Genomic DNA, 57,671 nt, shown 5'->3' on the forward strand with positions numbered 1-57,671 from the left:
TGTTGCTATCAGACTGTGCCACTGGTGCATCATTGGCTGGGGTGACACTTAAAGTCAAGGTGCTGGTGCTGGTGGTCGTGCCATCACTCACCGTATAGGTGGCGACTGGCACGTTGCCGTTGTAATTGGCCGCTGGGCTAAACACATAGCTACCATCCGCATTGAGTTGTAGCGTACCTACACCTGCAATCGTCGCGGTTTGTCCTGCACTATAGACTGTGGCATCACCTGCAACTGTGAATTGGGTCACGCTCAATGGATCACCATCAACATCACTGTCGTTCGCCAACACACCATTGGCGGCATTCACCGTTAAGGTGCTGTCTTCTGCGGTGCTGTTGCTATCAGACTGTGCCACTGGTGCATCATTGGCTGGGGTGACACTTAAAGTCAAGGTGCTGGTGCTGGTGGTCGTGCCATCACTCACCGTATAGGTGGCGACTGGCACGTTGCCGTTGTAATTGGCCGCTGGGCTAAACACATAGCTACCATCCGCATTGAGTTGTAGCGTACCTACACCTGCAATCGTCGCGGTTTGTCCTGCACTATAGACTGTGGCATCACCTGCAACTGTGAATTGGGTCACGCTCAATGGATCACCATCAACATCACTGTCGTTCGCCAACACACCATTGGCGGCATTCACCGTTAAGGTGCTGTCTTCTGCGGTGCTGTTGCTATCAGACTGTGCCACTGGTGCATCATTGGCTGGGGTGACACTTAAAGTCAAGGTGCTGGTGCTGGTGGTCGTGCCATCACTCACCGTATAGGTGGCGACTGGCACGTTGCCGTTGTAATTGGCCGCTGGGCTAAACACATAGCTACCATCCGCATTGAGTTGTAGCGTACCTACACCTGCAATCGTCGCGGTTTGTCCTGCACTATAGACTGTGGCATCACCTGCAACTGTGAATTGGGTCACGCTCAATGGATCACCATCAACATCACTGTCGTTCGCCAACACACCATTGGCGGCATTCACCGTTAAGGTGCTGTCTTCTGCGGTGCTGTTGCTATCAGACTGTGCCACTGGTGCATCATTGGCTGGGGTGACACTTAAAGTCAAGGTGCTGGTGCTGGTGGTCGTGCCATCACTCACCGTATAGGTGGCGACTGGCACGTTGCCGTTGTAATTGGCCGCTGGGCTAAACACATAGCTACCATCCGCATTGAGTTGTAGCGTACCTACACCTGCAATCGTCGCGGTTTGTCCTGCACTATAGACTGTGGCATCACCTGCAACTGTGAATTGGGTCACGCTCAATGGATCACCATCAACATCACTGTCGTTCGCCAACACACCATTGGCGGCATTCACCGTTAAGGTGCTGTCTTCTGCGGTGCTGTTGCTATCAGACTGTGCCACTGGTGCATCATTGGCTGGGGTGACACTTAAAGTCAAGGTGCTGGTGCTGGTGGTCGTGCCATCACTCACCGTATAGGTGGCGACTGGCACGTTGCCGTTGTAATTGGCCGCTGGGCTAAACACATAGCTACCATCCGCATTGAGTTGTAGCGTACCTACACCTGCAATCGTCGCGGTTTGTCCTGCACTATAGACTGTGGCATCACCTGCAACTGTGAATTGGGTCACGCTCAATGGATCACCATCAACATCACTGTCGTTCGCCAACACACCATTGGCGGCATTCACCGTTAAGGTGCTGTCTTCTGCGGTGCTGTTGCTATCAGACTGTGCCACTGGTGCATCATTGGCTGGGGTGACACTTAAAGTCAAGGTGCTGGTGCTGGTGGTCGTGCCATCACTCACCGTATAGGTGGCGACTGGCACGTTGCCGTTGTAATTGGCCGCTGGGCTAAACACATAGCTACCATCCGCATTGAGTTGTAGCGTACCTACACCTGCAATCGTCGCGGTTTGTCCTGCACTATAGACTGTGGCATCACCTGCAACTGTGAATTGGGTCACGCTCAATGGATCACCATCAACATCACTGTCGTTCGCCAACACACCATTGGCGGCATTCACCGTTAAGGTGCTGTCTTCTGCGGTGCTGTTGCTATCAGACTGTGCCACTGGTGCATCATTGGCTGGGGTGACACTTAAAGTCAAGGTGCTGGTGCTGGTGGTCGTGCCATCACTCACCGTATAGGTGGCGACTGGCACGTTGCCGTTGTAATTGGCCGCTGGGCTAAACACATAGCTACCATCCGCATTGAGTTGTAGCGTACCTACACCTGCAATCGTCGCGGTTTGTCCTGCACTATAGACTGTGGCATCACCTGCAACTGTGAATTGGGTCACGCTCAATGGATCACCATCAACATCACTGTCGTTCGCCAACACACCATTGGCGGCATTCACCGTTAAGGTGCTGTCTTCTGCGGTGCTGTTGCTATCAGACTGTGCCACTGGTGCATCATTGGCTGGGGTGACACTTAAAGTCAAGGTGCTGGTGCTGGTGGTCGTGCCATCACTCACCGTATAGGTGGCGACTGGCACGTTGCCGTTGTAATTGGCCGCTGGGCTAAACACATAGCTACCATCCGCATTGAGTTGTAGCGTACCTACACCTGCAATCGTCGCGGTTTGTCCTGCACTATAGACTGTGGCATCACCTGCAACTGTGAATTGGGTCACGCTCAATGGATCACCATCAACATCACTGTCGTTCGCCAACACACCATTGGCGGCATTCACCGTTAAGGTGCTGTCTTCTGCGGTGCTGTTGCTATCAGACTGTGCCACTGGTGCATCATTGGCTGGGGTGACACTTAAAGTCAAGGTGCTGGTGCTGGTGGTCGTGCCATCACTCACCGTATAGGTGGCGACTGGCACGTTGCCGTTGTAATTGGCCGCTGGGCTAAACACATAGCTACCATCCGCATTGAGTTGTAGCGTACCTACACCTGCAATCGTCGCGGTTTGTCCTGCACTATAGACTGTGGCATCACCTGCAACTGTGAATTGGGTCACGCTCAATGGATCACCATCAACATCACTGTCGTTCGCCAACACACCATTGGCGGCATTCACCGTTAAGGTGCTGTCTTCTGCGGTGCTGTTGCTATCAGACTGTGCCACTGGTGCATCATTGGCTGGGGTGACACTTAAAGTCAAGGTGCTGGTGCTGGTGGTCGTGCCATCACTCACCGTATAGGTGGCGACTGGCACGTTGCCGTTGTAATTGGCCGCTGGGCTAAACACATAGCTACCATCCGCATTGAGTTGTAGCGTACCTACACCTGCAATCGTCGCGGTTTGTCCTGCACTATAGACTGTGGCATCACCTGCAACTGTGAATTGGGTCACGCTCAATGGATCACCATCAACATCACTGTCGTTCGCCAACACACCATTGGCGGCATTCACCGTTAAGGTGCTGTCTTCTGCGGTGCTGTTGCTATCAGACTGTGCCACTGGTGCATCATTGGCTGGGGTGACACTTAAAGTCAAGGTGCTGGTGCTGGTGGTCGTGCCATCACTCACCGTATAGGTGGCGACTGGCACGTTGCCGTTGTAATTGGCCGCTGGGCTAAACACATAGCTACCATCCGCATTGAGTTGTAGCGTACCTACACCTGCAATCGTCGCGGTTTGTCCTGCACTATAGACTGTGGCATCACCTGCAACTGTGAATTGGGTCACGCTCAATGGATCACCATCAACATCACTGTCGTTCGCCAACACACCATTGGCGGCATTCACCGTTAAGGTGCTGTCTTCTGCGGTGCTGTTGCTATCAGACTGTGCCACTGGTGCATCATTGGCTGGGGTGACACTTAAAGTCAAGGTGCTGGTGCTGGTGGTCGTGCCATCACTCACCGTATAGGTGGCGACTGGCACGTTGCCGTTGTAATTGGCCGCTGGGCTAAACACATAGCTACCATCCGCATTGAGTTGTAGCGTACCTACACCTGCAATCGTCGCGGTTTGTCCTGCACTATAGACTGTGGCATCACCTGCAACTGTGAATTGGGTCACGCTCAATGGATCACCATCAACATCACTGTCGTTCGCCAACACACCATTGGCGGCATTCACCGTTAAGGTGCTGTCTTCTGCGGTGCTGTTGCTATCAGACTGTGCCACTGGTGCATCATTGGCTGGGGTGACACTTAAAGTCAAGGTGCTGGTGCTGGTGGTCGTGCCATCACTCACCGTATAGGTGGCGACTGGCACGTTGCCGTTGTAATTGGCCGCTGGGCTAAACACATAGCTACCATCCGCATTGAGTTGTAGCGTACCTACACCTGCAATCGTCGCGGTTTGTCCTGCACTATAGACTGTGGCATCACCTGCAACTGTGAATTGGGTCACGCTCAATGGATCACCATCAACATCACTGTCGTTCGCCAACACACCATTGGCGGCATTCACCGTTAAGGTGCTGTCTTCTGCGGTGCTGTTGCTATCAGACTGTGCCACTGGTGCATCATTGGCTGGGGTGACACTTAAAGTCAAGGTGCTGGTGCTGGTGGTCGTGCCATCACTCACCGTATAGGTGGCGACTGGCACGTTGCCGTTGTAATTGGCCGCTGGGCTAAACACATAGCTACCATCCGCATTGAGTTGTAGCGTACCTACACCTGCAATCGTCGCGGTTTGTCCTGCACTATAGACTGTGGCATCACCTGCAACTGTGAATTGGGTCACGCTCAATGGATCACCATCAACATCACTGTCGTTCGCCAACACACCATTGGCGGCATTCACCGTTAAGGTGCTGTCTTCTGCGGTGCTGTTGCTATCAGACTGTGCCACTGGTGCATCATTGGCTGGGGTGACACTTAAAGTCAAGGTGCTGGTGCTGGTGGTCGTGCCATCACTCACCGTATAGGTGGCGACTGGCACGTTGCCGTTGTAATTGGCCGCTGGGCTAAACACATAGCTACCATCCGCATTGAGTTGTAGCGTACCTACACCTGCAATCGTCGCGGTTTGTCCTGCACTATAGACTGTGGCATCACCTGCAACTGTGAATTGGGTCACGCTCAATGGATCACCATCAACATCACTGTCGTTCGCCAACACACCATTGGCGGCATTCACCGTTAAGGTGCTGTCTTCTGCGGTGCTGTTGCTATCAGACTGTGCCACTGGTGCATCATTGGCTGGGGTGACACTTAAAGTCAAGGTGCTGGTGCTGGTGGTCGTGCCATCACTCACCGTATAGGTGGCGACTGGCACGTTGCCGTTGTAATTGGCCGCTGGGCTAAACACATAGCTACCATCCGCATTGAGTTGTAGCGTACCTACACCTGCAATCGTCGCGGTTTGTCCTGCACTATAGACTGTGGCATCACCTGCAACTGTGAATTGGGTCACGCTCAATGGATCACCATCAACATCACTGTCGTTCGCCAACACACCATTGGCGGCATTCACCGTTAAGGTGCTGTCTTCTGCGGTGCTGTTGCTATCAGACTGTGCCACTGGTGCATCATTGGCTGGGGTGACACTTAAAGTCAAGGTGCTGGTGCTGGTGGTCGTGCCATCACTCACCGTATAGGTGGCGACTGGCACGTTGCCGTTGTAATTGGCCGCTGGGCTAAACACATAGCTACCATCCGCATTGAGTTGTAGCGTACCTACACCTGCAATCGTCGCGGTTTGTCCTGCACTATAGACTGTGGCATCACCTGCAACTGTGAATTGGGTCACGCTCAATGGATCACCATCAACATCACTGTCGTTCGCCAACACACCATTGGCGGCATTCACCGTTAAGGTGCTGTCTTCTGCGGTGCTGTTGCTATCAGACTGTGCCACTGGTGCATCATTGGCTGGGGTGACACTTAAAGTCAAGGTGCTGGTGCTGGTGGTCGTGCCATCACTCACCGTATAGGTGGCGACTGGCACGTTGCCGTTGTAATTGGCCGCTGGGCTAAACACATAGCTACCATCCGCATTGAGTTGTAGCGTACCTACACCTGCAATCGTCGCGGTTTGTCCTGCACTATAGACTGTGGCATCACCTGCAACTGTGAATTGGGTCACGCTCAATGGATCACCATCAACATCACTGTCGTTCGCCAACACACCATTGGCGGCATTCACCGTTAAGGTGCTGTCTTCTGCGGTGCTGTTGCTATCAGACTGTGCCACTGGTGCATCATTGGCTGGGGTGACACTTAAAGTCAAGGTGCTGGTGCTGGTGGTCGTGCCATCACTCACCGTATAGGTGGCGACTGGCACGTTGCCGTTGTAATTGGCCGCTGGGCTAAACACATAGCTACCATCCGCATTGAGTTGTAGCGTACCTACACCTGCAATCGTCGCGGTTTGTCCTGCACTATAGACTGTGGCATCACCTGCAACTGTGAATTGGGTCACGCTCAATGGATCACCATCAACATCACTGTCGTTCGCCAACACACCATTGGCGGCATTCACCGTTAAGGTGCTGTCTTCTGCGGTGCTGTTGCTATCAGACTGTGCCACTGGTGCATCATTGGCTGGGGTGACACTTAAAGTCAAGGTGCTGGTGCTGGTGGTCGTGCCATCACTCACCGTATAGGTGGCGACTGGCACGTTGCCGTTGTAATTGGCCGCTGGGCTAAACACATAGCTACCATCCGCATTGAGTTGTAGCGTACCTACACCTGCAATCGTCGCGGTTTGTCCTGCACTATAGACTGTGGCATCACCTGCAACTGTGAATTGGGTCACGCTCAATGGATCACCATCAACATCACTGTCGTTCGCCAACACACCATTGGCGGCATTCACCGTTAAGGTGCTGTCTTCTGCGGTGCTGTTGCTATCAGACTGTGCCACTGGTGCATCATTGGCTGGGGTGACACTTAAAGTCAAGGTGCTGGTGCTGGTGGTCGTGCCATCACTCACCGTATAGGTGGCGACTGGCACGTTGCCGTTGTAATTGGCCGCTGGGCTAAACACATAGCTACCATCCGCATTGAGTTGTAGCGTACCTACACCTGCAATCGTCGCGGTTTGTCCTGCACTATAGACTGTGGCATCACCTGCAACTGTGAATTGGGTCACGCTCAATGGATCACCATCAACATCACTGTCGTTCGCCAACACACCATTGGCGGCATTCACCGTTAAGGTGCTGTCTTCTGCGGTGCTGTTGCTATCAGACTGTGCCACTGGTGCATCATTGGCTGGGGTGACACTTAAAGTCAAGGTGCTGGTGCTGGTGGTCGTGCCATCACTCACCGTATAGGTGGCGACTGGCACGTTGCCGTTGTAATTGGCCGCTGGGCTAAACACATAGCTACCATCCGCATTGAGTTGTAGCGTACCTACACCTGCAATCGTCGCGGTTTGTCCTGCACTATAGACTGTGGCATCACCTGCAACTGTGAATTGGGTCACGCTCAATGGATCACCATCAACATCACTGTCGTTCGCCAACACACCATTGGCGGCATTCACCGTTAAGGTGCTGTCTTCTGCGGTGCTGTTGCTATCAGACTGTGCCACTGGTGCATCATTGGCTGGGGTGACACTTAAAGTCAAGGTGCTGGTGCTGGTGGTCGTGCCATCACTCACCGTATAGGTGGCGACTGGCACGTTGCCGTTGTAATTGGCCGCTGGGCTAAACACATAGCTACCATCCGCATTGAGTTGTAGCGTACCTACACCTGCAATCGTCGCGGTTTGTCCTGCACTATAGACTGTGGCATCACCTGCAACTGTGAATTGGGTCACGCTCAATGGATCACCATCAACATCACTGTCGTTCGCCAACACACCATTGGCGGCATTCACCGTTAAGGTGCTGTCTTCTGCGGTGCTGTTGCTATCAGACTGTGCCACTGGTGCATCATTGGCTGGGGTGACACTTAAAGTCAAGGTGCTGGTGCTGGTGGTCGTGCCATCACTCACCGTATAGGTGGCGACTGGCACGTTGCCGTTGTAATTGGCCGCTGGGCTAAACACATAGCTACCATCCGCATTGAGTTGTAGCGTACCTACACCTGCAATCGTCGCGGTTTGTCCTGCACTATAGACTGTGGCATCACCTGCAACTGTGAATTGGGTCACGCTCAATGGATCACCATCAACATCACTGTCGTTCGCCAACACACCATTGGCGGCATTCACCGTTAAGGTGCTGTCTTCTGCGGTGCTGTTGCTATCAGACTGTGCCACTGGTGCATCATTGGCTGGGGTGACACTTAAAGTCAAGGTGCTGGTGCTGGTGGTCGTGCCATCACTCACCGTATAGGTGGCGACTGGCACGTTGCCGTTGTAATTGGCCGCTGGGCTAAACACATAGCTACCATCCGCATTGAGTTGTAGCGTACCTACACCTGCAATCGTCGCGGTTTGTCCTGCACTATAGACTGTGGCATCACCTGCAACTGTGAATTGGGTCACGCTCAATGGATCACCATCAACATCACTGTCGTTCGCCAACACACCATTGGCGGCATTCACCGTTAAGGTGCTGTCTTCTGCGGTGCTGTTGCTATCAGACTGTGCCACTGGTGCATCATTGGCTGGGGTGACACTTAAAGTCAAGGTGCTGGTGCTGGTGGTCGTGCCATCACTCACCGTATAGGTGGCGACTGGCACGTTGCCGTTGTAATTGGCCGCTGGGCTAAACACATAGCTACCATCCGCATTGAGTTGTAGCGTACCTACACCTGCAATCGTCGCGGTTTGTCCTGCACTATAGACTGTGGCATCACCTGCAACTGTGAATTGGGTCACGCTCAATGGATCACCATCAACATCACTGTCGTTCGCCAACACACCATTGGCGGCATTCACCGTTAAGGTGCTGTCTTCTGCGGTGCTGTTGCTATCAGACTGTGCCACTGGTGCATCATTGGCTGGGGTGACACTTAAAGTCAAGGTGCTGGTGCTGGTGGTCGTGCCATCACTCACCGTATAGGTGGCGACTGGCACGTTGCCGTTGTAATTGGCCGCTGGGCTAAACACATAGCTACCATCCGCATTGAGTTGTAGCGTACCTACACCTGCAATCGTCGCGGTTTGTCCTGCACTATAGACTGTGGCATCACCTGCAACTGTGAATTGGGTCACGCTCAATGGATCACCATCAACATCACTGTCGTTCGCCAACACACCATTGGCGGCATTCACCGTTAAGGTGCTGTCTTCTGCGGTGCTGTTGCTATCAGACTGTGCCACTGGTGCATCATTGGCTGGGGTGACACTTAAAGTCAAGGTGCTGGTGCTGGTGGTCGTGCCATCACTCACCGTATAGGTGGCGACTGGCACGTTGCCGTTGTAATTGGCCGCTGGGCTAAACACATAGCTACCATCCGCATTGAGTTGTAGCGTACCTACACCTGCAATCGTCGCGGTTTGTCCTGCACTATAGACTGTGGCATCACCTGCAACTGTGAATTGGGTCACGCTCAATGGATCACCATCAACATCACTGTCGTTCGCCAACACACCATTGGCGGCATTCACCGTTAAGGTGCTGTCTTCTGCGGTGCTGTTGCTATCAGACTGTGCCACTGGTGCATCATTGGCTGGGGTGACACTTAAAGTCAAGGTGCTGGTGCTGGTGGTCGTGCCATCACTCACCGTATAGGTGGCGACTGGCACGTTGCCGTTGTAATTGGCCGCTGGGCTAAACACATAGCTACCATCCGCATTGAGTTGTAGCGTACCTACACCTGCAATCGTCGCGGTTTGTCCTGCACTATAGACTGTGGCATCACCTGCAACTGTGAATTGGGTCACGCTCAATGGATCACCATCAACATCACTGTCGTTCGCCAACACACCATTGGCGGCATTCACCGTTAAGGTGCTGTCTTCTGCGGTGCTGTTGCTATCAGACTGTGCCACTGGTGCATCATTGGCTGGGGTGACACTTAAAGTCAAGGTGCTGGTGCTGGTGGTCGTGCCATCACTCACCGTATAGGTGGCGACTGGCACGTTGCCGTTGTAATTGGCCGCTGGGCTAAACACATAGCTACCATCCGCATTGAGTTGTAGCGTACCTACACCTGCAATCGTCGCGGTTTGTCCTGCACTATAGACTGTGGCATCACCTGCAACTGTGAATTGGGTCACGCTCAATGGATCACCATCAACATCACTGTCGTTCGCCAACACACCATTGGCGGCATTCACCGTTAAGGTGCTGTCTTCTGCGGTGCTGTTGCTATCAGACTGTGCCACTGGTGCATCATTGGCTGGGGTGACACTTAAAGTCAAGGTGCTGGTGCTGGTGGTCGTGCCATCACTCACCGTATAGGTGGCGACTGGCACGTTGCCGTTGTAATTGGCCGCTGGGCTAAACACATAGCTACCATCCGCATTGAGTTGTAGCGTACCTACACCTGCAATCGTCGCGGTTTGTCCTGCACTATAGACTGTGGCATCACCTGCAACTGTGAATTGGGTCACGCTCAATGGATCACCATCAACATCACTGTCGTTCGCCAACACACCATTGGCGGCATTCACCGTTAAGGTGCTGTCTTCTGCGGTGCTGTTGCTATCAGACTGTGCCACTGGTGCATCATTGGCTGGGGTGACACTTAAAGTCAAGGTGCTGGTGCTGGTGGTCGTGCCATCACTCACCGTATAGGTGGCGACTGGCACGTTGCCGTTGTAATTGGCCGCTGGGCTAAACACATAGCTACCATCCGCATTGAGTTGTAGCGTACCTACACCTGCAATCGTCGCGGTTTGTCCTGCACTATAGACTGTGGCATCACCTGCAACTGTGAATTGGGTCACGCTCAATGGATCACCATCAACATCACTGTCGTTCGCCAACACACCATTGGCGGCATTCACCGTTAAGGTGCTGTCTTCTGCGGTGCTGTTGCTATCAGACTGTGCCACTGGTGCATCATTGGCTGGGGTGACACTTAAAGTCAAGGTGCTGGTGCTGGTGGTCGTGCCATCACTCACCGTATAGGTGGCGACTGGCACGTTGCCGTTGTAATTGGCCGCTGGGCTAAACACATAGCTACCATCCGCATTGAGTTGTAGCGTACCTACACCTGCAATCGTCGCGGTTTGTCCTGCACTATAGACTGTGGCATCACCTGCAACTGTGAATTGGGTCACGCTCAATGGATCACCATCAACATCACTGTCGTTCGCCAACACACCATTGGCGGCATTCACCGTTAAGGTGCTGTCTTCTGCGGTGCTGTTGCTATCAGACTGTGCCACTGGTGCATCATTGGCTGGGGTGACACTTAAAGTCAAGGTGCTGGTGCTGGTGGTCGTGCCATCACTCACCGTATAGGTGGCGACTGGCACGTTGCCGTTGTAATTGGCCGCTGGGCTAAACACATAGCTACCATCCGCATTGAGTTGTAGCGTACCTACACCTGCAATCGTCGCGGTTTGTCCTGCACTATAGACTGTGGCATCACCTGCAACTGTGAATTGGGTCACGCTCAATGGATCACCATCAACATCACTGTCGTTCGCCAACACACCATTGGCGGCATTCACCGTTAAGGTGCTGTCTTCTGCGGTGCTGTTGCTATCAGACTGTGCCACTGGTGCATCATTGGCTGGGGTGACACTTAAAGTCAAGGTGCTGGTGCTGGTGGTCGTGCCATCACTCACCGTATAGGTGGCGACTGGCACGTTGCCGTTGTAATTGGCCGCTGGGCTAAACACATAGCTACCATCCGCATTGAGTTGTAGCGTACCTACACCTGCAATCGTCGCGGTTTGTCCTGCACTATAGACTGTGGCATCACCTGCAACTGTGAATTGGGTCACGCTCAATGGATCACCATCAACATCACTGTCGTTCGCCAACACACCATTGGCGGCATTCACCGTTAAGGTGCTGTCTTCTGCGGTGCTGTTGCTATCAGACTGTGCCACTGGTGCATCATTGGCTGGGGTGACACTTAAAGTCAAGGTGCTGGTGCTGGTGGTCGTGCCATCACTCACCGTATAGGTGGCGACTGGCACGTTGCCGTTGTAATTGGCCGCTGGGCTAAACACATAGCTACCATCCGCATTGAGTTGTAGCGTACCTACACCTGCAATCGTCGCGGTTTGTCCTGCACTATAGACTGTGGCATCACCTGCAACTGTGAATTGGGTCACGCTCAATGGATCACCATCAACATCACTGTCGTTCGCCAACACACCATTGGCGGCATTCACCGTTAAGGTGCTGTCTTCTGCGGTGCTGTTGCTATCAGACTGTGCCACTGGTGCATCATTGGCTGGGGTGACACTTAAAGTCAAGGTGCTGGTGCTGGTGGTCGTGCCATCACTCACCGTATAGGTGGCGACTGGCACGTTGCCGTTGTAATTGGCCGCTGGGCTAAACACATAGCTACCATCCGCATTGAGTTGTAGCGTACCTACACCTGCAATCGTCGCGGTTTGTCCTGCACTATAGACTGTGGCATCACCTGCAACTGTGAATTGGGTCACGCTCAATGGATCACCATCAACATCACTGTCGTTCGCCAACACACCATTGGCGGCATTCACCGTTAAGGTGCTGTCTTCTGCGGTGCTGTTGCTATCAGACTGTGCCACTGGTGCATCATTGGCTGGGGTGACACTTAAAGTCAAGGTGCTGGTGCTGGTGGTCGTGCCATCACTCACCGTATAGGTGGCGACTGGCACGTTGCCGTTGTAATTGGCCGCTGGGCTAAACACATAGCTACCATCCGCATTGAGTTGTAGCGTACCTACACCTGCAATCGTCGCGGTTTGTCCTGCACTATAGACTGTGGCATCACCTGCAACTGTGAATTGGGTCACGCTCAATGGATCACCATCAACATCACTGTCGTTCGCCAACACACCATTGGCGGCATTCACCGTTAAGGTGCTGTCTTCTGCGGTGCTGTTGCTATCAGACTGTGCCACTGGTGCATCATTGGCTGGGGTGACACTTAAAGTCAAGGTGCTGGTGCTGGTGGTCGTGCCATCACTCACCGTATAGGTGGCGACTGGCACGTTGCCGTTGTAATTGGCCGCTGGGCTAAACACATAGCTACCATCCGCATTGAGTTGTAGCGTACCTACACCTGCAATCGTCGCGGTTTGTCCTGCACTATAGACTGTGGCATCACCTGCAACTGTGAATTGGGTCACGCTCAATGGATCACCATCAACATCACTGTCGTTCGCCAACACACCATTGGCGGCATTCACCGTTAAGGTGCTGTCTTCTGCGGTGCTGTTGCTATCAGACTGTGCCACTGGTGCATCATTGGCTGGGGTGACACTTAAAGTCAAGGTGCTGGTGCTGGTGGTCGTGCCATCACTCACCGTATAGGTGGCGACTGGCACGTTGCCGTTGTAATTGGCCGCTGGGCTAAACACATAGCTACCATCCGCATTGAGTTGTAGCGTACCTACACCTGCAATCGTCGCGGTTTGTCCTGCACTATAGACTGTGGCATCACCTGCAACTGTGAATTGGGTCACGCTCAATGGATCACCATCAACATCACTGTCGTTCGCCAACACACCATTGGCGGCATTCACCGTTAAGGTGCTGTCTTCTGCGGTGCTGTTGCTATCAGACTGTGCCACTGGTGCATCATTGGCTGGGGTGACACTTAAAGTCAAGGTGCTGGTGCTGGTGGTCGTGCCATCACTCACCGTATAGGTGGCGACTGGCACGTTGCCGTTGTAATTGGCCGCTGGGCTAAACACATAGCTACCATCCGCATTGAGTTGTAGCGTACCTACACCTGCAATCGTCGCGGTTTGTCCTGCACTATAGACTGTGGCATCACCTGCAACTGTGAATTGGGTCACGCTCAATGGATCACCATCAACATCACTGTCGTTCGCCAACACACCATTGGCGGCATTCACCGTTAAGGTGCTGTCTTCTGCGGTGCTGTTGCTATCAGACTGTGCCACTGGTGCATCATTGGCTGGGGTGACACTTAAAGTCAAGGTGCTGGTGCTGGTGGTCGTGCCATCACTCACCGTATAGGTGGCGACTGGCACGTTGCCGTTGTAATTGGCCGCTGGGCTAAACACATAGCTACCATCCGCATTGAGTTGTAGCGTACCTACACCTGCAATCGTCGCGGTTTGTCCTGCACTATAGACTGTGGCATCACCTGCAACTGTGAATTGGGTCACGCTCAATGGATCACCATCAACATCACTGTCGTTCGCCAACACACCATTGGCGGCATTCACCGTTAAGGTGCTGTCTTCTGCGGTGCTGTTGCTATCAGACTGTGCCACTGGTGCATCATTGGCTGGGGTGACACTTAAAGTCAAGGTGCTGGTGCTGGTGGTCGTGCCATCACTCACCGTATAGGTGGCGACTGGCACGTTGCCGTTGTAATTGGCCGCTGGGCTAAACACATAGCTACCATCCGCATTGAGTTGTAGCGTACCTACACCTGCAATCGTCGCGGTTTGTCCTGCACTATAGACTGTGGCATCACCTGCAACTGTGAATTGGGTCACGCTCAATGGATCACCATCAACATCACTGTCGTTCGCCAACACACCATTGGCGGCATTCACCGTTAAGGTGCTGTCTTCTGCGGTGCTGTTGCTATCAGACTGTGCCACTGGTGCATCATTGGCTGGGGTGACACTTAAAGTCAAGGTGCTGGTGCTGGTGGTCGTGCCATCACTCACCGTATAGGTGGCGACTGGCACGTTGCCGTTGTAATTGGCCGCTGGGCTAAACACATAGCTACCATCCGCATTGAGTTGTAGCGTACCTACACCTGCAATCGTCGCGGTTTGTCCTGCACTATAGACTGTGGCATCACCTGCAACTGTGAATTGGGTCACGCTCAATGGATCACCATCAACATCACTGTCGTTCGCCAACACACCATTGGCGGCATTCACCGTTAAGGTGCTGTCTTCTGCGGTGCTGTTGCTATCAGACTGTGCCACTGGTGCATCATTGGCTGGGGTGACACTTAAAGTCAAGGTGCTGGTGCTGGTGGTCGTGCCATCACTCACCGTATAGGTGGCGACTGGCACGTTGCCGTTGTAATTGGCCGCTGGGCTAAACACATAGCTACCATCCGCATTGAGTTGTAGCGTACCTACACCTGCAATCGTCGCGGTTTGTCCTGCACTATAGACTGTGGCATCACCTGCAACTGTGAATTGGGTCACGCTCAATGGATCACCATCAACATCACTGTCGTTCGCCAACACACCATTGGCGGCATTCACCGTTAAGGTGCTGTCTTCTGCGGTGCTGTTGCTATCAGACTGTGCCACTGGTGCATCATTGGCTGGGGTGACACTTAAAGTCAAGGTGCTGGTGCTGGTGGTCGTGCCATCACTCACCGTATAGGTGGCGACTGGCACGTTGCCGTTGTAATTGGCCGCTGGGCTAAACACATAGCTACCATCCGCATTGAGTTGTAGCGTACCTACACCTGCAATCGTCGCGGTTTGTCCTGCACTATAGACTGTGGCATCACCTGCAACTGTGAATTGGGTCACGCTCAATGGATCACCATCAACATCACTGTCGTTCGCCAACACACCATTGGCGGCATTCACCGTTAAGGTGCTGTCTTCTGCGGTGCTGTTGCTATCAGACTGTGCCACTGGTGCATCATTGGCTGGGGTGACACTTAAAGTCAAGGTGCTGGTGCTGGTGGTCGTGCCATCACTCACCGTATAGGTGGCGACTGGCACGTTGCCGTTGTAATTGGCCGCTGGGCTAAACACATAGCTACCATCCGCATTGAGTTGTAGCGTACCTACACCTGCAATCGTCGCGGTTTGTCCTGCACTATAGACTGTGGCATCACCTGCAACTGTGAATTGGGTCACGCTCAATGGATCACCATCAACATCACTGTCGTTCGCCAACACACCATTGGCGGCATTCACCGTTAAGGTGCTGTCTTCTGCGGTGCTGTTGCTATCAGACTGTGCCACTGGTGCATCATTGGCTGGGGTGACACTTAAAGTCAAGGTGCTGGTGCTGGTGGTCGTGCCATCACTCACCGTATAGGTGGCGACTGGCACGTTGCCGTTGTAATTGGCCGCTGGGCTAAACACATAGCTACCATCCGCATTGAGTTGTAGCGTACCTACACCTGCAATCGTCGCGGTTTGTCCTGCACTATAGACTGTGGCATCACCTGCAACTGTGAATTGGGTCACGCTCAATGGATCACCATCAACATCACTGTCGTTCGCCAACACACCATTGGCGGCATTCACCGTTAAGGTGCTGTCTTCTGCGGTGCTGTTGCTATCAGACTGTGCCACTGGTGCATCATTGGCTGGGGTGACACTTAAAGTCAAGGTGCTGGTGCTGGTGGTCGTGCCATCACTCACCGTATAGGTGGCGACTGGCACGTTGCCGTTGTAATTGGCCGCTGGGCTAAACACATAGCTACCATCCGCATTGAGTTGTAGCGTACCTACACCTGCAATCGTCGCGGTTTGTCCTGCACTATAGACTGTGGCATCACCTGCAACTGTGAATTGGGTCACGCTCAATGGATCACCATCAACATCACTGTCGTTCGCCAACACACCATTGGCGGCATTCACCGTTAAGGTGCTGTCTTCTGCGGTGCTGTTGCTATCAGACTGTGCCACTGGTGCATCATTGGCTGGATTGACGGTGATATTCACGGTCGCTGTATTGGACACGACACCATTGCTGTCGGTCACGGTATAGGTGAAGCTGTCCGAGGTGGTTTCTGAACCATCATGTACATAGCTCACGGTGCCATTGGCATTCACCGTCACGGTACCGTTGGCTGGTGCGCCCACGATGGTCACCACACCTGCTGGCGTACCGTCTTCGGCATCGGTGTCGTTGCCCTTGACCGCTATCACCACGGTGTCACCTTCGTCCACCGTCGCTGTGTCGTCATTCGCCACTGGCGCATCGTTCACTGGATTCACTGTGATGTTGACTGTCGCTGTATTGGACACGACACCATTGCTGTCTGTCACGGTATAGGTGAAGCTGTCGCTGCTGGTTTCTGAACCATTATGCACATAGCTCACTGTGCCATTGGCATTCACCGTCACTGTACCATTGGCTGGTCCACCCACGATGGTCACTACACCTGATGGGGTTCCGTCTTCGGCATCCGTATCGTTGCCTTTGACCGCAATCACCACCGTATCACCTTCGTCCACCGTCGCTGTGTCATTCAAGGCAACTGGCGCATCGTTCACTGGATTCACTGTGATGTTGACTGTCGCTGTATTGGACACCTGTCCATTGCTGTCGGTCACGGTATAGGTGAAGCTGTCTCTGCTGGTTTCTGAACCATTATGCACATAGCTCACGGTGCCATTGGCATTCACCGTCACTGTACCATTGGCTGGTCCACCCACGATGGTCACTACACCTGATGGGGTTCCGTCTTCGGCATCCGTATCGTTGCCTTTGACCGCAATCACCACCGTATCACCTTCGTCCACCGTCGCTGTGTCATTCAAGGCAACTGGCGCATCGTTCACTGGATTCACTGTGATGTTGACTGTCGCTGTATTGGACACCTGTCCATTGCTGTCGGTCACGGTATAGGTGAAGCTGTCTCTGCTGGTTTCTGAACCATTATGCACATAGCTCACGGTGCCATTGGCATTCACCGTCACTGTACCATTGGCTGGTCCACCCACGATGGTCACTACACCTGATGGGGTTCCGTCTTCGGCATCCGTATCGTTGCCTTTGACCGCAATCACCACCGTATCACCTTCGTCCACCGTCGCTGTGTCATTCAAGGCAACTGGCGCATCGTTCACTGGATTCACTGTGATGTTGACTGTCGCTGTATTGGACACCTGTCCATTGCTGTCGGTCACGGTATAGGTGAAGCTGTCGCTGCTGGTTTCTGAACCATTATGCACATAGCTCACGGTGCCATTGGCATTCACCGTCACTGTACCATTGGCTGGTGCGCCCACGATGGTCACCACACCTGCTGGCGTACCGTCTTCGGCATCGGTGTCGTTGCCCTTGACCGCTATCACCACGGTGTCACCTTCGTCCACCGTCGCTGTGTCGTCATTCGCCACTGGCGCAATACTGATGATCTGATTCGCCGTCGACGTACCACCTTGGCCATCGCTGATGCTGTAGTTAAAGCTTTCTTGACCGCTAAAGCCTGTGTTCGGGGTGAAGGTAATGGTGCCTTGGGCATCAATGTTTACCACACCGTTCGGGGTGTTGATTTGTTGTGCGGTGCCCGGGGTCAAGGTCACGCCATTGATCGCGGTGATGGTCAATGGGTTGCCATCTGCATCGGTATCATTTGCCAATGGGTTTAAGGTCACTGGCGTGTTGAATGCGGTGTTGTACGTGTCATCGCTTGCAACAGGTGGTGTGTTTGGTGCTGCTGAAACGTTGATGGTTCCAGTCGCTGTTGAGCTGCCACCTTGGCCATCGCTGATGCTGTAGTTAAAGGTCTCTTGACCGCTAAAGCCTGCGTTCGGTGTGAAGGTAATGGTGCCTTGGGCATCAATGTTTACCACACCGTTCGGGGTGTTGATTTGTTGGGCGGTGCCTGGGGTCAAGGTTACGCCATTGATCGCGGTGATGGTCAGGGTGCCACCGTCTGCATCGCTGTCATTCGCCAATGGAGTTAAGGTTACTGGCGTGTTGTATGCGGTGTTGTACGTGTCATCGCTTGCAACAGGTGGTGTGTTTGGTGCTGCTGCAACGTTGATGGTTTCTGTTGCTGTTGAGCTGCCACCTTGGCCATCGCTGATGCTGTAGTTGAAGCTTTCTTGTCCAGTAAAGCCATTGTTCGGGGTGAAGGTAATGGTGCCTTGGGCATCAATGTTCACCACACCGTTCGGGGTGTTGATTTGTTGGGCGGTGCCCGGGGTCAAGGTCACACCATTGATCGCGGTGATGGTCAATGGGTTGCCATCTGCATCGCTGTCATTTGCCAATGGGTTGAGTGCCACTGGCGTGTTGAATGCGGTGTTGTACGTGTCATCGCTTGCGACAGGTGGCGTGTTTGGTGTAGGTGCAAATGGAGACAAAGGTGTCCAACTACCACCACCCAAACCATGCTCAAATGGTTTGATAACTGAAGATAATATTGGGTACTCAATTCCTAAAGGCGGAATATTATCTAACACTCGATTCAGCATTAACGGTTTTATACCGTCGGCGACAGATGTTTCGCCCACACGAGTAAGTTGAACAAAACGATGACCACCTTGAGTTACATCAGGATCGCCATCAAAGGACTCTCCCGCAATTTCAACATAATCTTTACCTTCTTTTTTAAATACTCGACCATCATCCAAACGAACAACATCATTTTGTTGTTCTGTATCATTCATTTGCTGAAATGATTTTGCAAAATTTACAATTTTATCTAGATCCGAGTTTGGTTCACCTAGCAAAGAATTGAGGCTAAAATTGCCGTCATTATTGATTAAATCTTTACCATGAATTTCAACAACTCGGCCATTTGAAAGCTGCAACACGACACTACTTTCTTCTGAAAGATGCAATACATCTTTCACCTGAAGCTTTGCCCCCTTTTTTAGAATTATTTTTTTATTTGTCTTTGAAAAACGCCAAACATCACCATCCACAGAGATTATTTTTACCGATGTATTCATTTATAACTTTACCTCAATTTGAAAGTTTAGCCATATCAATTATTTATGCTTTACATGACCAAATTTATTTAGCGCAGACAAAAAACCATCCTAGATTAGTTAATTAATATACAATAGACTTCCTTCATAAATCATTTTTCAATCAATTTAATTGTTTTAAATTAATAAAATTAATTAGGTTTGTTTTATTTTGCAAAAACTTGACAAACCGTGTATTCGATTTATCAAGTCACTTTAATACCTTTAAAATACTTTATAAAATAGGTAAAATTGAAGGAACCATATCCTGAATTGTCTTTCCATTACAAGTTTCACCTAATGCTGACATTTTCCATGCACCATTGTGACGATAAACTTTAGCAATAATTAAAGCCGTGTAATTACCTTTTGCTGAAAGATTATATTTTGCAATTTCAACATTCGTTGTAGCATCTACAACACGACAAAAAGCATTTTCAACTTTTTCAAAAGTTTGACCACGGAAACTACTGATTGTAAATACAATTGATTTAACTTGGGCAGGGACTTTAGTCAGATCTACATGAATTGATTCATCATCACCATCGCCATCACCAGTACGATTGTCACCAGAATGTTTGATACTGCCATCCCGGCTCTGTAGTTGACCGAACCAAATACTATCTAAGGCTTTGTTATTCTCATCAAACATGATTGCAGAGGCATCAAGATCGATCGAATCACCACCACTAAACATGCCAAAAAGGCCACCTTTCTTTGCGACATCCCAACCTGCTCCAAGAAATATTTTAGTTAAAGATGAACCATCACCTTTCTCTAAAGAAATTTTTTGACCCTTTACTAAACTAATGCCCATTTATAATTTTCCTCAGTTTGAATTTGAATTGCTACGACCTAAAGCCGTAGCTAACCACTGTAAATAACTCGCACGATTACGTGAACATACAATGACTTTACCATGTCCACGGAACTTAATTACTAATCCTTCTCCACTCGTCAAGCTATTAACAATATTGCCAACAAAGCCACTACCTGAACTTGGAATGCCAATATTATAATTTAAGGATGCATCCCATGCCGCTACATGACCATTATCAATCGTTACTTCACCCTGCTCTGGTGTAATTTCTAGCTCAAGTAAAGTTCCACTGCCAGAAATACAAACTTTACCCTGCCCACTGGTTTCCATGACCACAAAACCTCCCGTGCCCCCAAACAATGCGCCGCCAATATTACTTTGGACTTTTGCTTTAATCATGGTATGTTCAGTCGCTGCAACAAAAGAGCCATCAGATAAAATATACTGTCGTTGACCAACCTCAAGAATCTGCATATCACCATCTAAATTCGGTGATAATAGACACTCTCCTGCCCCTTTAACGGCTTTAATTTGCTGTTGAAACAGAGACTCTCCAGAAGTGAATTTACGCATAAATGCTTGAAAAATTCCCCCACGTAATTTACCTCCAACTTCAAGATTCTGTTCAACCATCACCATGGCATCAGATTCACAATAGATTGCTTCACCTTGCTTCATACTGACATGTAAAAAGGGTTCTGGACTGCCTACAAGATTAAATTCTGCCATTACATTTACCTATCCTCTCACGATATTTTTATTTTTTGCTTCTGTTAACCATATCGGAAATTCTTGAAGTAAAAAGTCATAGAGCATTGATTCAGAAGTACTTTCAATATTATTTATTTTAAAGAAATTACAATTGTCGACCACTCGCCCCTCCATGATATCTAATTTCTCTAATACACCGTAATTTCTGCCGCCTATACCTACAAATTGCCAAAATATGGGTTGTGATGATGCCTCTTGTAAAATCTTTTTAATTTTTCTAGCTTCAGACACACCGCCATCAGAAATAAATACAATATAGACAGCTACGTTTGATGGACTTTCTTTAATGAAATAATGCAATACTTCTTCAAGAACGGCAGGCTCATTATTATAGCCAGCTTTCGCATTCCATTTTTTATAGCCTCCTTGTTCTGAAGCTATATAGTTATTTAAATTCTCAAGATTCACATCATTTAAATGAAGGGCTTTTTCTGCAAATGCCCAACACTCAAAGCTACCATCGTCATCAAAATTCAAAGCCAAGGGTATAATTCGGTCTAGAAGGTGTTGTACATCACCCGATTTATATTGTTGGCTCATTGAACCTGAATAATCTAACACCAGTGCTACTCGTGCTTTAATATTCAATAAATTACTTTTTTCTAAGCTTATCAGCGACTTTTTAGTTAAATCTAATAAATGTGGTGCTGCCTGCTCAATTTTATCTAAAATCACTTTTTTCTTTAAATCAAGCTTGGAAAGCGTTGGCATAGGTGGAGCAAGGTCTTCTGCAACCTCAGCACCAAAATGTCGAACCAAAGCATTTAAGCCACTATTAAAGCCTTGTCCAATCGCTGCCAAGCACCATAAATCATTTTTAAAATAAACCTCGACCAACATCGCTGCTTTTTCTTGACTGAAATAGCTGGGGCTTAATGCATACGTTGCCACTACCTGTCCAGATGAGTTAAGCAATTCGATTTGAATCGCTTTCACGTCTCTTAAATTTTTTTGCTGATCACTGACCGCAGCACACAGTATAAATCGTGGCGTCTGTGCATGATTAATGTGTTTTAGATTGAAGTGAAAAAGATGCGCATTACGTTGTTGTTGATAGCGTACTTCTGCGGCAGGTGTCTGAGGCTGATTATAAAAAGTCATATAATCATCATTAAAAAGTGTATCGCCTACGCCTAAGCCAAAGCTTGAAACATCGATCTCAAATGTGGCGTTCATTTGAATCCGTAAAGTAAAGACATCACTTGTCTGAATAATTTGATTCAATGCTATTTTTTGACCAGAAATCAAGTGCATTTTTATTCTCTATTGTAGTACTTGAAAGTAATCCTATATCTATCACTTTCAAGTACTAAAAGATCGCTCTTTTAGTACTTGTGTTACAACTAGCTGCTTAAACAGCAACACCATAACTAGCTGCTAAAGCACCTAAACCACCACTAAAGCCTTGACCTACTGCTTTGAATTTCCACTCACCACTGTGACGATATAATTCACCAAAAATCATTGCAACTTCAGTGCTACCATCTTCAGACAAATCAAAACGCGCCAATTCTTCTGCATTTGCGTCTTGGTTAATTACACGGATATAAGCTCGATCGACCATACCAAAGTTTTGACCATTCTGCTGACCTTCATGAATCGTCACTGCAAATACAATTTTTGCCACTTCTTGAGGAACCTTAGACAGGTCTACTGAAATGGTTTCATCATCGCCATCGCCATCGCCAGTGCGGTTATCACCATTATGAGTCACAGACCCACATGGTGAAACTTTCTGATTAAAGAAAATAAATTCACCATCTAAACGAACTTTACCATCTTCACCCGTTAAGAATGCAACTGCATCTAGATCGAATGCTTTACCATCCGTTGCGCGTGGATTCCAACCTAACCCCAAGTCGACTTTATTCATAGTCGGTGCAGTTTTAGAAAGGTTAATATTTCCACCTTTGGATAAATTAATCGCCATTTCTTTATTTCCTTATCAAATTTAATTTATGAAGATTGTTGCTTTTTACTATATGAAATTGAAGAGATAACAGCCCAAACAATGAAGGCAACACCTACCAACCCTGTAATAACCTCTGGAATATGTAATCCTGTGCCACTGGCCAACATAATGAAAGCAAGTGCGCCAATTGCATAATGTGCACCATGTTCTAAATATACATAGGCATCTAGCGTACCTTTTTCAACAAGATAAATTGTCATTGAACGGACAAACATCGCACCAATTGCAAGGCCAAGCATAATAATTACCACATCGCTGGTAATTGCAAAAGCACCGATTACACCATCGAAACTAAAAGATGCATCTAATACTTCTAAATATAAGAAACCACCAATACCACCTTTGACAATAGTACCTGTTGCTGATGCACCATTTGATTTTTCAGACTCATCATCATTGCTACTGCCTTCTAATAGATGACCAATTACTTTCACACCCACATACACGACAATACCCCAAATTCCAGCCATCACAACAACTAAACGTGATGTATCAGGGATATAGCTTGCTAGAATAAGTAGAATAACTAATGAAATAAAGACTGAAATAGCCTGAATATTTCCTAAATCTGCTAGTCTTGATTCAAGCCAATGAAACCAATGTTCATCTTTTTCATCATCAAACAAGAAATTTAAGAATACTAATAATAAGAACATGCCACCAAATGCTGCAATTTCAGCATGATGAGCCATAAGCTTTTCTGAATAAGACTTAGGATCATTTAACGCTAATTTAGCAACCTCAATCATACTCATGTCCGCAGTGACACCAACAATAAGTAAAGGGAATACCAATCGCATACCAAACACGGCAACGATAATCCCGACTGTTAAAAACAGTGTGCGCCAAAATTGATTCCAATGTTTCAATACAGAAGCATTGACAACCGCATTATCAAAAGATAATGAAACCTCCATCACAGCTAGGATAGAGGTAATAGCCAAGACTTTGAACATGGCCATCAAGCCGGCTTCAGGACCATGCGTGAAGCCCCAATATGCTGAAATAGCCAAGCATATGATGGTAAAAATTATCGAAAAACGGAAATGTTTCATTTTTTACCTAATAAACAAAGTTTAAATACTGATGCCATATTGGCCACACATAGCGCGTAGACCGCCATTATAACCTTGCCCTACGGCTCTAAATTTCCATTCACCATTATGACGATATAGTTCACCGAAAATCATCGCTGTTTCAGTGGAATAATCTTCATTTAAATCAAAGCGGACAATTTCGACATTGGTCTGATCATTGACTACGCGAATAAAAGCATTTTGCACTTGGCCAAAATTTTGACCACGGCTTTCAGCATCATGAATAGTCACAGTAATGGCAATTTTTTGCACATCAGTGGGAATTTTCGCCAAATTAATTTTAACCGCTTCATCATCACCATCACCCTCACCGGTACGATTGTCGCCAGTATGTTCTACAGAACCTTCTGGTGAACGGGTTTGGTTATAAAAAATAAAATCAGTTTCACCACGAACTTTATCATTTGCAGCCAATAAAAATGCAGAAGCATCCAAGTCAAAATCTGCACCATCGGTTGCTCGCGCATCCCAACCTAAACCAATCAAAACTTGGTTAAGCGATGGATCTGTTTTACTTAAAGATAGATTTCCACCTTTGTTTAATGAAATAGCCATAATTTTCTCTCTTCTTTATTACATGTAAATTAAATTGATACTGTTAATCTTTTGAGCCTTGGGTCCAGCGAAAACCAAAGCGATAAAACTTATCTAAAAATTGTTGGTCTTTGAAATAACGAACTTCTCGATTAGCTTGAATAGCACCGTTAACATTTTTTAATTCTATAATTGCACAGGTAGTTAATTGATTACCTTCTGTTAAGCGCACCTCAATTTCCGGTTGATCCGGAATACGAATTGTTACCACACCATCGGTGGCAGCCCATTGTGCCGCACCTTCATAAATATAAGTGTAAATAACAATGCGCTCAATACGATCCCATTGAGTGCCGTTAATATGTAAGTTTTCTCCATTTAGCGATGCTCCGGTGCGATCATCTGCGTCTAATTTCATATAGGGAGCGCGATCAAAATTGCCAAATCGGTTTCCAAGCGGCTGTACTAAATCAATGCTGCCATCTTTAAGCTGCACCATCGCACCCAAATCTAGGTCGATTGAATTGGAACGGGTTAATTTCTGAAAAAAGGATTCGGATTTAGGTGCAGATTTATTCCAGTTTAAATTGACTGAAATTTTGCCAAAAGCTGAACCTTTCTTACTAAGATTAATTGTCGAGTTATTTTTATCTAACTTGATCTTGGATAAATTTATATTTGATTTTGTTGGCGTTGGCGTTGGCGTTGGCGTTGGCGTTGGCGTTGGCGTTGGCGTTGGCGTTGGCGAAGTATGCGTTGTAGTCTCATCAATCACCACACCAAAGTTTTCAGCCAACGGTTTCAACCCCCCATTAAAGCCTTGATCAATAAATCTAAATTTCCACTTATCATTATGTTTATACACTTCTGCCAAAATTAATGCTTTTTCTGTTTTAGACTGAGTCTGAATCACTGCATTGGCGATGGTTTGAGTACCGGATAAAAGTTCAATATGAATAGGAGATATTCGACTAAAATTATTGGGTTCATTAATTGTTGCACATAAAGTAACTTTTTGAATTTGTGGATCAATTAATGCTGTATTAATCTTAAATTTACTTACATATGGATCATTGGAATCAGACTGGACTAGTAGCACACTTTGATTTCGTGTTTGAGTTTGTCCATAGAAAATCATATCTTGATCACCACGCACTTTTTGCGTACTTTGTACTAAAAGATATGCAGTACAATCAACCTCTACTTGATTAGGAATACTGGTTTTTATTAATATCTCCACCACTTCAGATGCTAAAGCAATGTTTCCACCTGCAATAAGTTGCATACTACCCTCTTACAATATTGTAATATTTCATTTAACTAATTAAGTATATGAATATAAAAAAATATCTTAAAAATTATTTTATTCGCCCTATATTGTTTTAACATAGGCGGATTCACGCGGCAAGTGCAGCAATATAAAAACCTGCCGCCATGTCACTGGGTTGATATCAACCCAGTGACTTTCTAGAACAATTTTTCAATTTATTACATGAAAAATTTTATATACTCCATGGGCTTTGTTGCACAAAGATTTGAAATGCAAAGCGCCCCTAATTGAGCCAAATTTAAGGCGTAACTTGGGTAAGTGGTCGACCTAATTCCGTAAATCTGTTAAGGACTGCTACACGTGCATGGATCTCATTCACTTGGCTATCAAAACTCCTTGCACTGAGTTTATCTCCTAATAATTTGATGCAATGCATCTTAGTTTCAACCAAACTTCGACGATGATAGCCTGACCATTTTTTCCATAGTGTCCTGCCTAAACGTTTAATTGTTCGAAGTAATTCATTTCGCTCTAGCGAGCTACTCTTTGTATCTTTCCATGGTTTCGCATTTTTTCTAGGTGGAATCACCGCATGCCCTTGCCGATCTGCAATGACCTGACGGCATTGCTTGGTGTCATAAGCTCCATCGGTATAAACAGAGTCAATCCGCTCATCTTGTGGAATCTGATTAAGTAAATCACCAAGCACCTGTGAATCACTGACATTATTGGTTGTAAGCTGAACTGCTCGTATTTGTAGGGTTTTAGCATCTATACCAATATGAAGTTTACGCCATTGGCGACGATATTCAGGTCCATGTTTCTTGCGTTTCCATTCGCCCTCACCTAGAAACTTCATGCCTGTAGAGTCCATGAGTAGATGCAGCCCATCGCTACTTTTTTGGTAGCTGATTACAATATCAATATGCTTTTGTCTTCTACAAAGCGTGGTGTAATCTGGAGCTATCCAATTTAATCCGCAAAGTTTAATCAGACTTTGCACAAAGCCAGTGACCATACGTAAAGACAGACGGAATAAGGATTTAATCATTAAGCAGCATTGGATGGCTGCGTCGGAGTAGGTTTGATTTCGCCCTTGTTTGCCTTTTGATGGCGCATACCATTGCGTAGCAGGATCAAACCAAATGGCAATATTTCCGCGACTCATAAGCGCTCGGTTATATGCGGGCCAATTGGTTGTGCGGTAGATTTTGTGTGTAGGCTTCTTCATTTGAAAATTATATCGCTGAAAAACCCTTTACAGATAGGTTTGTGCAACAAAGCCTACTCCATGTAGAATGAAATCATAAATTCATAATTGTTATTAAATAAAATTGAGATCAAATCTACTGTGAAATCGCATTACAATATCTGGATTGCTGAAAGTTATTCCTGTCAAAATGACATTATTCAATTATTAAAAAACTCAAATTTATCTTCCCATCTGACTATTTTTTGTTCTCATAGTAAACAACGTCCTGAACTAAAGTTGTATGCAGACTATTTTTTTCAACAACCGGTTGTTAAGGACAGTTCAGACTGGTTATTAGAACAATGTAAAGAGCACTCTATTCAACTTTTATTTTGTGGAAAGCATAGTCAATTTATTGAGCAGTTTCGTGAAGAATTTTCTCGTCATGATATTCAATTAGTGACTGGTGCCAAAGACATTAGTCAGCATGAAAACATTAATAATAAATTTTTATTTGGAGAAATTTGCGAAGGTTTAAACTTACCTAGCATTTCTGCTGCAAAAGTTGCTCATGTTAATGAGTTAAAACAAGCTATTGATGAATATCAACAACGATATAGCGCTATTTGTGCAAAGCCCGTTTATGGCGTATATGGTGCAGGTTTTGTGCAATTAAGGGATGACGTTTCATATTTTATGAGGTTTCAGTCTAATACTTTGTGTAATACACAACAGTTTATAGAAGCTTATGCTCAATTACAGCCGCCTATTGAGTATTTGATTATGCCTTTTTTGCAAGGGCAAGAATGTTCTGTAGATATTGCCTGTAGTAATGGCAAAATTTTAGCCTTAGTGACTCGGATAAAATTTAAATTTTATCAAGAATGCTATATCGAGCATCCATGTCATGAAATATGTAAAATTTTAGTAGAACATTTCCAGTGCGATGGATTGATCAATATTCAATTTAAGCAAGATGATCAGGGAGCCTGGCATATTTTAGAAATTAACCCGCGTCCCGCTGGCGGTTTTGCCTATACACAACATACTGGAGTTAATTTAATTGCAGAATTGATTGCTGAAAAATTGCACTTAATTTTAAAGCGCTCCGTACCAACTACTGTAGTACAAGTTCTCCCCATTATACAAAGTATAAAAAATGGATTGTAAACATTGATAAAACATATTGATTTAAGCCGTGGCCGTATTAGTGTGACAGTAAATCATCATCATCCTGAATGGAAATTGGATGATTTGCTTAGCTTTGCAGAAAGAATTAATCCGAAACGTGCATTTTTATTTGTTTCTAAAGTTCTTGGTAAACATATTCCTGTCGCACCCTCAGTTATGCAAAAAAGCTATCAAGACCTTGCTGCTCTTATTCCTAAAAATTTGCCCTATCCCATTAGTGTGATTGGTATGGCTGAAACCGCAGTCGGTTTAGGCGCAGGAGTCTATCGTGAGCTGAAACCAGATTTCGGGGAAAATGCTATTTTTTTAACGACTACTCGGCATCCAGTCGAAACCTTGCCCACATTAGGCTTGTTTTTAGAAGAACATAGCCATGCACAAGACCAATTTATCTTGTCTAGTCATGATGCTATTAAACATCAACACATCCTGAGTTCAAAAACTCTTATCTTAGTGGATGATGAAATTTCGACTGGTAAAACCTTTAGAAATTTAATTCTCAGTCTTAAAAAATCAGGTTTAGAACACGTTGAAAGGATTATTTTAGTGACTTTAGTCAACTGGGCTGAACAGCACTTAGTCACCGATGATTTAGGTATTCCAGTTGAAGTGGTTTCTTTATTACATGGTCACTGGCAGTGGCAAGATAACAACAAAGAAATTGATATTCAAATGCCGAACGTCAGTTCAACCCAGCAACAAAGCCAAAAAATTATTGCACCCAATGACTGGGGGCGCGAACCGACTTTTCTGGAGTGTTCTGTGTGGCAAAAGATTGAATCCATTCAAGCGCATGAAAAAGTTTTAGTGTTAGGTTCGGGGGAATTCACCTGGATTCCTTTCCTAATGGCAGAGCAACTAGAAAAGCAAGGTGTTGAGGTTTATTTTAGCTCCACCACTCGCTCTCCGATTATGCAAGGACAGTCCATTGAAAGTATTTGTTTATTTAAAGACAATTACGGACTCAATATGAATAACTATGCATACAACGTAAAACATCAAGAATTTGATCGTGTCTTTTTAATCATTGAAACCGCTAAAGATAGTGTTGACCCTCTGCTTTTTGAACAAATAAAAAACTTGGAAATTATTAGTTATGAATGTTAAGCCGTTAATTTTTGTTGACTTAGATGACACTCTTTTTCAAACACATCGTAAAAGCACACCTACGCCTTTACATAAAATTGCGACTACAGATAAATTAGGTGAACCGCTTTCTTATATGCTGCCAAAACAGCAAATATTCGTGAATTGGCTATTAGAGTCTGCTGAAGTAATTCCAGTCACTGCTCGGTCAGTAGAAGCATTACAACGCGTACATATTCCTTTTCAGCACGGTGCAGTCTGCTCACATGGCGGAACCATTTTAGGGGCCAATAAACAGGTTGATCAAGAATGGCTTGTTTTGCAACAGCAAGCTACAGCAGAGTTAGAACACTTACTCAATGATCTACCCAATGCACTACTGGATTATGCAAAACCTTTTGGATCAATCCGTACTTGGACGGTGGAAGAAAATGGCGGGAAAATTTATACCGTTGCCAAACAGAATGATCCGGAACCATTATTTTTATCTAAAATTATTGCCAACTTACCTGCTGAAGTGCTCGAGCATTGTTACGTACATATCAATGGTAATAATTTGGCGATTATTCCAAAATTTGTTTCTAAACAAAAAGCAGTCGAATTTTTTATCAACAAATATGACCCTGAACGTGAACGTGCCATCTTAGGTTGGGGCGACAGTTTATCTGATGCCGGCTTCTTAGCGTGCTGTGATTGGTTTGGTATGCCCAAAAATAGCCAATTGGATAAGTTTTTAGCACAAAGTTTAATGCAAGATCATAATGCGAAAGGATATTTAGGACATGGATAAGAATTATGCTGGTGCATCCAATCTTAATACCTTAGGTTTTCATGGTTCATATCGACCGCAAGATGTAACCTTTTTACTCAATATTGATGATATTGAACCGACACCATTGGCAGAAAAAGAGTATTTGATTCAATCAGGAAAAAAACATTACTCCCAAATGATTAGTGTAGAGCATCCCCCTTCAAAAGAGCAGATGCGTCATTTTCAATACGCTTTTGAGCAAGGTGCTGAACGTCTGGCTTGTGATGTACAGAAAATTGGTAACTCTCTACTGAGTCGATTTAAAAATCAGCCTATTATTTTGGTCAGTCTAGTACGTGCAGGTGTACCTTTAGGGGTACTGCTCAAGCACTATATTGAAAAATATCAGCAGTGCGTACATTACGGTATTAGTATTATTCGTGATCGCGGTATCGACTTTGCAGCCTTACATGCCATTATTGATCAACATGGTGCGGAAAATATTGTTTTTGTAGATGGTTGGACAGGTAAAGGTGCAATTTGTCGAGAGTTAACCCAAAATTTAGCAGATTATCCGGCATTATTTGATGCAGGCTGGGATATTCCTCGCCTTGTCACCTTAGCCGATTTAGGTGGCTATTCTTGGTTAAGTGCTAGCTGTGAGGATTGGCTGATTCCGTTTGGTATTCTAGGTTCTGTGGTCTCTGGTTTAACCTCACGCACCATTTTAAAAGATCATATCAATTTTGAGTTAGCAAAAAAAAATTGCTATGAGCCTAAAAATTGGCATAGTTGTTTAGTTTACAAACATCTAGCTGAACATGATATTTCAGTAGATTTTACAGACAAAATTTTAAATATTATTAATCAGAATCCGTCTACAAATTTATCCCATTGGAATAATCATATTCGACTCAAACAACAAAAAATTTGTTTAGATACGATTACTTGGATCTCTGACATCTATAATATTAAAAATATTAATCGTATTAAACCTAGTATTGCAGAAGCGACACGTGCGGTATTAAGACGTATTCCTGAAAGAATATTAATTCGTGATCCATCCAATCCCCATGTACAATTACTGTTACATTTTGCCAAAGAACAAAATATTCCTGTAGATATTTTAGGTGCCAAGTTAGGTCCATACCATGCAGTCACTCTGATAAAAAAAGTCGAGAAAAATAAATGAAACAACTGCAACATGCGATTGAACTTGGTGCAACCATGTACATTCCTGCAACTCATGAGCAGTTATGGGAAGTTACCGAAGGGATTAAATTTCCAATACTTAAATCTATTGCAGTCTGTTTAGAAGATGCCGTATTGGAAAGAGACGTACAAACTGCGATGGTTAACCTAAAACTTTTATTACAAAAACGTTTAGAACAGCCGAATCCTAAAGCACCTGCAATGTTTATTCGTCCTAGAAATATTGAGATGGCAAAACACATTGTCGACTGGGAATTAAATCATACCTACAGTGGTATGATTTTACCCAAGTTTACGCTACACGATCTAAAACAGTGGATGGACGTTTTGCCATCTAATATCAACCTGATGCCAACGCTTGAAACTAAAGAGATTTTTGATATGGGCCATAATATGGAACTTAATCAAGCCCTCAAGTATGATTTTCATAAAACCTTGTGTTTAAGAATTGGAGGTAATGACCTTCTGTCCTGTTTAAATTTACGTCGTCCTAAAAATAGTACTATTTATCAAACCCCTGTAGGTATATTGATTTCACAATTGGCAGGCTTATTTATTCCAGCTGGTTTTCAACTCAGTTCGCCAGTGTGTGAACATATTAACCACACGCAATTGCTCATGAGTGAAATATGCCAAGATATGAATAATGGGATTTATACAAAAACTGCCATTCATCCTTCGCAAATTGCGTATATTCATCAAGCCCTTCAAATAACTACAGAAGAATTTCATGAAGCACAGCAAATTTTATCGCAAGATGCTAAAAGTGTATTTAAAAGCCACGGCTCAATGTTAGAACCTGCTACACATCGCAATTGGGCAGAAATGATTTTATTACGCTATAAAACTTTTGGTTTATGTAAGTCTCAACCGTCTACCCAAGATAAACTTATGCTCAATACATTTTCAGTCTAAGCTTCAACCATCTGTACTACAGCCAGACGGCCACCTTCTTGCTTTGAAAGTAAAATTTGTACACCATCTTTTAGCTCAATTTTACCTCCAATCGGGATAGCTGTTTTGGTTGTTACGTCAGTCAAATCTGCTAACCCTTCATTGACCAACCACCACTTATTATTATGAAAAATAAAATAACCTTTTCTTTTAGTTTGTTCAGGACTGAGACGTTCATTCGGTGCAACTATATGATTGCTATGCCATTGAAATAACGACTGACCGGTCCATACCATCAAACGATGATTATCTAGTCTAAACTTTCCTTCTTGACGTGCAGAATATAAGTTTAGTATTGGCAGCTTACCTGAAAATGGCGTATTGCAGAAAGGACATTTTGGTGCAGTAGTATTATCGAAAACATACCACTTATGGGTACAATTAGCATTTAAACACGGCTGAATTAAGTCAACGGTTTTGACTAAAGCATCTTCCCAATCATTTGCAGAAGGTCGCTTACTCGGTTCATGCAAACCATCAATAAAACATTTATTAAATAATTCGGTTAAATATGGTCCTGTCACAGTATAAGGAATTTGCTGTGGATCTGCCCAAGGTAATTGAGATGATTTTAATTGATTAGAACGAACACGGTTGGAGTGGAACCACATTAGTATAGATTCGGTGAAAACTTTAACCTCTCTTGAATTAGATCCCACTTCAAAACAGGGAGAAATCGCCCTCACTTTAATCCGTATTACCACATCACTAGATGCTCTGGCGGGTGGAGATACTACCTGGATGCAGCATTTCATGAAGTCATCAAATAAATTAACTAATGGCATTCCGGTAGAACAGATTCAAAATGCTCAGGGATTGTTCTCTGTTTTACAATTGCTAGAGGGTCTTCGAGCAAAACTTTAAAGAAATTAATGCATATAAATAATTTTGTATAATATTTTGAAAATTAATTGATTTATTATATTGTAATTCTTTAATTTAAGATTTGATATCAGGACAGTAATAGCTGTGTTTTAGGAAAAATCAGTGAATAATAAGTTAAAAGAAATTGCAGTTAGATTACAGCAAATTTTAGACCAAATCACATTATTACAAAATGAATATCAAAGCCTTTATCAAGAAAAAGAAAAACTTATATCGCTTGAAGAAAAAAATAAGAATTATTTATCAGCAGAAGAAAGACTTTTATTATTTTCTCAAAGGTTTATTGGACGAACTGATACCTTTGCTTATCGTTGGGAAAATAGCAGTGGAAAATCTGGTTATTCTGTTGCTTGTGCAAATGAGTGGAAACATGGCATTTGTTACAAACCTCAAATTAAATGTTCAGACTGTAAAAGCCGTCAACTATTACCCATCACACAAGAAGTTCTTTATTCTCATTTAACTGGACAGAAAGTTATAGGCATTTACCCACTATTAGCAACAGATCAATGTAGGTTACTCGCAGTAGATTTTGATAAATCAGATTGGAAAAATTGTGTAACTGCATTTTCTGAAGCGTGCTTATCTTTAAATATACCATTTTTGGTTGAGCGCTCTCGTTCAGGTAATGGCGCACATGTTTGGATATTTTTCTCTGAACCAATTGCAGCTAAGCAAGCTCGCTTAATGGGTGCAGGTATTCTAGATAAGGCCATGGAACTTTATCCAGCTCTAGATTTTGAATCTTATGATCGTATGTTTCCAAATCAAGATCACATGCCAGCAGGCGGATTTGGAAATTTAATAGCATTACCCTTACAAAAGCACGCAAGAGCGCTAGGAAATAGTACCTTTATTGACAGTAACTTTAATGCCTTTACTGACCCATGGACTGTTTTACAACAAACTGAATTAATGAGTTCTTCTGAAGTTAATAATATTGTGAATGAACTAGGCTACAATTTCATCGAACAGAATCAAACAGATGTTGACCATGAGGCTCCATGGGTAAAAAATATTCCTAAAAAAAATCAAAAGATCGCGGGATGTCCAGACGCTATTGAATTGGTATTCGCAAATATGATTCACATTCCAATTCAGACATTACCCTCTCAATTGATAGCTCAATTAAAAAGATTAGCCACTTTCTCCAACCCTCGTTTTTTTAAAGCACAAGCAATGCGTTTTTCAACGACAGGAATTCCAAGACACATATGCTGTGCCCGCCTTGAAGGACAATATCTCAGTTTACCACGAGGATGCCTAACAGATATAATTCACTTGCTTAATCAACAAGATACTAAAATAAAACTAAAAGATCAACGTACTAAAGGCAACATATTAGTCAATATAAATCTACTTACCGAATTATCCTCTGAACAGGAAATGGCATGTAAAAAAATCCTTGAACACGATGTTGGAGTTCTACATGCACCAACGGCTTTTGGAAAAACTGTTACTGCAATCTCTATCATTGCCAAACGCCAAACAAATACACTCATTATTGTTCATAACAAAGAACTTGTTTCTCAATGGAAAGAACGATTACATTCATTTTTAGCCGATGTCGAAATTGGTACAATACAAGGTGGAAAAGCCAAACCATCTAATCAAATTGACATTGCAACATATCAAAGTCTAATCAACCGTGTAAATAATTCAATCAAACCTATCGCCTTTAATTACGGACAAATTATCGTAGATGAATGCCACCATTTATCCGCACCAAGCTATGAATTTCTTCTCAGTGAAGTCAGTCCCTACTACATTCTCGGGTTAACTGCTACACCAGAACGTCAAGATGGGCATCAACCCATTATTTTCATGCAAGCTGGTTCTATTGTATACAAAGCGAAATCCAACAATCACACCCAGCTTAAAAAATTATTAATAAAAGTAAATTATGAAGGTGAATTCCCAGAAATTTTCTTTGGTACCGAAAATAAACCACATATTTCAAAGCTGATGCAACATCTTACTGAAGATACAGAACGTAATAATGCCATTATTAAAGATGTCTCTCATTGTATTCAAAATGGTCAGATCCCGTTAATTTTAACTGAACGTAGAAAACATGCCGAAAATCTTAGAAATAAGTTGAATGATTTAGGGTATAAAACATCTATTTTACAGGGAGGTATGAGCCATACAAAAAACATAAAAGAAAAACAAAATTTAGATGATGCTCATGTTGTGATTGCCACGGGAAAATACATTGGTGAAGGTTTTGATCTTCCTCGTTTAGATACCTTGTTCTTGGCATTCCCGATTTCATGGAAAGGCACTTTGGCTCAATATGTTGGGCGTATTCATAGATCAAATGAAGGTAAATTTGAAGTTCAGGTATATGATTATGTTGATGTTAACCATCCGATATTTGTCAAAATGTTTCAGAGAAGGAGTAAAAGTTATAAAGCTCTAGGCTATATTGTAGAACAATCACACAATAATATCGTTTTATAATTTTAGATCTATTGACACTACCCCAATTTTCAATCCATAAGATAATTAAACGTAAAGCCGCTTTTAAAATTCTAAATGTGTGGGTCTCCTTGGCATCAAAATAACTGGCCATCACAAAGGATGCGGGTCCGAATGCAAATTTTAACTGTATTTTCAGAGTCATTTCAGATCACTACGTAGCTAAGGCTGTTTTGCAGATCGAAATGATAAAATCATAAATTGCTTTTCAAGAAAAAAGAAACTAATATGTTTCTTATAACACTAAAAAGCAATAAATGTGTCTACAATGAATGAGTCTTTACTTCAGCAAATCAAAAAAAGACGAACCCAATTGGGCTTAAAGCAAGTTGATATGCAATCCCGTACAGGCATTTCAAGACAGCAATACCAAAAGCTGGAAAGTCAGGGCAACCCTCGATTAGAGACCTTAGAAATTATCGCGGCAGGATTAAATGCTCAACTGATGCTCATCCCTGATGATAAGGTTCATTTGATTAGACAATTATTGAATGATGAAATTAAAGTCACTATTGAAGATCAGGATGACTTAATGACTAACCCATGGAAGGGTCTTCTCGGAGGAGAGGAACCATGAATACTGTTGCCGTCCTGAAATTAACATTACATCACGCTGTCGTTGGATACTTGGCAGGATTTCAGAGCGGAAAAAATATTCTGGTTTTTACGGATTCTTTCCGATTTGATCAGCAACGCCAGACCTTGAGCTTGCTGACTTCCCCCTTGTATCCTCAAGCGGATAAAATTTTAGAAAAGACCTATGTTACACATCAGCGCTTACACCCCTTGCTATCAAACTTGCTACCAGAAGGGGCATTACGTGAACTGATTGCACAAAGCCTCAAAGTACATATAGACAATGAATTTCAGTTATTGGCAGCTTTAGGTCATGATTTACCTGGAGCACTCATTGCGACTCCATTAGATCCAGAAGAAATTCCAGATGAAATAAAATTCAAACTGCAGATCTCGAATCCAGATCAAATTTTAAAGCAAGAGATTCGAACAGATAATAAGTTTTCCTTGGCCGGCGTCCAAATGAAGTTTTCCATGAAAGCCAAAGATGGGCGTTTTACACTAGCACAGGCAACGGAAACGACTCTACTCGGGGACTGGATTATCAAAACTCCTTCTTCCAGACATGCTTTTGTTCCGCTAAATGAATATTCTATGATGACCCTTGCCAAAACGGTCGGAATAGATGTCCCTGAGATTCGCTTGGTGGATATGGCCCTTTTACAAGACCTTCCACCATTAAATTTACCCCAAGAGCAATATGCTTTCGCAATCAAAAGATTTGATAGACAGAGTACTGCTGATACTACAGAGCTTATTCACATCGAAGATTTTGCTCAGATCTTCGGCGCATATCCACAGCAGAAATACAGCACCACAAATTATGAACAGATAGGAAAGATCATTTATCAATTTTCAGATAACAAAATTATTGATATTCAGCAATTTGCCAGCCGTTTACTCGTCAATATTTTACTCGCCAATGGAGATGCGCACTTAAAAAACTGGAGTATGATTTATCATGATAAAAGTGCACCCAGATTATCTCTCGCATACGATATATTAATGACTAGTGTATATATTGAAAATGAGCATCATTTCGCATTAAATCTTGCCAAAAATAAAGATTGGTATTTAGCTGAGATGAAACACTTTGAAGAATGGGCTGAAAAAGTCGGTGTTCCATGGCGTGTTATTGAAAAACAACTTCACGCAATCATGGACAAAGCACGGTCAGTATGGCCAGTGCTATTACTAGACTTACCTATGATTTCTATTTATAAAGAAAAATTAAGAGAACATTGGAAAAAATTGCATCCAGACTTTCAGATACTTACAGATGATTAGGGTAATCTGAAACCAAACTAAAATTTCTCAAACAAGTTCATCACGTCATTTTCCGTCAGTTTCGCTTCGCCCTCATGATCGGTACTTAGAATAGACTGTGCCAGTTCTGCTTTATTTTGCTGTAAGGCAAGAATTTTTTCTTCTATGCTTTTATTGGTAATCAGCTTATACACAAATACTGGCTTGTCCTGTCCAATCCGCCATGCACGATCTGAAGCTTGATCTTCAGCAGCAGGGTTCCACCATGGATCATAGTGAATGACCGTATCTGCGGCAGTTAGATTCAGACCGACCCCTCCTGCTTTCAGACTGATTAAAAATACTGGCACTTGTCCAGACTGAAATGCTGTAATGACTTCATCTCGCTTTTTGGTCTTTCCAGTCAGCTTCACATAGCCAATTTCTGCGTGATGGAGCTGTTGCTCAATCAGTTCCAACATTGAGGTAAACTGAGAGAAGATCAGAATTTTTCGCCCCTCCTCCACCATTGGAACGACCATATCCATCAACTGTTCAAGTTTGGCAGAGTGTGCCTGCCCGGTTTTCACTGAATCCAGCTTTAGTAAGCTAGGATGGCAGCACACCTGACGTAGCTTCAGTAAGGCATCTAAAATTTGAATTTGACTACGTTTAAAGCCTTTTTCTGCCACAATTTTCTGAATATTTTCCTGCATCGTGGCACGAACAGCCTCATATAACTTGGATTGCTGGTCATTCATATCAATATTGACTTCAATCGTAGTTTTTTCTGGCAATTCTTTGGCTACGTCAGTTTTCAAGCGACGTAAAATGAAGGGCTTAATCCGGTTGACCAGCTTTTGCCTTAACTGCTGATCACCGCGTTTTTCAATCGGATGACGGTACTTTTTATTAAAAATTTCTTGTGAATATAAAAATCCTGGCATCAGGAAATAAAATAGTGCCCACAGTTCACCCAAATGATTTTCCATCGGGGTACCTGTTAGACACAAACGATGTCGTGCTTTTAATTGCCGTACTACCTGTGCAGCTTTGGCACGCGGATTTTTGATATTCTGCGCCTCATCCAAAATGAGTTGATGATATTCATATTGCTTTAGTTGTTCTTCATCTCTCGCTAGAAGCGGATAGGTGGTTAACACAATATCATAGTGCGGAATCTGCTCAAAATTCTGATGGCGGTCGGGCCCCTGTAGCAGCAATACCTTGAGCTCAGGGGTAAATTTCTCCGCTTCTTTGAACCAGTTATGCATCAGCGATGTGGGTGCAACAATTAAGGCGGGACTGTCCTGCAAATATCCAGCCTGCTTTTCCATGAGTAAATGGGCTAAAGTTTGTGCTGTTTTCCCCAAGCCCATATCATCTGCCAGAATCCCGCCATGCTGGGTTTCCCTTAAAAACTGTAACCAGCCTAAGCCCTGCTGCTGGTATGGACGCAACTCCCCCTGAAAACCTTGTGGTGTCGGCAGTTGTTGCTGATAGCCTTGTTTGAATTTCTGTACAAATTGCTGCAGGCGATCACTGACCTGCCATGTCATCCCAAGATTATGCTGCAATTCTAATAATTGACTCGCATCATAGCGATCAATACTGCGCTCTTCTTGCTGTAAAATGCTCTGCAGATGCAACAATACCGGCTTAATATCCCTAGCGGATAGAGCCAAATCAGGTTGATCAACTGCAGTTTTCACGGTGAAAATTTGACTGTCATGCAGATGAATAAACGTCCGCGGATCAAGTAAATCAGGATTTACTCGCACCAAAGCTACGAGCGCATCAAGCAAATTATAAGAATTGCCTGCACTGTCTTGAACCGTCGCCCCGATATTGAACCAGTCCTGCTGTCCTTCAGATTCAGTGATAGAAATATTTAAATTTTCAACATATTGCAGGTTAAAGGGGCTGTTTTCCAGATGCTCTATCTGCCAGCCCATCAACTCAATTTGATTGATGGGCATCAGCTGTTTGATCCAGTCTCCATAGAAAGCAAAAACCATAGAATCAAGACGTTGTTTATCCAGTTTTAATTGCTGGTCATAACTAAGATCTTTCACCCACTTCAGTGATTCGACCAATAGCTGTAAACGCTGGATTGACTGTTGTTCCTGAACTAAGTCCCGAAGCTGTCGCACCATTTTGCCATGCTGTTCACCAATAAAACTGTCACCTGATGTACCTGCTTTAATTCGCCCACCTGCATAGGAGAATTCAATTTCAGCACAAACAGACTCTTCCCATTTCCAATCAAATTTATCTAAAACACCGAAGCGTAAAATTGGCTGGGGACTACCCTCAAGGACATCAATATGCTGAATAGACTCGGGCTGAGGCAGATTTTTCACGTCTGAATATTGATGAGTCAGTTTCTCAAACTCTGGCAAGAGCATAGATGGAAGATCAGGCATCTGTAAAAAATGGTACAGAAGATTTGCCGTATATTCACCATATAACTGGCCCACCGTGTTCTGTTGAATATCCACATAACATGGTGGATGGCTTGCGAGAATCTGAATATGAGGATTTGATTTTAAATCGAGTCGAATATCACCATTGACCAATTCAATGTTTAAATGCTCTGTCTGTTTGTTTAGACCTTGTTGCCAGATCAGTTCGATGTGATAGCCTTGTTCTGACCATTGAAGTGCAGCATGGCTCTTTTTTTGCCAGTACACATCGCCACTTTGAATAAAAGATTTGAAATGCTCCAATAAAATGCTGGAGATATCAAGATTGCTTTGATAAAAGCGTTCGTCGCTGTTTATTTTGGCGTAATAATAAATCTGGTTAAATAATTGTCGTTTTTGTTCAGGTAAAGTCAGATGCTTTCTGGTGATATTTTCATATTGGGTATAATAACTTTCCCCTGCAATTGAGCCGTTTTTATTGCGTCTGGCCTTCTGAACATCAACTGTCAATTTCTTTAAGCTGACCGACTGATCTAGCAGGTAAATTAAATAATTGTTTGTTTTGACAGATTGCTCTGGTTCAGTCTGTTGTAAATACCGTTTAAAATCATTCAACCAGCGCTGCGCCTGATCATCCCCCCATCGGCGTTTTGCGATTCCCTGCGGAGATTGAGATTCAGCATAACGCTGTTGAAATTCCTGACGATATTCTTGAAAGAATAACCGCGCTAAAGCAGCAGCATGTTTACAGTTATATCCAACTGGACAAGTGCAGTCATCATCGATTAAACGGTCTTTTTTAAGATTATAGGTAATCGCGGTATCGTAATAATCTGTCCCTTCAATTTGAGCATACATCGTGACATCATCATTTTCCTCAAAGAACTCAATTGTTTCCCTATCAATGTGTTTAGCATAGCTCAGACTGCGCTGAAGAGTTGCAGTACTAAAGCGAGATAGAAAATTGATCAATAAGGACATAATTACCAGACACCAAAATGTTTATACAATTATAACGGACAAAGCTGTCATTTCAGAACAGTAGGGCTCGCCAACGTATCAGAAGAAAATAAATCCATGCTCAAAAAAACTTAATGTTTACTACAATGGATGGGGTGAATATTGGCTCGATTTGTAAGGTTGCAATCCTATTCAGCAACATCGCTCATGATCTATTACCTGGACAAATTCAAGTAGAGACTCTCCAAATGATCCAAAATAGGATTGGGCATAATATTCATTTATTGCACTAAATAGCTTTCACAAAGCTTCTATGAAGGGCTTATTCTAACCGTTGTTTTATCACGGCATAAGCTACACCAGTCACCACACTTCCAATCGCAATCGCCAATAAATATTTTAATGGATAATTCATCGCATTCGGAATGATCAGTACCATTACACCGCCATGAGGAGTGACTAGTTCACATTTAAATAATGCAACCAAAGCCCCAGTTACAGCACCACCTGCGATCGCGCATGGAAGCACTCGAATCGGGTCTTTGGCAGCAAACGGAATAGCCCCTTCCGAGATGAAACATAGGCCCAGAACTACAGCAGCCTTCCCTGCATCTTGCTCAGGTTTGGCAAATTTATGCTTTGCCAGAAAAGTTGCAATTGCCATACCCAACGGTGGTACCATACCCGCAGCCATGGTAATCGCCATCGGTCCGTATGTTTGTGACGTAAGTAAGCCTACCGTAAAGGCATAAGCTGCTTTATTTATTGGCCCCCCAACATCAATACACATCATACTCCCAAGGATAACCCCCATGATCATGGCATTGGTCGTCCCCATATTGGCAAGGAAGTGTGTGAGTAATTCAAACAATTGTGCAACAGGCTGTCCAACCACATAAATCATGATTAAACCAACAGCTAAACTGGCCAATAGTGGAATAATCAAAATTGGTTTTAATGCTTCTAGGCTACTTGGGAGTTTAAGCTGTTTCGATAAAAATAACGCAATATAACCTGCAATAAAACCTGCAACTAATCCACCGAGAAAGCCTGCCTCTAATTGTGTAGCAAGTAAACCGCCAATCAAACCTGGAGTTAAACCCGGACGATCCGCAATAGAATAAGCAATGTAACCTGCCAGCATAGGTACCATAAGAGTAAATGCTGCAGCACCTATTTGCTTTAAGGATGCGGCAAAGCTTCCTTCAACAGGATTGAGGCCGAACATAAACGAGATGGCAATGATCAAACCGCCCGCCACCACCATCGGCAGCATGAAAGACACCCCTGTTAAAAGGTGTTTATAAATTCCAGTTTTTTCTTTGTTTTCATTTTCTGTTTTAGTGGCTGTTTGCTTACCCGTTTCAAGCACTTTGGCCTCAGCAATTGCATTTGCAAAAGTCTTATCCGTTTGTTTAAGGGCAAATCCTGTACTGCAGCGATATACACGTTTGCCTACAAAGCGATCTGTATTGACCTCAATATCCGTTGCTAAGATCACGACATCTGCTTTGGCAATACTTTCTGCCGATAAAATATTTTTAGCCCCAACCGATCCTTGGGTTTCAACATCAATCTGATAACCGTGCTTTACTGCACCTTGTTGTAAGGCTTCGGCCGCCATAAACGTATGCGCAACACCAGTTGGACATGCTGTAATGGCGACAAACCGTGTAACCCCTACATTGGCTGCAATAGTTTCATCTACAGCATCTGAATGCTCAAGAACCTCTTGCAAAAGCATGATCGCATCGTGTTGTGCGTTATTCAAACCAATGACTTTCACAACCTTGTCACGCAGTTGAGTCGCATCTGCCGACTTCTGTCCAACAAAAACAACCGTATCAATAACATTTGATAAATCGAGATGCTCAACTGATGTCGCCACATCATTGGAAATACCAAGTGCTGTTGCTGCTTTAGACAGTTTTTTGGCCAAAATCACTGCATTAATCGGCTGCTCGGGACTATGTGGCACAAATAAAATATGTTTAATCTCTTGCATCGTATTAACTCAATGATTGGACTGAGATTTGCGATTTCAAATCTTCAATAACAGCAAAGTCTGGAAGGGCAAACCCAATTTGGGTCACAGCGTTGCTCGCAATTGCGGTTGCTGTTTTCAATGTTTCTTCTGGGGAAGTTGAACTCAACAAGCCATGAATCATACCTGCCAGCAAGGAATCTCCCGCACCCACCGTACTTTGGACGGTGACTTTCGGTGCAGTAGCATGCAGGGGTTGCGTGTGGTGAAGCCAGTTCACTCCGTTTTCACCCATCGAGACCACAATATGTTCGATCTGACTATTTAAACTGGCAAAAAGATGCTGCTGTTCTGCAAACGTTTCTGCTGGCAAATGGTAAGTTTCCGTCAACTCATCTGTATTAGGCTTAATCAACCAAGGATGGGCAGCAATTGCTGCTTTCAACGCAACACCACTGGTATCTACTGCGACTTTTTTACCCGCAGACTGTAACCATAGAATCAGTGTCGAAAGCTCTTCTGCAGAAAACCCTTGTGGCAAACTGCCACCAATCACAATCACATCAACCTCTAAAATCAGTTGAGATAAACGTTCATATAGTTGTTTTTTTGCTGAGCTATCTACAAAAAAGCCCTTGCCATTGATGTCAGTCATCTGACCAGAAGCTTCTGCAACTTTAATGTTTTGTCGTGTTTCACCTGCAACATAAATAAATTGGTTATCAAATTGCTCTTGCTGGATATGATTGTCAAAAATTTGACGGTTTTCTTGCCCCAAAAAGCCACTCACAATCAGTTCATGTCCCAAATCCTTAAGGACCTGTGCCACGTTTAAGCCTTTACCTGCTGCATGGCTTTGGGCCGTTAACTGACGATTGACCTCGCCAACTTTTAGTTGATCCAATTGCACGGTGAGGTCAATTGCAGGATTCAGAGTAATGCTTAATATCTTAGCCATTCGTAATTACTCCACCAATGCACGTACGGCAGACGCACTGTCACAACTTAAGGCTTGCTGTGCGACCTGTTGGCAATTTATATAGTTCAAACCACGAATTTGCGCCTTCACCAATGGAATACTGGTACTCGACATACTCAACTCATCCACGCCCAAGCCTATCAATACAGGCACAGCTTTTGGATCAGCAGCCAATTCACCACAAATGCCCACCCATTTACCATGCTGATGTGCTGCCCGAACAGTTTGATCAATCAATAGCAAAATACTCGGATGTAAGCCATCAGCCTCAGCAGACAACAGCGGATGACCACGGTCAATCGCCAGAGTATATTGAGTCAAGTCATTGGTTCCAATACTAAAAAAATCAACTTCTTGAGCAAGAATTGGAGCCAACAATGCTGCCGCAGGAACCTCAATCATAATACCGACTTGTAAGTTTTCACATGGATGCTGTATGCGAACCTCATCCAAAATTGCTTTTGCTGCTCGCCATTCTTCAACCCGCCCAATCATCGGAAACATAATTCTTAATGGGCGATTATCCGCTGCTTTAAGTAAAGCAACCAATTGCTGACGTAACAACTCTGGCTTACGTAAAGTCAGACGAATACCACGTAAGCCCAAGAATGGATTTTCTTCCTTTTCAATAGGCAAATACGGCAAAGGTTTGTCCCCGCCCACATCAAGTGTACGTACCACCAATGGACGACCCGCCAAAGCATCTAACACCACCCGATAATCGGCTTCCTGTGTAGCCTCATCAGGCGCACTGCTGTGTGACATAAAGACCAATTCTGTGCGTAGCAAACCAATTGCTTCTGCCCCATCGGCCACAGCCTGTATCGTAGCGCCCACTTTGCCAATATTGGCTGCGATTTCAACTTGATGTTGATCCAGTGTGATGGCAGGTTCTAAACAATGCTGTTCCGCTTGTTCTCGTAACTCACGCTGGCGTTGGCGCTCTGCAATGGCATGATCAATCTGACTTTGCTCGGGTGAGACCACATACTCACCAGTATCCCCATTAATTAGCACTGTGGCATGGTTCTCAATATTTAAAACAGCTACACCCGCACCTACGACTGCTGGAATAGCCAAAGCACGTGCCACAATAGCACTATGAGCACTCGCTCCACCAACCGCGGTCAAAATGCCTGCAACACGATCTTTATTCAGACGCGCTACATCACTCGGACCAACATCATGCATAATTAAAATATAAGGTTGCTCGGGTTCTGTGACATCGGCCACACCGCACAAAGCAGCCAAAACACGCTCACCAATATCCCTTAAATCAGCCGCACGCTCTGCCAGTAAACGATCGCTAAGTGCAGCCTGTGCGGTAGCAGCCACTTCAATATGATCATGCCAAGCTGCAGCAGCAGACAACCCCTGTTTTAAACCGCGTTGTACACTTTGGAGGAGGTCTGGATCATCCAGCATTTCCAAATGTGCCATGAATATCTGCTTAATGGCAGTAGATTCAGTATGTGCAATGAATTGACGTAAGCTATTTTTCACCTGATGAAGCGTAATTTCAAGCTTTTCATTCTCAGCTTTAAAACTCTGTCCGCGACGTTCATAACTAAATTCACGTGGCTTCACCACATGTGCAGGACCAAAAGCAAGGCCAGTTGATGCAGCAATAGCACAGCTACCCGTATCGCCATGTGATTCAAAAGGCATTAATTCCAAAGTATTTACGACTGGGTCACTACTGCTATGCTGATGAGACACAAGGTCAACAGCTTCAACCTCTTCTCCTAAGCCCTGTTGAACTGCATCAATAATCTGTTCTAAGCCTGCTACAGCATCGGTATCAGGTTCTGCAATAAAAGTCAGAGTTTGACCACGACGGCATCCCATGGCTAATAATTTGGTTAAACTTTTTGCCGAAACGTATGCCCCATCATCTACAGCAATGAGAATATCCCCTGCAAATTTCTTGGTCATATTGACCAAGTATGTCGCAGGACGCGCATGTAGACCATGAGCATTAGCTAAGACAATACGACGAGATGGCCAATCAGGAATCAGTTCAGCACCAATTAACTGCGCCAACTGGTGACTATCTTGCTCTTGGTTGAGGGTAAGAACTTGTTCAGTATCAAACAAAATATCCATTAACCGTTGAAACCGTTGCATATCCAGTTGCTCATTACTGGCAATACACACCAAAGTCTTGAGCATTTCCTGCTGATGGCTTAAAACCTGTTCCGCTTTTACCAAACTTACAGCTGGGCTCAAAACATGCTGGTTAGAAGTGATCGACCAGACCCCCTCCCCTAAATGAATCATGCTGTTTAGGTTTAAACCCGACAGAAAACCACACTCCACCATTTTTTGCTTTTTCAGCAGCTGTGTTGCCTGCCAAATTAAATCTTCTACATCCAGTGCGGGAACTTGGGTGGCGATTAAATTTTCATGCAATGCCAAAGATGCGGGTTGGGCTTGTAATAATGCAATAATTTGCTCTGCGGATTGAGCCTGTTTCACTTGATCAGCGACATCATTAATTAAAGCCCGCGTCAAAATTTGTAAGACTTGCAAATGCTCATCTGATTTCGCAGCAATCACTACTGCTAAATAAATTTTATTTTCACCGTCCCAAACAACTCCTTCAGGAAAGTGCGCCAGACGAATACCAGTTTTTAAAATACATTGGCGAGACTGAGGCGTCCCATGCGGAATGGCAATTCCTTGCCCTAAATATGTTGCACTTTGTTGTTCGCGCGCGGTCAAGCCATAAATATAATCAGGGGTAACCAATTGGTCTTCGACTAAGATATCGACTAGACATTGCAACGCTTGTGCCTTATCAGTGGCGTGTTGTTTCATTCGAACATGTTGTATATCTAGCGCGAGCATAAAACGTCCTTGCAAAGCAGCATAGTGAGAAGCCATGCCTTTTTTACTGGAGAAAAAATAAAAGTCGAATTCTACTCAGGATTTACACAAAAATCTGTATATTTTGATTTTATCTTGATAATCATCATTACGACGCAATTAAGAAACGACGAGATTCTCCAGAGCTCAGTGTTGCGATAGTTGGGTTTAGTTCTAATTGAACCGCTCTATCTGATTTCAGGGGGTATATTTTACTTTTTTCATCGGATCACTACGCTTCGCTACGTCTTGAGAAGCAATGCGTCTCATCTCAGAAAGTTTGGGCTCCGACAAACCCGGTACGGTTCAGTCCTATGAATGAATCAAACTCTTACTTCACTGTATCCGGACAACTGAGATAGAAACCAAACTGGTTCTTGTAAATGGAAAAAATATGGGCTTCAGATTTCGCAAGAGTATTAAAATATTACCTGGATTAAAAATCAATCTGACGCATAAAGGCATCAGCAGTGCAAGCATTGGCAAACCTGGTGCTTCTTTAAATATTGGCAAAAAAGGCACCCGAACCAGCGTTGGTATTCCAGGCACAGGCCTATCCTATTCCAAGCACCAACCCTATAAGAACAGAGCTGGCAACCAAGAGAATCTTACTCAGGAACAACAACCACTCTATACATCACATACTGAGAAACCCAAATCGAATGTCTGGATTTGGGTAATTTTTGGATTATTTTGTTTTATTGTCGGGGCTATTATTTTTTAGAATTAGCCGTCCTTTGTACCCATAACATTCATTCCGCTAGGCAAAATTTAATTCATTCATTACTATGGACGGATGTTAAATACAATAAAGGGTGCCGCTAATGTCTGATAATGACAATACTCTGGATTATGATGAAAATGATTTAATCGATTCTCCCTTATCTCAAATTTTACAAGAGGATAATGAGCAAATTGAAGTTCTAATTTATCGATTACCTGATAGTGACTGGACACTGGAAGTGGTAAACCAAAATGGTACTTCTACGGTATGGGATGAAACATTCCCGTCAGATCAGGAAGCTCTATCTGTCGCTTTAGATGGAATTAAAGCCGCAGGCGGTATTCAGGCCTTTTCAGAGCTCAGTGACCTTGAAGCAAAGAACAATATTTTTCCTGAATCCCTTACTCGCCATTAAAAATGAAGCTGCTGGCTTGGATCTGAGTCAGTATTTTCTGGATTCTTAGAACCTGTCGCGATGATAGGTACACTTCAACCCAAACCCATCTAGTGTTGAAGGGTCAAAATTTTCATCAAACATAAACTCATCTGCTCGCTCTTTTCTTAATGTCGCCAAGGCATAAAAGAAACATTTCTCACATAACTGCAATTCATATCTTTCCTCGTCATGCTTGGAACCATAGCCCCAATGCGCCGATAAAGTTCCAAACTCTAGTTTCGTTGATTGGTTGCATACATCACATAAAACATCAGTAATGACTTCTACCTGTTTCAGTTCTTTGATCTCCATATGCAATTCCTTGTAAATCCAACTTAAACATTCTAAATATTTACTAAAAACATAATTCAATAGGGTTTTAATTACCGCTAAAAAGATTAAAAACACTATATATAGTGAAATTTACAATTTAATAACACAATATAGGGTGCGTAACCCTTGACTCCCCTATAAAAAGTACGTGAATATTATAGCTTATTTTTCAGCCACTTGGCATAAATATGGGGAGACATCAGCATATGTCTATAAAAAAAAAGCTATTGAAAGTCATCGTGTATCTTCAAAAAACTTACAGTTAATGTGTTATCCAAAATGTATGCATGCCTACCAAATCTGGATTGCTCTATTTTTTCAGCTTAATGAGAAACAGCAAAACTATCACTTGAATTTAACTTTTAAGCAGAATATCGAAATCCCTCTTCTGACAACAGACAAAGCTGATCACTATTTTTTTAGTAGTCATTTCAGCTGGATCTATGCTTATTTTTACAATAAGTATAAAACTGAATTTACGTTTAGAGCTTATGAAAAAAATAATTCCTACGAATTCACCATCATGGCTTTAAGCGAAGTAAAGGCCTTACTATGTTCCGGATTACATCACTCAATTCATGGCTTAGATATCATCGCACATTGGCTAAATGAACAATACTTAGCCGCACATCTTCAGGAAGTTTTCGGTCAGGAAGTTCTAACTATCAATCATCTACGAGAATTATCAGGGCTGTCTAAATCCAAAAGTCCAGTAAGTTCTATTTCAAATTATGCTGGTCCACTTTCATTAGAACAAATTCTGGCTGGAATATCATCATGAACGGATATAGTTACTTAGAAGATACTCAAGAATTAAAGCTTGAGCCGTTTCGAGAATTCTATCAAACACTAGCAGAAGCAAAGCTAGAAAGTTTTCAAAATTCAATCAAACTCAATGAGTTCATTAAACCTACTAAAATTATTGAACTTAACAATATTATAAATCAAAAACTTGTAGAAAAATCAATCAGTGAATATCCTCTGGTTCATTATCTTATTGCAGTCATTAATACGACTTCAGCATATCAAGCTAATGCCCTGAAATGGGCCATTTTTAATACTCAATGTATTGAATTGCTTGATAGCAAAGAACATGCAGCCACTGTAGCTAACCTCTGTAGACGTTTTCGTTTAGCTAGTACAAAGCAAGAATACTATTGGCTTTACAATTTCTTAGCTCCTCTTCCTATAGAATTAAAGGATCTGCTTGAATTTCTAAACCAAGAAGAAACTAAGAATAGAGAGTTACTTAACCGCTCCACACCAAATTTAGATGAAAAACAAATTGGCCAGCTGGCAAATCTACGTGTCATCTATCAATATGTCTTTACTCAGTCTGAACGTTTAAAACGAAATCGCCAAAGCAGTTCAGGTGCCAAAGAAGCTCCTCAAACTGATGTTCAAAAGATATCAAGAATATCTCTCGATGATGAACAAACGTATCAGACTCATTTTGAACAAGGTACAGCTAAACAACCACGCGAAGATAAAACTATAGAAAAAGTTGAAGATCATAATTTTGAATTTAATCCTCTTGAGCAATACTCTATTACAGCTCAGGTCAATAATCTTAAGAACAAAGTTCTGCATCAAAACAAGAATCAGTTAATGAGCAAGTCAAATCCTCGTGTCTTGGATTTGCCTACCGCACAGCATATTATGCGAATTTTGTTTGAACAGGCAAAAACCTCTCCAATTCATGCCTTACTTTTATTTTCAGTACTCAGTTTGACACATTATAAAGAGCTATTAGTATTTCAGAAAAATTTCCGTCTGAGTTCAAAAAGAAAAGAAATTACTTTTAGCCCTGAAAACTTCTATTTTCGGCAAAGTTTTGATAACTCTAAATTTAAAGATGCTTTATTAAAAAAATATATGCTGAATAGAGGAAATTCTTTTACCATCCCCTTACCCAAAGTTTATTTTGATCAGATTTTTCAACTAAAAAAGTGGGATAAAGCTGATATTGCTTCAGATGTACAAGAATACTTACGTAGAATCAGTGACGGCCTTACTTTTCATTTAACAGCTCGAAACCTTCCTCGTTTAATCAGCGATATCACGTTGAATGAATTCGGATATGAATTGGAAAGTAAATTACTTAGTGGAGAAAACGTTAATAGCTACACCCCAAACCATTACTATTCAATGAAAATTGTTGATATCCTCGATATTTATAGCCAAACACTTTATCTGGTTTGCAAGCAGCTCGACACTAGTTATATCGAAGACTTTGAATCCCCTGTTAATTTCGGTAGTCAGCAAACGCCAGACCTGCCTCTGGTTAAATCCTTTTTTAAACAGCTTGACAAGCAAGTTCGGGGAAACCCTAACCCTTTCAAAACACTGAAATATTATTCAATTTGGCTATGGTACGTTTGCATGATTATGACATCTGCCCGACCAAATGAAGCCTTTCCCCCGAATCTCGATTATCTTGATCTCGACAACTGTTTGGTGGCTGTTGCAGATAAAGAACAACGTTATTCGGGTACCATTGGACGCTACCTACCATTTAATAATTTTCTTCGTGATGAAATACAGTTTTATCTGAATTATTTAAAACAATTTCAGCACCTTATGAAGGCTTGTGCTAACCAAGTAAAAACAGCATTAATTCAAGAAATCTTTGATGGTCAATGCCCCTTTCTTGTATATCCCAAGACTGAAGGATATATCCGAAATTTAGAGCTTGCTGATATTGAAAAGAACAGTCCAAATATAGTTTTGCAGCGCAATTGGACTCGCCATTTCGCTCGCTATTTTTTTGCACAGCACTGCGATGAAGATATGCTGAATGGCATCTTTGGTCACGATGGGCCCATGCAGGAACTTTTTGACCGCTATTCGGGTTTTCAGGCAACCGATTACGATCACATTCGAGCAGCGCAAGACAAGCTGGTCGGACTCTTAAAGCTTAAAAGTATGTCTACATTTAACGGGTTCCTGATTGAATGAGTAAACACCCACACTCCCTCAAAAGAATAAAAAAGCATAGAAAAAACAAAGCATTTCTTCTGAACTTGTTTAGTGAGAAATGTATAGAGCTGACGCCTGAGAACTATTCGGAAATTTGTCGTCAAGTTGATAATCAGCTTTTAGAACACTGTAAGTCAAACATCCGTAGCTATCAGATGGCCCGTATAGAATTTGCTAAATATATCAAGCGCTTTAATCTTTCATCGAATCAGTACTATCCAGTGCCTGCCGCTCCCGTAAGGTACGAAAGGTCTCTGCCACTACAAAATATTGAAACCTTAAAACATGGTAAAAAAGTTACTCAATTTGCCCAAAATATGATTGCTTACTGGACAAAACGAAATGACTTCAGTCCCACCCAATCTCTTGGCTTTTGTTTGATCAGTTCAATATTATTTAATGGCATTTATAACCATGCCGAATTGCAATTTTTTTTAAAAATCATTTTAAAAACAAAGAAATTTCAAAGTTTTTTAAACCTAAATCATATGGTAACACTCGAAATCCCGAACCGGAATTTCGGTAATCAGCGTATAAATGACCCTGATTTTTCAGTCAGCTATACAAAAACGTTTGTGCTACACGACATTGTGAAATGCTGGATCTACAGACTTAAACATCAAAAGTTTGATTTATTTTCGGATATTGAAGATGCAGAACATCTGATTAACGCTTGTATTATTGAATGCTTCCCTGAGGAAAAGGTACGTTGTAAAGACCTGTTAAAATACGGTTTTTACTATACACAGTTCCTGAAAAACAGCGGACTGGATCAAATGTCCATTTGTATCCTAAAAAATGAAATTTACAGTTCTAGTCCTCTCGAAAAACAATTAGAAGCTTATTTTGTTCAGTTTGAACAAAAGCACACCAATAACATTAAAGTTGAGAATACTTGTGAAAACCATCGGAACCACTCTAGAGTCAATATCGCATCAGATATAGCAGAAACTCTTGTAGAAATACGTCAAGCCATTCGTGCAAAAAACTATAAAGATCAACTCATAGGGTTATATTCCAGAGAACTGTCTCCTGCCTTAGAGCGTTTGTTGCTGTGGACCATCCTACGTTCCAAATTAACAGAGACTCAATTAAACTGCTTAAATCAAATTATCCAACAACAGAAACGATTTGAGCGCAAGCTTATACGTGCAGATTTTCAACCTATTAAGCAAAGCTCTCTAAATACCATGTTTTCACAGTTTGCCATCGATTGGCTGATGGCAACGCAAGACAAAGACATTTCATCATTTTCAAATGCCGATTTTGAAGATATGTATGGAGAAATGCTTTTATTAAAGAAAGAAACAACTAGAGAGACTTTACAAAAACGTCTACAGGAGTTTCATCACAAACAGACATTATTTTTTAACGCGCCCACTGTGGATCTGGATAGTTTAATCCAAGTAAAAATCTGCAGAACCGCATTGATCTCGCCCCATATTTTTTACCACATGCTAGAGCAGCTCGAAAATACTCAAGATATTTCGATTCAGGATAAAAATATATTTAAACTGATTTTTATTCTGGGGTTCAGAGTCGGACTACGGATCAATGAAACATTGAATATCTTCGTACGTGATCTATTTATTAGTGAAGATGCTGTGATACTCACCATTCGCAACAATCGCAATAAAAATCAAAAAAGCTACTCAGCTTACCGCAAGATTCCCCTGCATCATCTACTTAAAGCCGACGAATTACATACATTTAAAACATATAGTCAGAATAGAAAACGTCTGCTAAAAGAACAGGGAAAATCAGTTACACAACCGCTGTTTTTAAAACAGTCCTTAGAAGAAACTCATGAAAATGAAGTGAATTCCCTATTGAAACAATTGATCAAGACAGTTTTTGGAGAACACCATTTTACTTACCATAGTCTGCGCCATTCTGCATTTAATCATCTTTACCTGATTTTAAAAAACTCAACACTTGCAGATGCATTTACTGACTATAGCCCACATGAGCAATTACGTATCCGTTATGCATTGTTGCGAAACAGAAATACTCAGCAAACCTGGTATGCACTTTCTCATTTTGCCGGGCACCTAACGCCTGAGACCACTTGTTCAAGCTATCTGCATTTAATGCATCTAGCAATTAGCTACCAGCTGAATCAAATGCACAGCCCGCTTCCTAAAGAAGCCTATTTTAACATTCTGAAACATGATGATGCCATTAAATATCCTGTTCAGCAGCGGGCGATCAAACAGTTTTTATTTGATCAACTCACTAAAGACCGTTACAGGCAACATGATCATCAATTTCAACTAGGTCAACAGAAATCGCCTGATTCACTGATGCTAGGAGCTCATGACTCAGAGATGACTTTTGAATTATTGCATCACATTCTTGCAGTAGAAAAAGAACAAGACCTTATGTTACCTGAAGCTATTCCTTTGCAAATCGCGCAAAAATTACGTGCTAGAGCCCATCATTTGAAAACCTCCTGTGTAAACCAAAAAAAATCATCGAGGTTATTTACCACAGATTTTTTAAGGAAAACTCCGAATGCATTGGTCACCATGTTGCCAACCAATCAGGAGGAAAAAAAGGTCATTCAACATGTTCAGGAGCGTTATGCAAATGTACAAAGTAAATACAAAAAACAGCTTCATACGATCTACTCAATTTATCTTGAAAAAGTTCAGCCCAATTCAGCCCAGTTAATTTTTGAACTCAATGAAAAACGGCAACTGAAGAAACTTCTTTCTTTTATTCATAGCTTATTTCCCAAAAAATATCTTCATTTAGAACTCTCTCAGCAGAGCAAAACAGAGCTCAAAAAGACATTACAGGATTTAACATTACGGGCAGAAAACTTCAGCCTGACTGAAAATGAAAGGCGAATTAAGTTCTGCTTCAAGGGTAAAGATGCAAAAGCACTTGGGGTATTCAAGTTACTGATGTATCTGATGATAGTTTCTCATCTTTAATGCAAATTATTGGATAAGTTTGCCACGCATTCTTATTCGTGGTTTACCAGTCATTCCTGTAATGATTTAATATAGACTTCCAAGCGTGAGTGGTAAAATTAATCATCTTAAAGAGCAATAACTGTTTGTCCCACTAGCCAAATAATGTCTGTCCAAGTTAGCACAAAATTTAATGATCATTTAAACAAGAATTTGCAGTATTAATTTACAATTCGAAGTGAATAAAAAGCATAAATTGCCGCAGCACAATGAAATTGAAGAAATATTTTCAGAATATGATGAATAAGTTGTGAATCGGTACCCAATAAGTTATCAGAAAAGATAAACCCCTGCCCATAACCTCATTGCTCCAAACCACTTGTGCCAAATATTCCAGATTAACCTGATAGCAAATACTGGTTCCTCGCGACATCAGGCGAAACTGATTAAGCTTAAAGCAGGTTGTTAGACTCTATTAAATTGTAAATGTCTAATTAGACTTCTTTAGTCTAATTAGATCTAATCAGGCCAATTAAGCACCCTCCTTACATCAAATGGTTTATTTTTATAAATCCATTATTTTGTGTTTTAATAGATATATATAGATATAAGACCCAATATTATGGATTTAAAATTCAAAAAGCCTGAAGAGGTTGTCACGTTATTATGTGAAAGGCTTCGCAAAGAACGACTTTATCTGGAAATGACTCAGGCAGACGTCGCTACACGTGCTGGTATTAGTGTGAATACAGTATCTAATCTGGAAGCCGGTCGAAATGTTTCATTTGAAAATTTAGTACGCGTTGCCATGGTATTGGGCCGATTAAAAGAATTAGAGGAACTCTTCAAACCTCATTTAAACAGTGTAAATGACATTCTCCGCTATGAGAGCAATACGGCTCGCCAACGTATCAAAAGGAAATAAGTCCATGCTCAAAAAACTTAATGTTTACTACAATGGATGGGGTGAATATTGGCTTTGGGGTACACTGGTCTCCTCAACCGCAATCACAGGTCGGCCATTAATTGCCTTTGAATACAGTGCAGAAGCGATCAGTAAAGGTTTAGAACTTTCCTCTTACCTACTTCCATTAAAAGGTGACTCATTAAGAACGAACTTTCCTACACATCAAATGGGATTGCCAGGTCCTATATATGATGCCCTACCCGATGGTTGGGGCATGCTTCTTATGGATCGCTTATTTAAAAAAAATGGACTCAATCCAGCACGGATTGGGCCATTAGAACGACTCACGTATATTAATACACATGCAATGGGGGCATTATCCTTTGAACCTTCAGCACCTGAGTTAGCATTAACTGAAAATATTCCACTGATTAAACTCGCTCAAGAAGTTCAGCAAGTTCTCAAAGGAGAAGGTGCAGAATTTTTACAGCATTTATTAATTATGGGTGGATCTCCACAAGGTGCAAGGCCAAAAGCACTCGTCTATCGTGATCCTGTCACCAACGAATTCTCAACAGTTAGCTCACATCAACATGAAGCTTGGCTGATCAAATTTCCCGCTCAGCAAGAGCATCCTGAAGTTTGTGCAATTGAAGCTGTTTATGCAGAATGTTTGCGTCATTGTCATATTGATACCCCTGACACTCAATATTTTACTCTTCCGAATGGATTAACCGCATTTGCATCAAAGAGATTTGACCGCCACGATGGCATGCGTATCCCTATGCAAAGTTTAGCGGCCTTCACCGGAGCTGATTTTAAATCACCAGGGAGTTTAGACTACAGTAACTTTCTTCGCGCTGCACACTTTTGCACCAATGATGTTCGCGAAAAAGCAATTGCATTCAAGCGAGCTGTTTTCAATGTAGTCTTCAATAATCGAGATGATCATTGCAAAAACTTTTCATTTCTGATGTCCCAAAATGGGCAATGGAAACTCTCCCCTGCCTATGATGTTACTTTCTGTGAGGGGCCAGGTGGATATCATCAAATGGATATCATGGGTGAGGCACTGGATATTCCTCGACAAGCTCTTGTAAAACTTGGTACTCAGGAAGCGGAACTTTCTGCCCAAGAAGTCGATGAAATTATTGGCTCGATTTGTAAGGTTGCAATCCGATTCAGCAATATCGCTCATGATCTATTACCTGGACAAATTCAAACAGAGACTCTCCAGATGATCCAAAATAGGATTGAGCATAATATTCATTTATTGAATTGAATATAAAAAATTTTCATGAGGATCAAGAATCATTATATTAAATTATATAATGTTGTTGTTTCTCATGAAAATTCGCACCAAAATACAGGTGACTTTTATAGACTAAAATTTCCAATATGAAGTGACCAAAATACCCTTAAATGATCTAAATTTCTAAAAATTTCACCCCACTAAAAACTATACACAATCAATTAAATCATATATTTATAGTTAACATCATTTAATGGCATAAATCTCGGTGACCTTGCCAAGGTTGGGGTCGCGAGTTCGAGTCTCGTTTCCCGCTCCAAATTCAAAAAAGCCCTCATCGAAAGATGGGGGCTTTTTTATGCATTTCTGAACCTTACTCAAATTAGTATACTAACTCTGACAATCAAAAAATGCTGAATTAAGACATCGAACCAACGAGGGATGTCTAAAAATAGAGCATCCCTCGTTGTAAGAATCCATCCTAATACTGCTGCTATACAATGAACTTGGAATTAGATTGTTCTTATTTGGAAATTCATCTCACGCATTCAAACACATTAAAACTTCACCAAATCCCCTTTCAACGCCACACCCGCGAGTGCTGTACCTTTCGCGCATTGATAAGTCGTCATACTACGTGTTTCATTCGACTTATAGAAACTCACCAGATTAGTCACAGCATTTGCACCATTAGCTTTGGCGGTATTTTGAAATTGAATCAATGCCGAACGAAGTACGTGATCACATGAACTTTCCGCAGATTTAGCAAAACCATTGGTCTTTTTATTGGTCACTAGGCCTTTTTCAATCACTTTACCGCCCGACTTGGTTCCCGCCAAATAAAACTTCACTGAACCATCGAGTACCCCATCTGCAACAGCACGGTTTACAGCTTCTTGAAACTTAAAATCATACATTCTGTCTGCAGCTTGAGCCGATGCAATCGCTCCTAAAGACAACACAGCGACTGCACAAATATTTTTGAATAACATGGTTCTACCCTTATCTTATTAGATACGTTTAAAAATCAGGGAGGTATTAATCCCCCCAAAAGCAAAATTGTTGCTCATCACCATTTGCGTTTCTGCTGAACGCATATCTGAAACGATATAATCCAGATCACCACAAGCGCTGTCAATCTGATCTAAATTCAGTGTAGGCACCAACTGATTGCGTCTCATCATTTCAATACTCAGCCATGCCTCAATGGCGCCGCACGCCCCGAGCGTATGCCCAAAATAACTTTTTAATGAGCTGATCGGCTTTTTCCCCAAGATGCGCGCGGTTGCTTGTGATTCTGCAATATCCCCCTGATCGGTCGAAGTGCCATGCGCATTGACATAATCAATATCCGCGGCAGT

Annotated in this window: 31 protein-coding genes and 3 pseudogenes (2 of these 34 only partly in view); 17 read left to right on the forward strand and 17 right to left on the reverse strand. The window is 43.3% G+C overall.

The features are described 5' to 3' along the window. From AC4MC0_RS16750 to AC4MC0_RS16790, 9 genes are all read right to left on the reverse strand, one after another. Window positions 1–19,489: the 5' portion of a cadherin-like domain-containing protein gene (locus AC4MC0_RS16750; RefSeq protein ID WP_491887162.1), read on the reverse strand. 14,039 nt of this gene lie to the left of the window's left edge; 19,489 of the gene's 33,528 nt are visible here — the first part of the coding sequence; it begins with the start codon at window positions 19,487–19,489; its stop codon lies beyond the left edge, outside the window. A 253-nt stretch (window positions 19,490–19,742) separates the two neighbouring features. Beyond that, window positions 19,743–20,324: a TerD family protein gene (locus tag AC4MC0_RS16755; protein WP_104795323.1), complete on the reverse strand. Its 582-nt coding sequence runs from the start codon at window positions 20,322–20,324 to the stop codon at window positions 19,743–19,745. Between the two features lie 12 nt (window positions 20,325–20,336). Next, the gene (locus tag AC4MC0_RS16760; protein WP_104795322.1) at window positions 20,337–21,056 is read right to left on the reverse strand and encodes a TIGR00266 family protein; all 720 of its coding nucleotides are present in this window, start codon (window positions 21,054–21,056) and stop codon (window positions 20,337–20,339) included. 9 nt (window positions 21,057–21,065) lie between these two features. Next, window positions 21,066–22,352 carry a VWA domain-containing protein gene (locus tag AC4MC0_RS16765; protein WP_104795321.1) on the reverse strand — a complete coding sequence of 429 codons (1,287 nt, stop codon included), beginning with the start codon at window positions 22,350–22,352 and terminating at the stop codon, window positions 21,066–21,068. Window positions 22,353–22,449: 97 nt separating this feature from the next. Beyond that, window positions 22,450–23,028 (reverse strand): TerD family protein, encoded by a 579-nt coding sequence (locus AC4MC0_RS16770; protein WP_104795320.1) that lies wholly within the window; start codon window positions 23,026–23,028, stop codon window positions 22,450–22,452. 26 nt (window positions 23,029–23,054) lie between these two features. Further along, window positions 23,055–24,125: a DUF475 domain-containing protein gene (locus tag AC4MC0_RS16775; protein WP_104795319.1), complete on the reverse strand. Its 1,071-nt coding sequence runs from the start codon at window positions 24,123–24,125 to the stop codon at window positions 23,055–23,057. A 21-nt stretch (window positions 24,126–24,146) separates the two neighbouring features. Beyond that, the gene (locus AC4MC0_RS16780; protein WP_104795318.1) at window positions 24,147–24,722 is read right to left on the reverse strand and encodes a TerD family protein; all 576 of its coding nucleotides are present in this window, start codon (window positions 24,720–24,722) and stop codon (window positions 24,147–24,149) included. 43 nt (window positions 24,723–24,765) lie between these two features. Next, window positions 24,766–25,986 (reverse strand): TerD family protein, encoded by a 1,221-nt coding sequence (locus AC4MC0_RS16785; protein ID WP_491887163.1) that lies wholly within the window; start codon window positions 25,984–25,986, stop codon window positions 24,766–24,768. Window positions 25,987–26,269: 283 nt separating this feature from the next. Next, complete coding sequence (locus AC4MC0_RS16790) at window positions 26,270–27,202, reverse strand: IS5 family transposase (protein ID WP_081405714.1); 933 nt, start codon at window positions 27,200–27,202, stop codon at window positions 26,270–26,272. 87 nt (window positions 27,203–27,289) lie between these two features. Here AC4MC0_RS16790 and AC4MC0_RS16795 point away from each other — a divergent pair, with 87 nt between their 5' ends. From AC4MC0_RS16795 to AC4MC0_RS16815, 5 genes are read left to right on the forward strand one after another with little or no spacing between them, the layout of a single operon-like run. Then, complete coding sequence (locus AC4MC0_RS16795; RefSeq protein ID WP_228141762.1) at window positions 27,290–28,333, forward strand: ATP-grasp domain-containing protein; 1,044 nt, start codon at window positions 27,290–27,292, stop codon at window positions 28,331–28,333. A 3-nt stretch (window positions 28,334–28,336) separates the two neighbouring features. Beyond that, window positions 28,337–29,461 carry a phosphoribosyltransferase domain-containing protein gene (locus AC4MC0_RS16800; protein WP_228141761.1) on the forward strand — a complete coding sequence of 375 codons (1,125 nt, stop codon included), beginning with the start codon at window positions 28,337–28,339 and terminating at the stop codon, window positions 29,459–29,461. Beyond that, window positions 29,451–30,230 (forward strand): HAD family hydrolase, encoded by a 780-nt coding sequence (locus tag AC4MC0_RS16805; protein ID WP_068543419.1) that lies wholly within the window; start codon window positions 29,451–29,453, stop codon window positions 30,228–30,230. The genes AC4MC0_RS16800 and AC4MC0_RS16805 overlap by 11 nt, the downstream gene beginning before the upstream one ends. Continuing rightward, a complete protein-coding gene (locus tag AC4MC0_RS16810; protein ID WP_068543416.1) occupies window positions 30,223–31,383 on the forward strand; it encodes a cysteine protease StiP domain-containing protein in 1,161 nt (386 codons plus the stop codon). The genes AC4MC0_RS16805 and AC4MC0_RS16810 overlap by 8 nt, the downstream gene beginning before the upstream one ends. Next, window positions 31,380–32,318, forward strand: coding sequence for an HpcH/HpaI aldolase/citrate lyase family protein (locus tag AC4MC0_RS16815; RefSeq protein WP_068543414.1), 939 nt, complete (start codon window positions 31,380–31,382; stop codon window positions 32,316–32,318). Before AC4MC0_RS16810 ends, AC4MC0_RS16815 begins: the two co-directional genes overlap by 4 nt. Here the strand turns inward: AC4MC0_RS16815 and AC4MC0_RS16820 are convergent. Beyond that, window positions 32,315–32,956, reverse strand: a pseudogene (locus tag AC4MC0_RS16820) (kinase); the annotation flags it as partial. The gene AC4MC0_RS16815 and the pseudogene AC4MC0_RS16820 overlap by 4 nt on opposite strands. A 10-nt stretch (window positions 32,957–32,966) precedes the next feature. Between AC4MC0_RS16820 and AC4MC0_RS16825 the strand changes: the two are divergent. The 4 genes and pseudogenes from AC4MC0_RS16825 to AC4MC0_RS16840 form a co-directional block, all read left to right on the forward strand. Continuing rightward, window positions 32,967–33,221, forward strand: a pseudogene (locus AC4MC0_RS16825) (antitoxin Xre/MbcA/ParS toxin-binding domain-containing protein); the annotation flags it as partial. A gap of 123 nt (window positions 33,222–33,344) precedes the next feature. Continuing rightward, the gene (locus AC4MC0_RS16830; protein WP_001060549.1) at window positions 33,345–35,705 is read left to right on the forward strand and encodes a TOTE conflict system archaeo-eukaryotic primase domain-containing protein; all 2,361 of its coding nucleotides are present in this window, start codon (window positions 33,345–33,347) and stop codon (window positions 35,703–35,705) included. Between the two features lie 286 nt (window positions 35,706–35,991). Then, window positions 35,992–36,300 carry a helix-turn-helix transcriptional regulator gene (locus AC4MC0_RS16835; RefSeq protein ID WP_001005874.1) on the forward strand — a complete coding sequence of 103 codons (309 nt, stop codon included), beginning with the start codon at window positions 35,992–35,994 and terminating at the stop codon, window positions 36,298–36,300. Then, the gene (locus AC4MC0_RS16840) at window positions 36,297–37,586 is read left to right on the forward strand and encodes a type II toxin-antitoxin system HipA family toxin (protein WP_068543925.1); all 1,290 of its coding nucleotides are present in this window, start codon (window positions 36,297–36,299) and stop codon (window positions 37,584–37,586) included. Before AC4MC0_RS16835 ends, AC4MC0_RS16840 begins: the two co-directional genes overlap by 4 nt. Window positions 37,587–37,603: 17 nt before the next feature. Here the strand turns inward: AC4MC0_RS16840 and AC4MC0_RS16845 are convergent, their stop codons facing one another. Continuing rightward, window positions 37,604–40,951, reverse strand: coding sequence for a DEAD/DEAH box helicase (locus tag AC4MC0_RS16845; RefSeq protein WP_005403888.1), 3,348 nt, complete (start codon window positions 40,949–40,951; stop codon window positions 37,604–37,606). A gap of 140 nt (window positions 40,952–41,091) precedes the next feature. Here AC4MC0_RS16845 and AC4MC0_RS16850 point away from each other — a divergent pair. Continuing rightward, window positions 41,092–41,223: pseudogene (locus AC4MC0_RS16850) on the forward strand (serine/threonine-protein kinase HipA); the annotation flags it as partial. Between the two features lie 29 nt (window positions 41,224–41,252). On the opposite strand, the gene AC4MC0_RS16855 reads toward AC4MC0_RS16850, so the two are convergent. The 3 genes from AC4MC0_RS16855 to ptsP are packed head-to-tail and all read right to left on the reverse strand — an operon-like array spanning window position 41,253 to window position 46,743. Further along, the gene (locus AC4MC0_RS16855) at window positions 41,253–42,935 is read right to left on the reverse strand and encodes a fructose-specific PTS transporter subunit EIIC (RefSeq protein WP_325087001.1); all 1,683 of its coding nucleotides are present in this window, start codon (window positions 42,933–42,935) and stop codon (window positions 41,253–41,255) included. A 4-nt stretch (window positions 42,936–42,939) separates the two neighbouring features. Then, the gene (gene pfkB, locus AC4MC0_RS16860; protein WP_068543922.1) at window positions 42,940–43,872 is read right to left on the reverse strand and encodes a 1-phosphofructokinase; all 933 of its coding nucleotides are present in this window, start codon (window positions 43,870–43,872) and stop codon (window positions 42,940–42,942) included. Window positions 43,873–43,878: 6 nt separating this feature from the next. Beyond that, window positions 43,879–46,743 (reverse strand): phosphoenolpyruvate--protein phosphotransferase, encoded by a 2,865-nt coding sequence (gene ptsP / locus AC4MC0_RS16865; protein ID WP_068543934.1) that lies wholly within the window; start codon window positions 46,741–46,743, stop codon window positions 43,879–43,881. A gap of 412 nt (window positions 46,744–47,155) precedes the next feature. Here ptsP and AC4MC0_RS16870 point away from each other — a divergent pair, with 412 nt between their 5' ends. Together AC4MC0_RS16870 and AC4MC0_RS16875 are read left to right on the forward strand one after the other, a co-directional pair. Then, the gene (locus AC4MC0_RS16870) at window positions 47,156–47,485 is read left to right on the forward strand and encodes a DUF4236 domain-containing protein (protein ID WP_068543919.1); all 330 of its coding nucleotides are present in this window, start codon (window positions 47,156–47,158) and stop codon (window positions 47,483–47,485) included. Between the two features lie 100 nt (window positions 47,486–47,585). Continuing rightward, the gene (locus tag AC4MC0_RS16875) at window positions 47,586–47,900 is read left to right on the forward strand and encodes a hypothetical protein (protein ID WP_039909086.1); all 315 of its coding nucleotides are present in this window, start codon (window positions 47,586–47,588) and stop codon (window positions 47,898–47,900) included. 45 nt (window positions 47,901–47,945) lie between these two features. Here AC4MC0_RS16875 and AC4MC0_RS16880 read toward each other — a convergent pair whose 3' ends face one another. After that, window positions 47,946–48,233 carry a hypothetical protein gene (locus AC4MC0_RS16880; protein WP_039909085.1) on the reverse strand — a complete coding sequence of 96 codons (288 nt, stop codon included), beginning with the start codon at window positions 48,231–48,233 and terminating at the stop codon, window positions 47,946–47,948. 169 nt (window positions 48,234–48,402) lie between these two features. Between AC4MC0_RS16880 and AC4MC0_RS16885 the strand changes: the two genes are divergently transcribed. The 5 genes from AC4MC0_RS16885 to AC4MC0_RS16905 all read left to right on the forward strand — a co-directional run bounded on the left by AC4MC0_RS16885 (window position 48,403) and on the right by AC4MC0_RS16905 (window position 56,340). Then, the gene (locus AC4MC0_RS16885) at window positions 48,403–49,035 is read left to right on the forward strand and encodes a hypothetical protein (RefSeq protein WP_005403882.1); all 633 of its coding nucleotides are present in this window, start codon (window positions 48,403–48,405) and stop codon (window positions 49,033–49,035) included. Then, a complete protein-coding gene (locus tag AC4MC0_RS16890) occupies window positions 49,032–51,212 on the forward strand; it encodes a hypothetical protein (protein WP_005403881.1) in 2,181 nt (726 codons plus the stop codon). The genes AC4MC0_RS16885 and AC4MC0_RS16890 overlap by 4 nt, the downstream gene beginning before the upstream one ends. After that, a complete protein-coding gene (locus tag AC4MC0_RS16895; RefSeq protein ID WP_005403880.1) occupies window positions 51,209–54,172 on the forward strand; it encodes a tyrosine-type recombinase/integrase in 2,964 nt (987 codons plus the stop codon). Before AC4MC0_RS16890 ends, AC4MC0_RS16895 begins: the two co-directional genes overlap by 4 nt. A gap of 601 nt (window positions 54,173–54,773) precedes the next feature. Continuing rightward, window positions 54,774–55,076 carry a helix-turn-helix transcriptional regulator gene (locus AC4MC0_RS16900; RefSeq protein WP_000364388.1) on the forward strand — a complete coding sequence of 101 codons (303 nt, stop codon included), beginning with the start codon at window positions 54,774–54,776 and terminating at the stop codon, window positions 55,074–55,076. Between the two features lie 4 nt (window positions 55,077–55,080). Next, a complete protein-coding gene (locus AC4MC0_RS16905) occupies window positions 55,081–56,340 on the forward strand; it encodes a type II toxin-antitoxin system HipA family toxin (protein ID WP_004728771.1) in 1,260 nt (419 codons plus the stop codon). Between the two features lie 527 nt (window positions 56,341–56,867). Here the strand turns inward: AC4MC0_RS16905 and AC4MC0_RS16910 are convergent. Together AC4MC0_RS16910 and AC4MC0_RS16915 are read right to left on the reverse strand one after the other, a co-directional pair. Next, a complete protein-coding gene (locus AC4MC0_RS16910; RefSeq protein ID WP_004983978.1) occupies window positions 56,868–57,302 on the reverse strand; it encodes a hypothetical protein in 435 nt (144 codons plus the stop codon). 18 nt (window positions 57,303–57,320) lie between these two features. Beyond that, window positions 57,321–57,671 carry the end of a beta-ketoacyl-ACP synthase gene (locus AC4MC0_RS16915; RefSeq protein ID WP_335997983.1) on the reverse strand. 870 nt of this gene lie beyond the right edge of the window, so the window shows 351 of its 1,221 coding nt (coding positions 871–1,221); its start codon lies off the right edge, out of view; its stop codon occupies window positions 57,321–57,323.

This window comes from Acinetobacter sp. CAU_H_S139_7, assembly GCF_058599305.1.

Bases quoted from the DNA above. Each gene is read 5' to 3' on its own strand.
- AC4MC0_RS16880 (WP_039909085.1), bottom strand. From the start codon at position 48,233: ATGGAGATCAAAGAACTGAAACAGGTAGAAGTCATTACTGATGTTTTA.
- AC4MC0_RS16785 (WP_491887163.1), bottom strand. From the start codon at position 25,986: ATGCAACTTATTGCAGGTGGAAACATTGCTTTAGCATCTGAAGTGGTG.
- AC4MC0_RS16765 (WP_104795321.1), bottom strand. From the start codon at position 22,352: ATGCACTTGATTTCTGGTCAAAAAATAGCATTGAATCAAATTATTCAG.
- ptsP (WP_068543934.1), bottom strand. From the start codon at position 46,743: ATGCTCGCGCTAGATATACAACATGTTCGAATGAAACAACACGCCACT.
- AC4MC0_RS16840 (WP_068543925.1), top strand. From the start codon at position 36,297: ATGAATACTGTTGCCGTCCTGAAATTAACATTACATCACGCTGTCGTT.
- AC4MC0_RS16780 (WP_104795318.1), bottom strand. From the start codon at position 24,722: ATGGCTATTTCATTAAACAAAGGTGGAAATCTATCTTTAAGTAAAACA.
- AC4MC0_RS16890 (WP_005403881.1), top strand. From the start codon at position 49,032: ATGAACGGATATAGTTACTTAGAAGATACTCAAGAATTAAAGCTTGAG.
- AC4MC0_RS16910 (WP_004983978.1), bottom strand. From the start codon at position 57,302: ATGTTATTCAAAAATATTTGTGCAGTCGCTGTGTTGTCTTTAGGAGCG.
- AC4MC0_RS16835 (WP_001005874.1), top strand. From the start codon at position 35,992: ATGAATGAGTCTTTACTTCAGCAAATCAAAAAAAGACGAACCCAATTG.
- AC4MC0_RS16755 (WP_104795323.1), bottom strand. From the start codon at position 20,324: ATGGGCATTAGTTTAGTAAAGGGTCAAAAAATTTCTTTAGAGAAAGGT.
- AC4MC0_RS16810 (WP_068543416.1), top strand. From the start codon at position 30,223: ATGGATAAGAATTATGCTGGTGCATCCAATCTTAATACCTTAGGTTTT.
- AC4MC0_RS16760 (WP_104795322.1), bottom strand. From the start codon at position 21,056: ATGGCAGAATTTAATCTTGTAGGCAGTCCAGAACCCTTTTTACATGTC.
- AC4MC0_RS16875 (WP_039909086.1), top strand. From the start codon at position 47,586: ATGTCTGATAATGACAATACTCTGGATTATGATGAAAATGATTTAATC.
- AC4MC0_RS16855 (WP_325087001.1), bottom strand. From the start codon at position 42,935: ATGCAAGAGATTAAACATATTTTATTTGTGCCACATAGTCCCGAGCAG.
- pfkB (WP_068543922.1), bottom strand. From the start codon at position 43,872: ATGGCTAAGATATTAAGCATTACTCTGAATCCTGCAATTGACCTCACC.
- AC4MC0_RS16870 (WP_068543919.1), top strand. From the start codon at position 47,156: ATGGGCTTCAGATTTCGCAAGAGTATTAAAATATTACCTGGATTAAAA.
- AC4MC0_RS16895 (WP_005403880.1), top strand. From the start codon at position 51,209: ATGAGTAAACACCCACACTCCCTCAAAAGAATAAAAAAGCATAGAAAA.
- AC4MC0_RS16845 (WP_005403888.1), bottom strand. From the start codon at position 40,951: ATGTCCTTATTGATCAATTTTCTATCTCGCTTTAGTACTGCAACTCTT.
- AC4MC0_RS16790 (WP_081405714.1), bottom strand. From the start codon at position 27,202: ATGAAGAAGCCTACACACAAAATCTACCGCACAACCAATTGGCCCGCA.
- AC4MC0_RS16775 (WP_104795319.1), bottom strand. From the start codon at position 24,125: ATGAAACATTTCCGTTTTTCGATAATTTTTACCATCATATGCTTGGCT.
- AC4MC0_RS16805 (WP_068543419.1), top strand. From the start codon at position 29,451: ATGAATGTTAAGCCGTTAATTTTTGTTGACTTAGATGACACTCTTTTT.
- AC4MC0_RS16815 (WP_068543414.1), top strand. From the start codon at position 31,380: ATGAAACAACTGCAACATGCGATTGAACTTGGTGCAACCATGTACATT.
- AC4MC0_RS16905 (WP_004728771.1), top strand. From the start codon at position 55,081: ATGCTCAAAAAACTTAATGTTTACTACAATGGATGGGGTGAATATTGG.
- AC4MC0_RS16900 (WP_000364388.1), top strand. From the start codon at position 54,774: ATGGATTTAAAATTCAAAAAGCCTGAAGAGGTTGTCACGTTATTATGT.
- AC4MC0_RS16770 (WP_104795320.1), bottom strand. From the start codon at position 23,028: ATGGCGATTAATTTATCCAAAGGTGGAAATATTAACCTTTCTAAAACT.